This is a genomic window from Thermanaerothrix solaris, from assembly GCF_032334255.1.
Classification (GTDB): Bacteria; Chloroflexota; Anaerolineae; order Anaerolineales; family Anaerolineaceae; genus Thermanaerothrix; species Thermanaerothrix solaris.
The window spans coordinates 1,320,785-1,378,455 of record NZ_JAUHMF010000001.1; the positions used below are offsets into that span (position 1 = coordinate 1,320,785).

The following is a 57,671-nucleotide window of genomic DNA, read 5'->3' on the forward strand; positions in this document are numbered from 1 at the left end:
GCGGGCAAAAGCCAGCCACTTTCCCCTGCCGTTCACGACGGCGTTCGGCGATCAGACGTTCAATCTCGTCCATTTCTTCGGGTAAGGCCTCGCCTTTACGTTGCGCGCGGCGGGCCGCCAGTGCCGCTTCTAACTGCTCCTCGGCAACGCTCTCGTCACGTTTAACCTCAAATTCATCCAACTGGCGTAAGACCTGAACGGCTGCCTGACGCAAAGCGTCGCGTTGGGCGGGATAATCTTCCTCGGGAATTTTACCCAGCGCATAATCAAATTCCAATTCAAGCAAAGCATTGATCAGCCGATCTCGTTCGGCCAGCAGACTGGAACGTACATGCTCACGGGTATCCGCAACGGTCTGAGCCGCCACCGAGACTCGTCGTAAACGCGGATCAAACAGAGGTTGGCTAAGGTAAAAACCAACCAGTAGTGCTAAAGCCAGGATGAGAAATAAAGCGCCTAATTCCATAAAGGGTAACTCCTTACGGGGCTTGCGCCAGTAATCGGTCAATAACCCCGGTCATTTCATTGAAAGATGTGGGCCCTTTTTTCACAAAAGCCAGTCGGCCTGCGCGGTCAATAATATAGGTCTCAGGTACGCCTTGAATCCGAAACATTTGGGAAATTTTAGTGCGCAGATCCGGGCCGTTGGGATAGGTTAGGCCAAATTTTTCAATGAAGGCCCGTGCTTCGGGCTCGGTATCCACGTAGTCCACGCCTAAAAACAGCACCTCTCTCCCTTCGCGATAGTGCTGCCAGGCCCGTTCCAGATCTGTCGCTTCCTGTTCGCAGGGCTTGCACCACGAGGCCCAAAAGTTAACCACAATCACCTTTCCCTGCCAATCCGTCGTGCGGATAACCTCACCCTCAAAGGTGGTTAACTCAAAGGCGGGGACTTTTTGACCAATGGCGATCGGGCCAGCATAAGCGCGGCGTAAACCCTGGCCGATTAGAAATAAAAAGGCCAACAGCAAGAGGAAAGAACCTACAATAATCACCGGAGATAAAGGTCGTGAACCCGTTGCAGGTTTGGATTCGGTGTTCATCGCGTTTCTCCCTAACGATATAAATCAGTCGCCCCGCTCGCGCCGACGCAACTCTTCTTCAAGTTGCTGCACATAAGGATCATCTCCAGAGGGGGCAGCCTGGATCGCCGCACCGGGTGACATGGCAATCTCTTTCGGTCGGCGCATATTCCGAAAAACGTTCACGAGAATTAGCACACCCACGAGGAAAGAGAGAGGAGGTAGCACATATACCAACCAGTGCAAACCACGGCGTGGGGGTTCACCCAGTACGCGATCCCCATATTGAGCCACAAAGTAATCCTTAATCTGCTGCTCCGTCCACCCTTCCGCCAGTTTCTGGCGAATGAGTTCCCGCCACTGCGCACACGCCTGGGTGGGGCAAACGTCCAAAGGGACGTTCTCGCACACCGGGCAATACATGGTCTTAGCAATCGCATTGACCTCATCATCCGAAGGGGTGGGCTGTTGGGCTGAAGCCCACCCTGCCACAATCCCGACGAGCACAAGACTTAAAACGATCCCCAACACTACCGTCAATGGAGAGGGAAACACGCGCAAAACCTTACCGCTCATGGTTTCACCCTTTGGGTCACCAACGTCTGGGACGCCCGGGCGCGCGCCGGCACTCCTTCACGATCCGGCCAGGCCGCCACCAGGGTCCCTAAAATAAAGACCAAGCCACCCAGCCAAAGCCAGTTAACCAGCGGATTATGATAAACCTTGAACGTAATCCCTTGAGCCGAAGATTGCCAATCCACCAGGATGACATAAAAGTCATCTTCCATGGTACTGCGCACCCCTGGAATGGTCATGGTCTGTTGAGAGTCGTAGAAAAAGTCGCGCCGTGGGTGCAATTCACCCACAAAGCGATCGCCTTTGAACACCGAGACCACCGCACGGGCGACATTGCGACCATCCTGGGTATCGAAGACATCCAGGCGTTGAAAGAGCATCGTGTAGTCGCCCAAACGGATCGAACCGCCGGGCTGCACGGTGCCCTGGGTCTCGGTCTGGAAAAGTTCAATCCCGATGATTCCCAACGCCATCAAAACCACACCCAGGTGAATGATGTAACCACCGTAACGGCGGCGGTTACGCCCGGCCAAATTCCACAGTGCTAGCAGGTAGTTTTCACCAGTACGGCGATGCCGCGCCACCACCGCGCGATAATATTCGTAGAGAGTGACCAGGGTAACCAGCGCCACCAGCCAGAAAGCCAACAAAGCACTCCAGGCGCGAACACCGCTCAACCACAACCCTATCACCACCAATACTGAGGCTACCAGCGGTTTCCACAAAGCCCGCCCCAGCGTTTTTACCGTGGAATGCCCCCAGGCCGAGAGGGGCGCAATGCCCATCAAAAGTAAGAGAGCGGCAAAAAGTGGCCCAGTTGAGCGCTCATAATAGGACGGTCCAACGGTAACTTTCTGCCCGGTGACAATCTCCGAGATCAGGGGGTAGATCACCCCCCAGAAACACACCACCAGGATCCCCATAAACAGCAGGTTATTGAGCAGAAAAAGCGCTTCACGAGAGAGCAGTGAGGTCATCACACCCTCAGAGCGCAAATCGTTCCACCGATAAAGCAACAGTCCCATGGATGCCGCAAACGTAAGTGCAATAAAACCAAAGAAGAGCGGGCCGATCGCACTTTGAGCAAAGGCGTGAACGGACGAAAGTACGCCTGATCGGGTCAAGAAGGTACCAAAAATAACTAACGCGTAAGTCAAGATGACCAATATCATGTTCCAGCGCTTGAAAAGGCCACGCTTTTCCTGGATCATGACCGAGTGCAAAAAGGCCGTCCCGCTCAACCAGGGCATAAAAGCGGCAATCTCTACCGGGTCCCAGCCCCAATAACCGCCCCAGCCCAGGACATCATATGCCCAGCGGCTACCCAGGATAAGGCCTAATGAAAGGAACAACCAGGCTACCAGCGTCCAGCGGCGGGTGATGCGGATCCAGCGATCATCGGTGCGCCCGGTGATCAACGCCGCCACACCAAAGGCATAAGGAATGACAAACGATACAAAACCCAAATAGAGCATAGGGGGATGCAAAATCATCCCCGGATGACGTAAAAGCGGGTTGAGCCCACGACCATCCATCGGCACCAGTGGGATGGCTCCCCGTGGGGCAAACATCGCTACCGCCTGACGCCCGTCGGGCATTTGCCAGAAGCGGACAAAAGGATTTTCAACAAAGATGACCAGCCCCAGGAAAAATGCCAGCGTCACCAGGGTTACAACAATGACCCAGGGCAGAAATTCACGATCTCTTTCCCACTTGCGCAAGGTCACAGCGGAGGCAAAAGCCGCCATCAACCAGGACCAAAAAACCAAGGAACCAGCCTGCCCACCCCACAACGCAGTGATCTTGAGGTAAAGGGGCATGAAGTTACTGGTAACGTTGTACACGTACTGCACTTCATAATGGCCACTCACCAACAAACTGACCAGACACACCACCGATAACGTGATGAGTGGCCAGGTGAGCAGCATGGCGCGACGCCCGCTTTCCAACCATGGTTCCATATGGCGACGTGCCCCATAAACGGCCGCCACAATGCCATAAATCGCCACAATGAACGCAACAATGAGCGCACCAAAGCCAACCTCAGCAATCATAGGTTCTCCTCTCTACTCCCAGCCGGTAAACACTAGCGGATGGCTTTTATTTATAAAATGAGCCCATCCGCTAGGGTAAATAAGGGGGATCAATTGCCGGCCTGCTCCGGCAGGGCTTCTTCATATTTGGTCGGGCATTTGAGCAATAACTCCTCAGCGTAAAACACACCATCCTCACCCAGACGGCCGGTTACAATCGCCTGGGCTTCGTGACGCAGCAAGTCGGGCTTCACCCCGTGATATACCACCTTTATCCGCGCTCGCGTGGGATCGGAAACCGCAGCGTGAAGAACGGCGGCTAAGCCACCCTGCGCCTCAATCTCTTTATTATCACCAGGGACATGGGCAATCTCAAAACTTAACTGCAATGATTGCGGGTCATACTGAATAGTATCCCCAAGCACCGCCCCCGAGATGCGCACTTCGCGGCCTCTCACCTCCCCAGCCCTGGCATTGAGTTCATCTACCGTGAGAAAATATTGCGCACTGGCCTGGGTGGACGAAACAATGAGATAAATGATTGCCGCCACAATCAATAGACCACCGATTAAGAATTTTGCCCGATTTCCGCTTCGCACGGGAGTTCCAACAGCCGACTGATCCATCTGACCTCCTATGGGTAAACCGATATTCTTGTCTAGCCCAGGGTATCCGGCCTAATTATGCCATGGCAAGATTAATTTACGGTGAGAACCCTAGATTGAACTCGCATCGAAGCAATTTTACTTTATCGCTCTTATTTGCCCAGTATATCATTGACCTCAAACCCAGACTATAGACAACCCGCACCAAAATATAGTGAAAATTGTCACGATATAACAGAGGTCTAAGATCAGAGCGGCTTTGACATTTGCGCCTTCAGCCCTAGAGAAAGCCATGCCGGGAGTGCCGACAGCAACGTGCGCATTACGGTCTCTGCACCATGTTGAAACACGGAAAGAGCCGCGTAGGCCTCGCCGCGCGTCTCATCTACCAAATCGCTGACACCCCGCAAGATGAGGCAAGGGCAATGATTACGCGCCGCCACCCAGGCAATGGCACCACTTTCCCAGTCCACCGCTACGGCCTGAAAACGCTCTCGCAATGTCGGCACTTCCCCAGGATCCAGGTCATGGTCAGCAGAGAGAAGGCGCACCCGACGCACCGGTACCGGCAGTGCGTCTCCTATCCAAGAAAGATCTAAACAAGTGGTGTAGAAATCCAGCGCTTCTTGCGGATCACCCATCCGCTCGCAGATATCGTAAACCACCGTCTGTTCCACCAAGAGGATTTCCCCTTTTTGCACCTGCCCGGCAATCCCGCCACATGTGCCCAGGTTAATCAGCAAACGGGGTCGCCACCGATCAAGTGCGTACTGGGCCGACGCCGCTGCCGCAATCTTTCCCCAACCCCCATGCATCAAGACCACCTTCAAACCTTCCATCGTGGTCTCACCGAACTCACCAAAGGGGGTCTTCTTAATTTCTAAAGTCGTATAGACGTCCCTTACCACCTCCCATTCCGCTTGGGCCGAAATGATGACCACGGCATCCGCCCGGTTCATTCCGCCTCCTCCACCTCCGTGACCTCGTTCCAATGAACCTGATTGCGCCGCAACAGATCAAGCAATGATCGTCGTCCTGCTAACCGGTTTCCCGCCTTGCGCACCGGCCCAGTTTGCGCCGCCTCCCATACCAGCTCAGCCACGTTATACGCCGCCCAGGGTCGTCCCAGGCGCCTGGCATTTTCGGCACGTTGACGCAATAAAGCGCGGTCATGGTGCAGAAGATGGGCTAAGACTTCCAGAAATTGAAGGGGTTGTTCAGCCCAATCCCCCGCCCCATTCTGCACCACATACTGCATGTTTCCGGTCTCCTGACCGGGGATGACGTCAATTAATACCATGGGCAGACCGCTGGCCAGGGCTTCGGTGACAGTTAAGCCACCGGCCTTGGAGATTAACAAATCGGCTGCATGCATGAAAGTGGGCATCTCGGTTGTGTATAGGTATAGAAACGCCGGCACGTGCCATTCAACCTGCTGCAATTCGGTGTAGAGTTCCTCGTCCTTCCCCGCAACAACGACCACCTGCAGGGGTGCGCCAAAGTGATTCAGCACGTGGAGTACATCTGTAAGCCCAGCAACGCGCCGACTACCCACCGCCATCACTGTAAATAAGTCAGGCTGCCAGCCCAACTCATGGCGGATCTCGGCTTTGGGACGCGTTTCCTGGGCAAAGCGGGGATGAACCGGGATACCGGTAAGGCGCACTTTTTGCGGCGATAAACCGTATTCCAACGCCAGATCATAAACCGCCTGTGTAGGCACCAAGCAGTAATCTACACGATCATGAAACCACAAACGATGCACGGTTACGAGATCCGTGATCACCGTCAAAAGAGGGATAAAACGCCGTGAGATCGTAAAAACCGCCGTTAGCGGCGCTTGATAAAGGGGGTAGGTGGTCAGAATTGCGTCCGGACGATAGTCATGCACCACATCCCACAGCACCTCGAAGAGCATTACCGTCAATGCCCCTTCGACAACCGCACTGGGTAACATGGCATCCGAGACCTCAAAACCCAGGCGATAGAGTTCGGGGGCTTTGCGCACCAGAATATCATAATCGGCCTGACTCTCACGCAACACAAACGGGACACGCTTATCCTCTAACGGGTTCAGGATATGCACCTCACATTGATCCCCATAACGTTCCTGGATGGCAGCAGCAACTGCATTGGCCGCGCTGCGATGACCAAAACCCGCATCAGCGGTCAGAATCAAGATCCGTTTGGATTCGCCCACGGGATCTCCTCCTTTAAGCCGGTTGTATCGGCTCGGTAAGATGCCTTAAATACCACGCCGCTTCAGCCGTGTTATGCCATAATTCGCAGGCCCTACCTCCAAGGTGAATCAGGTAATGTTCGCCGTCCCAATCCACCCACGCCCGACCCCACTCGGTAATGGGATAGACCTGCCCCTGTTGAACAACCATCCATGGGAGTTGACGTTCGCCTTGCGTCCGTAAAATCACCTCAACCCGTCGGTAAGCCATGCCCCTCCAAATAAGCCAATACCAGGCGCAGGGCTTGCTCCGCTGAGGCATGTTTGTTCTGCAGCCGTTGACCACTCCACTGATACGAGCATGCCCCATCTCCATCTGGGGTGCTCAAAGCAATCCAAGTAAATCCAACCGGTTTCTCCGCGGTGCCACCGCCAGGACCGGCAATGCCACTGATGGCCACACCGATCAAGCGCGCCATGTTTTCACCAGGCGGGCAAAGACGTTCGCGCACACCACGTGCCATTTCAAGGACTGTCTCGCGGCTCACCGCGCCAAACTGCGCCAATGTCTCAGCCCGTACACCCAGCAAAGCCTGCTTGACCGAATCGGCATAGGCAACCACCCCGCCCAGGAAATAGTCCGACGATCCGGGCACATTCGTAATAAGGTGGCCCAATAAACCACCCGTGCATGATTCGGCGGTTACCAGGTATAAACCGCGCTGGCGTAGCAGGCGTCCAACTGTAGCACTGAGGCTATCTTCCATGATCATGGGTATTATAAACGAAGCCTGCCCATCTGCGGTCAGGATATAATAATCTCAGTTGACAACCCTGATACCGGGAGAAACCTGTCATGCCACCAAGCGCAACCTACTACTTCCCCACCGGATTTCTTTGGGGCACCGCCACTTCCTCCCATCAAGTGGAAGGAAACAACACCAACAACAACTGGTACCAATGGGAGAATGAACCTGGACGCATCCTCCATGGCCATCGTTCTGGACTAGCCTGTGATTGGTGGGGTGGGCGCTGGCGTGAGGATTTCGACCGCGCGGCAGAAACCGGGCAAAATGCCCACCGCCTTTCCATCGAGTGGAGCCGAATTCAACCCACTCCGGAGCGCTGGGATGAAGATGCGCTTGACTACTATCGTGAGATGATCCGCGGGCTTTACCAGCGCAATATGACTCCACTGGTCACCCTTCACCATTTCACCGATCCCATCTGGTTATATGAACAAGGGGGCTGGGAAAATGAAGAAGCTCCGCATTACTTCGAACGCTACGTAGCGAAAGTTGTCGAAGCGCTGAAAGATTACGTTTCGTTGTGGGTCACCATCAACGAACCAAACGTTTATGTTTATGGCGGTTATCTGGGCGGCGGTTTTCCGCCCGGCAAAAACGACCTGCGCACAGCATTTCAGGTGCTGGTCAATCTGGTCAAAGGTCACGCCGCGGCGTATCAAGCCATTCATCGCATTCAAAAGACAGCGCGGGTGGGCATCGCCCTGAATTATCGCAGTTTTCGCCCCGCGCGCCCATGGTTTCCCCTCGACACCTGGATAGCCAATTTCCTCCACCAGGGCTTTAACGCCGCCTTCCCCGAAGCCATCACCCACGGCAGACTGCGCTTTGCCACCTTTCGCGCCGAGATTCCGGCCGCGGTGAAGACCCAGGACTTCTTTGGCCTCAATTATTATTCACGTGACCTGATCTCATTCAACCCCTTCTCCAAGACCGGTTTCTTCTACACCGCTCGATACCCCCAAGAGGCGGAATTAAGCGATACCGGCTTCCTGGCTAACGTCCCAGAGGGCATCTATGAGGGATTGGCCTGGGCAAAGCGCTATGGATTACCTATTATCATTACCGAAAACGGGGTCGAAGATGCCGATGACGATCTGCGCCCCCGCTATTTGATCCAGCACCTTCACCAGGTCTGGCGCGCCGTTAATTTCAACTGGCAAATCAAGGGGTATTTTCACTGGTCGCTGGTGGATAACTTCGAATGGGAACGCGGCTGGACGCAGCGCTTCGGCCTGTGGGGGCTGGAGGTTGAAACCCAGCGCCGCATTCGCCGCCCCAGTGTGGATTTATATGCCGAGATTTGCAAAACGAACAGCCTCTCCGCCGAGATGGTTCAGCGCTTTGCACCCGAAATCTATGCGAAGTTATTCCCGGAGTGACAAATGGGATGAAGCAAGACCTCGCAAAGCGTCGGCAAGAACATCTACGGCCTTAAGATATTCCTCAACCAGGATGTGTTCCTGCGGCGTGTGATCGAGGCTGGAGTCTCCCGGCCCATATGCCAGGGTTGGACAACCCCACGCAGGCGCCGCCAGATTCATGTCTGAGGTGCCCGATTTGAGTGTAAATGAGGGCTTGCCTCCCCGCGCGCGAATGGCGGCTAAGAATGCCCGCACCAGGGGGGTGTTTTTCTCTGCTCGATAAGCGGGAATAAAATCCTCAATCACATAAGTTGCACCATCGGCGACTTCTTTTAACATCTTATCCAGAGTTGGCCGCTCCAACTCCGGTGGAAGGCGTAAACCAACCTGCACACGTGCCCATTCCTCAAAACCATCTGAACCCGATTCCATCCGCCGCAAGGTAGCCAATAGTTGATCAAAAGCGCCCTCCCGGCCTTGGTTAAAGGCCAGCACCCGCTGCTTCAGGCGCGCCCAAATGTCCACTGCGGCTTCGCAAGCACTTTCGACTGGCGCCGCGGTATGGGCAAGGGTACGCCGTGCCGTGATCTGAACCCAGGCACTGCCCTTGTAACCCAAGGTCAGACGCTCCCAGCCGCTTGGCTCACCGATGATGAGTAGATGAGGCCGATAGCGGGGGAGCAAATAGCGCGCACCGCGCGAATCGCCTTCTTCACCGACGGCACCGATCACTATCCACTGTATCCCTGGCATCTCGCCTACGCGGGCTACGGCATCCACAAAAGCCGCCAATGGTCCCTTGGCATCCACCGCGCCGCGGCCATAAAGGCGACCGTCTTCCAGGCGGATCGGAATCTCACCCGGGACGGTATCAATGTGCCCTAATAACATCACTTGGTACCCGCCTTCGCCGATCCAACCCACTACGTTGCCGATTTCATCCACGGTGGCGGTGCTGAACCCAAGGGTGCGCATGCGCTCGACCAGCCAAGACACCGCTTCAGATTCCGCACCGGTTGGGCTGTAACGTTCCAACAGCCCCACCAGCGTGTCCAGGCCAGGCTCACGCCAAGAAAGATCAGCGGCCATTCTCCCCTGCCTCCTCAGCGGCGACCGGTTCCAGCGCCAGTACTTCTTCCAACGTCTCGGCAACGCGGTCCAGTTGGGCTTCGCGAATGACCAGAGGGGGCAAAAAACGGATCACATTTAATCCGGCGGAAAGCGCCAGAACGCCGCGTTCCTGCATCAGTGCCAGAAATGGGGCGACCTTCTGTTTCAATTCTACGCCGATCATCAACCCCAAGCCGCGGATTTCGCGAATGAGGGGAGATCGGATTTGGCGTAAGCGTTCCATAAAATAAGCCCCTTTGCGCGCTGCTTGGGCTGGCAGATCCTCGCGTTGCAGGATGCGTAGCGCCGCCCGCGCTGCCGCGCAGGCCAGCGGGTTGCCGCCAAAGGTCGAGCCGTGTAACCCGGGGCTAAGCGCCCGCACCCGTTCCCCCATCAGTACAGCACCCATCGGCAACCCACCGGCTAAAGACTTGGCCACACAAAGCAAATCGGGTTGCAAATCATAGTGCTGATAGGCAAACATACGCCCGGTACGACCAAAGCCGGTTTGCACTTCATCAATGATGAGCAAAGCACCACGCTCACGGCAGAGGGCCTGAACACCTCGTAAATATTCTGGGTCACCAGGATAAACCCCACCTTCGCCCTGCACCACTTCCAGGATCACAGCGGCCGTTTCCTCACTGATAGCCGCCTGCAGCGCCTCAAGGTTGTTGTAGGGGACATGGATAAAACCGGGCACCAACGGTTCAAAGGGTTCACGGTACTTCTTATTCCAAGTCGCCGAAAGCGCACCCATCGTCCGCCCGTGAAATCCGCGCATGGTCGCGATGATCTGCTTGCGACCGGTGCTATAGCGGCTGAATTTAATTGCAGCCTCCACAGATTCGGTGCCCGAGTTGCAGAAGAACACCCGATCCAACCCCGGTGTAAGCGCTGTCAGTTCCTCCATCAGGGCTGCGCGCTGATCGTTATAAAAGGTCTCCGGACAGGTGATCAAGCGCTGGGCTTGCTCGGCAATGGCACGCGCAATTTCGATCCGCCCGTGCCCCAGATTGGCCACCCCCTGCCCGCTGGTGCAGTCAATATAATTCCGTCCCTGCTCGTCCCATAACCACGCGCCCTCACCCCGCACCAGGGTAATGGGTTGTTTGTTATAAAGACCCGAGGTATGGCGGGCCTCAATGGCTTGGGTCGTGCTGATAGTCAATGTGCTCATCGCTTTCTCCTTCAAGGTGCTTATTTAGGGGGTAATCCAGGTGCCTCCACCTTGCAAAGCCTTTAATAACGGTTGGTTATACCGCCCGTCGGCAATAATCACGCGCCCCACCCCACCACGCAATGCCTCTTGGGCGCCCAGAACTTTTTTCTTCATCCGCCCCTCCGCATATCCTAAGGCCCGTTCCATCTCGGCCAGGGTCAAACGAGGGATTAGGGACGACTCATCCGGAAATGCGCGCAACAACCCCGGCGCCCCTGTCAACAGCACCAGCGTCGCCGCCTGCAAAGCCGCGGCGATCATCGCCGCAGCGCGGTCGGCATCCACATTCAACGCCTCACCCTGCGGGCTGAGTGCCAAGGGGGCTACAACCGGTACATACCCCTCTGTGAGCAAAAGGCGCAGCAGGGCAACGTTAACCGTTTCTATGGTGCCAGTGTAATCATCGCGCAAGATTTTTTGCCGCCCGTTCTCAATAATCCGAATCGCTTCCTTGCGGCGTGCGACCAACAATCGCCCATCTAACCCGCTCAGCCCCAGGGCATTGATCCCGAGTGCCTGCAACTGCTCGACCAACAACGTGTTCACCCGCCCGTTGACGGCGGCGGCAAAGATCTCCAGCGTTTTGCGGTCGGTGTAACGCGAGGTAAACCCAGAGGGCGACGTGACAAAACGCGGTGGATGCCCCAGTGCCTCACCCAGGGCATTCGCCTCTGCCGATCCGCCATGCACCAGGACCATCCGCCAGCCCTCGCGCTGCAACGTCACCACATCCTGGCAAATGGCTGCAAAATCAACCCCTTCGGTACCCCCAAGTTTAACCACCAGGGTTTGCAGATGCCCATTGCTATCCACGTCTTCAACCTCCTTTGGCAAACATTAAATCGGATGCAAACCCGGGAAGGTTAACCCCATGGTTTCATCCCAACCCAGCATTAGATTCATGCACTGCACCGCCGAACCCGCAGCGCCTTTCATCAGGTTATCCAGAGCACAAATCGAAACCACATGCCCGGTGCGTTCATCCAGTTCAAAACCCAGGTCAGCGTAGTTCGAGCCGGCCAGGATTTTGGGCTCCGGCACCCGATAAATGCCGCGTTGCTCTTTGACCAGGCGTAAAAATGGATTTTCATTAACCACCGCACGGTAAGCCCGCCATAAATCGCGCTGAGTAACCCCAGGCTTGACTTGCGCGTGTGCCGTGGCCAATGCGCCGCGCACCAAATCCACAGCCGTCATCGTCAGCACCACGTTATTCAGCCCCATCTCCTGAATCACCTCTGCGGTATGGCGGTGTCCAAAGGGCGAAAAGGTGCGAATGACCCCACTGCGCTCCGGGTGATGACTACCCACATTACCCTCGGCACCGCTTTCTGAGGATCCGACCTTGATCTCAACGACCACCGGGCAGGAAGAATCCAACAAATCCGCCTGCACCAAGGGCCATAACGCCAAGTTAGCGGCAGTAGCATTACAACCTACCCCGCTGGCATAACGGGCGCTCCGCAGTTCATCGCGATGAAGTTCCGGCAACCCATAGACAAAACGCCCCAGCCAGTGCGGCGCTGCATGAGGTGCGCCATACCAGAGTTCATAATCTTCCGCGCGCTTGAGGCGAAAATCGGCGGAAAGGTCAATGATATAGGTCGCCAAATCGGCTAACCGGTCAATCTGATGCTGGGCTTCCCCATGCGGCAGGGCAAGGAAGAGCACATCTACGCTTTCCAGTTGAGCCGGGTCACTGAATTTGAGCGTGGTGCGCTTGCGCAGGTTGGGATGCACTTGATAGACGTATTCGCCCAGGTGACGGCGCGAGGTTACCTGCACCACCTCAACCTCAGGGTGATCCAGGAGTAACCGCAACACCTCACCGCCAGCGTAACCGGAGGCACCAACAATGGCAGCACGGATCATATCGGCACCCCTGTGTGCTGGCGAGCCACAGCCAGGACGTAGTCCACGATCATGCCCGGAATATCCACGCCGGTCGTGGGCACGGTGGTGTGAAACTCCATGGTGTGATTAATTTCGTTAACCAGCAATCCGCGCTCGGGATGTTCCAGGATATCAATGGCAAGCACACCACCACCAACCGCCGCTGCAGCACGGCCGCAGAGATCTTCCAATTCCGAGGTAATCGGGCACACCTCACCCTGTCCACCGCGGGCAGTGTTGGTAATCCAGTGCTCGGATTTACGGTAAATCGCCGCTACGGTGCGATCACCCAGGACAAACGCACGGATGTCTCGTCCCGGTTTCTCGATATATTCTTGGATATAGAAAATCTGGTGTTGATAGGAACCCAGCACCTCTTTATGTTCCAGGATGGCCTCAGCGGCATCCCGATCATTGATCTTTGAAAGCAGGCGTCCCCATGAACCGACCACGGGTTTGAGCACCACTGGATACCCCAACTGCTCAATCGCTTCCAAGGCTGCCTCTGCCGTGAAGGCAACCACCGTGCGTGGTTGTGGGATGCCAGCACGCGTCAGGGCAGCCGTCGTGGCCAGTTTATCACCGCATACCTCAGCCACGGCGGCCGTATTTACGGTTGGAATGCCCCAGGCGTTGAGCACGCGCAGGGCATATAACCCACGTGCGTAACTGATGCTGCGTTCCAAGATGGCATCGTACTGCAGCCATGGGCCGGGGTTATCCAGGTCAAAGTGGACGAAACGATCATCCAAGCGTTCATAATCCACACCGCGCTGTTCTAAGGCGGCGAAAATCCACTTTTCCTCCACCCGTAGACGCGAATAAAGTACACCAATCCGCAAACGATGGTTCATCGGTACACCTCTTAACCACCAGGATAATGGGGTTCATTCACCCCAATCTTCGGCTTCCATCGGCGCCAGATCCAGGGTGAACGGCTCCAGCGCAGTCACCTCCAAATCCACACCACAATCCGGGCAAACTAGGATCTCGCCTAATTGCACATCCTCATTGACTTCAATCACGGCTTCGCATTCAGGACAATGTGTGGACATCATCGTTTACCTCCTGTTTGAAAATTTATAACCCTATTGATGTTTCAGAAGTGCGGATTGACCGCACATTCTCACGCAAAATGGGCACACGTCGCTGGTTTAAGACCACTCGAGCGGCTTGTAATTGGGCTTCCACCGCCTGAGGGCCGCTGCCGCCGCTCAGATTGCGACGGGCCAAACTTTGGACGGGGTCGAGTATCGCCAGCGCGCTTCGGGTCAACAGAGGATGGATGGCCTGGAGGGCCTGCTCACTCAAGTCAGTGATGGGGCGACCCAATGCCAGCGCCTCTCGCACCACTCGTCCCACTACCGCATGGGCTTCACGGAAAGGCAGCCCCTGCTTCACCAGATAGTCGGCTAAATCTGTTGCCATGAGTTCGTCAGTCACGGCTGCCTGCATGTGCTCGGCATTGACATTTATCGCTCGCAATGCGGCTGCCAATACCGGCAACACAGCCAACAGGGTATCCATCGCTGCAAACACCTGGCCCTTATCTTCCTGCAGGTCTTTGTTATAGGCCAGCGGCAGCCCTTTTAACACCGTCATGAGAGCCGTCAGATGCCCCAGCAAGATCCCCGCCTTCGCCCGGGTGAGTTCAAAAAGGTCCGGATTCTTCTTCTGCGGCATCAGGCTAGAACCGGTGGCAAATCTATCGGGCAACTCCAAGAAGGCGAATTCCTGGCTGGAAAAGAGCACAACCATTTCAGCCAACTGACTGAGATGCACTCCCAACATGGCGGCAACAAAAAGGAACTCCGCTGCAAAATCCCGATCTGCCACGGCATCGAGGCTGTTCTGGCTGACGGCGAGGAAGCCAAGACGCTGGGCCAGTTTCTCACGGTCAATCGGGAAGCCCGCACCGGCCAACGCCCCCGCCCCCATCGGCATCACTGCCACCCGTGGGTAGAGATCACCCAGGCGCTGCCGATCTCGCTCCAACATCCAAAAGAAAGACAGCCACCAGTGGGCAAGCAGAACCGGTTGGGCGCGCTGTAGGTGGGTATAACCTGGCAGGTAGATGTCGCCGCTAGCCTCCGCCTGGGTCAGTAGAGCCATTTGCACCTGGATAAGGTTTTCTTCCAGATGCGGTAACTGCCCCAGCAGCCAGAGGCGAAAATCGGTTGCTACCAGATCATTACGACTGCGCCCGGTGGCAATCTTGCCCCCCAGCGGGCCCACCAACTCGCGCAGGCGCCGTTCAACCGCAGTGTGAATGTCTTCATCACTGGCTCGGAAGACAAACGTCCCGGTTTGAAACTCGTGGGCAATCGTTCCCAGACCAGCCACAATGGCATCGCGCTCTGCCGCGCTCAACACCCCTGCTTCATGCAGTGCTTCTGCCCAGGCTTGGTTGACCCGCACGTCTTCCAGTGCCAGGCGACGATCCACATCCAGTGAGGCATTTAACGCCCAGGCCGCCGCATCCATCGGTTGTTCAAAACGCCCCACCCATAGCGGTGCAGAAGCAGAGGAGTCTTCCATCGGTCCAAGACCTCCTATCAACGTCTTAATCCCGTTTGAAGCGGCTGTAATCCGGCCTGGGCATTTCCAATCCGGAGACCGGCAAGCCGTTTAACGCACGCACTTTGAGTGGTAGACCAAACAAGTTGATGAACCCTTTGGCATCCGACTGGTTATACACATCATCCTGCCCAAAGGTGGCAAAATCCTCGCGGTAGAGGCTGAAGGGACTGGTGCGGCCAGCGACGATAATGTTGCCCTTATAGAGTTTGAGGCGCACCGTGCCTGTTACCGGGCCCTGGGTGCTATCCACAAAGGCATCCAAGGCTTCGCGTAAGGGGGAGAACCACATCCCACTGTAAACCAGTTCGGCGTATTTGAGCGCCACCAAGTCCTTAAAGTGCAGTGTATCCCGATCCAAAACCAGGGATTCCAGTTCGCGATGGGCTGCCATTAAGATCGTGCCGCCAGGGGTTTCATAAACCCCGCGTGATTTCATACCCACCAGGCGGCTTTCCACCAAATCCACCCGCCCAATGCCATGATGTCCGCCCACTGCGTTGAGGTGATGGATGATCTGCGCCGGCGACATACTGACGCCATTCACCGCCACCGGCGTGCCGGATTCAAACGAAATCTCGATGTATTCTGGCTCGTCCGGCGCGCTTTCGGGTGAGGTAGAAATGAGATACATTCCCTCTTCCGGCTCATTCCAGGGGTCTTCCAGTGGGCCGCCCTCATGAGAAAGGTGCCACAGGTTGCGGTCGCGGCTATAGATGGATTTTTCCGTCGCCGTCACTGGGATATTGCGCTCGCGGGCATAACGAATGGCATCTTGGCGCGAGCGGATCTCCCATTCACGCCAGGGCGCAATCACCTTCAAGCGCGGATCTAACGCCATGTAGGTTAGTTCAAACCGTACCTGATCATTGCCTTTACCGGTAGCACCGTGTGCTACGGCATCTGCCCCCACCTCGTGCGCCACATCCACCTGGTGTTTAGCAATCAGCGGGCGCGCAATCGAAGTGCCCAGCAAATACTTACGCTCATAAATCGCCCCAGCCCGCAACAAACGGAACAGGTAGTCGCGCGCAAATTCTTCTTTGAGATCACGGATGATCAAACGGCTGGCCCCGCTACGCAATGCCTTTTCCTCTAAACCTTCTAACTCCTCACCCTGACCAATGTCCGCCGTAAAGCAGACCACCTCACAGCCATAATTCTCACGCAGCCAGGGCACAATCACTGAGGTATCCAATCCCCCTGAATAGGCCAGCACGACTCGATTAACTTGCGCTTTTACCATCACGTCCTCCTGAGATATATAAAATAAGGCCCCTCCTTAGCGGGAAGGAGGGGTCTCTTTCTTTCGGGCTGGTGTTAGGATTCAACGACTACGTTTAACCAAACAACAAAACCCCGCCTTCCCGCGCGGAGGTGGGCTTTGGACGACGGGAACGTGGCAGGGTGAAGAACGTCTGGCTAAACATTGGGCATAAATTTACTACGCAGTGATACGACTGTCAAGGGCCTTTTTGGATTTTTTAAGGTTAAATTCTTGACAAAATTGGCGCTATTCCCTATAATCGCGCCCAATCATGAATACCACAATTCCCATCATAATCTCCGAATTGAAGAAGAGCAAGAAGATCCAACGGACGCCCCACCGGTAGTCTGGCGGGTTCTGCTTGCTCAATCTCTTTTAGGCTCAGAAAACCACCTCACCAGACACCGGTGAGGTGGTTTTTTTATATCCTTTTCAACCCGAGGAGGTCGGCCATGAGTTTAGAACATTTCTTTATTATTGATTCAACGCTTCGCGAAGGCGAGCAATTTGTCAATGCCTTTTTCACCCCAGAGCAAAAGGTCGAAATTGCGCAATTGCTCGACGCGTTTGGGGTCGAATACATCGAGGTAACGACCCCGCTCGCCTCGCCTCAAAGCGAAAAAGACTGCCAGATGCTCGCCCGCCTGGGGCTAAAGGCCAAGGTACTCACCCATGTCCGTTGCAACCTCGAAGATGCCAAGCGCGCCGTGGATACCGGGGTTCAAGGGGTGGATCTGGTCATCGGTACCTCCTCCAAGTTGCGTCAGTTCAGCCATCATCTCACGATTGACGAGATTATCGAGCGCGCTCAAGAGGTGCTGGCTTTCTTAAGCACGCAGGGCGTAGAAATGCGCTTTAGCACTGAGGACAGCCTGCGCAGTGACCCTGCCGATCTCTTCCGCATTTACGAGGCCGTAGATCAGATGGGCGTGCATCGGGTTGGCATCGCCGACACGATTGGCATCGGCACGCCCCATCAGATTTATGCCTTAGTCTCAGCCTTGCGCCAGCGCATTCGGGCCGACATCGAATTTCACGGGCACAACGATACCGGGTGCGCCATTGCCAACGCCTATGCTGCCCTGGAAGCCGGTGCGACCCATGTGGATACCAGCGTGCTGGGCATTGGCGAACGCAACGGCATCACCCCCCTAGGGGGGTTGATCGCCCGCCTCTACGGCACCAGCCCGCATTTAGTTGCCAAATACAACCTACCTCTGCTGGTTCATCTAGATCGGCGGGTAGCCGAGATCGTTGGCGTGGATATTCCTTTCAACAACTACATCACCGGGTTTGCCGCATTTACGCATAAAGCCGGCATTCACGCTAAAGCCGTGCTCAACGATCCCAGCACCTACGAAGTCCTGCGCCCGGAGGATTTTGGTCTCACCCGTTACATCCACGTTGCCCACCGCCTGACCGGGTGGAACGCCATCCGTCACCGCGCCGAGCAACTCGGGGTTAGCCTGAGCGATGAGCAAATTCGCGAGATCACCCGCCAAATCAAAGCCCTGGCTGATGTGCAGGCCCTGACCCTGGATGAAGTGGATCGTATGTTGTGGCAGGCCCATTACCACAACCTGGAATCGAACCCTACCTTACTCACCCCTGGAGGTGTTGCATGAGCCCAACCCTGAGCGAAAAAATTCTCTCTCATGCCGCCGGACACCCCGTCCAAGCAGGTGATTTCGTCGTCATCCGTCCAGACGTGGTGATGTCCCATGATTCGCTGACCCCCTCTATCCTCAAAATCTTTCACGAACAGTTGGGCGCCACCCGCGTGGCCGACCCCCAACAACTGGTCTTTACCATGGATCACGTGGTGCCTGCCGCAACCGTAAGCATCGCCAATGATCAGAATCGGGTGCGTCGCTTTGCCGCTGAACAAGGCATTCGCCTCTTTGAAGTTGGACGCGGAATCTGCCACCAAGTTCTGGTAGAGGAACGTATTGCCACACCTGGAAAGGTGGTCATCGGATCGGACTCCCATTCCACGGCATACGGCGCCGTGGGTGCTTTTGGTTGTGGCATGGGTTCAACCGATATCGCCCTAGCCTGGGCTACCGGCCAAACCTGGCTGCGGGTGCCCGAGACCCTGCGTGTGATCTTGCAGGGGCGCTTCCGCCCATGGGTGGAAGCCAAAGACCTGGCGTTGCGCCTTTGCCGCGAGATCGGATTGGATGGTGCCAACTATATGGCGGTGGAGTATCATGGCGCCCCCTGGATGAGCCTCGCCGAACGCCAGACCTTGGCCAGCATGGCGGTAGAGGTGGGTGCAAAAGCCGGGTTGTTCCCCCCCGATCCCAGCCTGGGCGCTGATTTCCCTATCCCAGAATGGCTCACCGTGGATGAGGATGCCCATTATGCCCGCACCATCACCCTCAACCTGGAAAATTTACCACCGCAGATTGCATTACCCCATACGGTAGAAAACGTCGTGGATCTCAACGAGATCAACGGCCAGCGCATCAGCGTGATCTTTTTAGGCACGTGCACCAATGGACGATACGAAGATTTGGCTACCGCAGCACGGATCTTACGCGGGCGGCGCGTGGCACCCGGGGTGCGGTTCATCGTTACTCCGGCCTCACAGCAAGTCCTGACTCGTGCCGCGGCTGATGGCAGCCTCCAAACGCTGATTGAGGCTGGCGCCGTATTAACCACGCCCGGTTGCGGTCCCTGCATGGGGCGTCATCATGGCGTCTTGGGTGAGGACGATATCTGCCTCTCTACCGGAAACCGCAATTTCCGCGGGCGGATGGGGTCGCCGGAAGCGCGCATCTTTCTAGCCTCTCCCGCTGTCGCGGCAGCGTCTGCGATCACCGGTTACATCACCGACCCCGCCACCTTAGACTGAACCATTTTGCTCATACGGAGGAATCCCATGACTCGCATTTGGAAATTCGGTGATAACGTGGATACGGACCAAATCGTTCCCGGACGATATGCCCCTTATATGCGGCCCAACGCCGATTTGGCTACAGCCGCGTTTATAGAGGCACGCCCCGAGTTCGCCGCTCACGCCCAGGTCGGTGATATTATTGTTGCCGGACGTAACTTCGGCTGTGGCTCTTCACGGGAATACGCCGCGGAAGCGCTCAAAAGACGCGGGATTGCCGCCATCATTGCAGTCTCTTTTGCCCGCATCTTCTTCCGTAACGCTATTAACCTGGGTTTGCCCCTTTTCGAAGCGCCCGACATTGTTGCCTCTGTGCAGGATGGTGACTCCGCGACGCTCGACCCTCTCACTTGGCAACTGCGAGTGGGCACAACCCTGTGGCAACTTCCCCCGCCCCCGCCATTTTTCCGTCAAATCCTGGAAGCCGGGGGAATTGTGGCCTACGTCCAGCGCTACCAACGCTTTCCTCAAGGCTAAAACCCCCTATCTCCGTCAGGGCAGGCACCGCAATAATGTCATCGGGCCTGCCCTGATCCTTTTATTTTTTATTTTTTAAGGCTTCCTTCTGCGCTAGACGCTCTTCAAAGCGAGCGCGGTCAATAATGAATCGCTCATGTTCCCCTTCGGCAACCTTCTCAACTTCGTCCCAAGCCTCCACACGGAAGCGCAGGCGCCGCCCTTCCACAGCAATCAACTCAGCCCAAAAGCGCACCTGCATCCCCAGGGGCGTGGCGGCTAGGTGGCGCACATTGACCCATGTCCCCACACTGGTCTGCCCCTCCCCCAAGTGCGGGAGGATCGTATGATGCGCGGTATGTTCCAAATAGGCGATCAGGCGCGGTGTGCTCAACACCACCGGCAGTGTATTATCCCCCAACGCACGCGTTGAATCGCTCTCTTGTACCGTGATAGTCAATTCGTTGCTCAATCCAGGTTGTAAACTCATTGTCATCCAGACTCCCTAACTAGGTTTGCTCCCCGATTTTAACCTAACTTTGCAGTGCTTTATGTTGGGGCACGGCAAAATTTTCCCCTCTAACACTAGGCCATAAGGCTCCCATGCAATTAAGCCAAATTGCCTATATTCAGATAATGTATATCCAAATATACTATAAAAAATTTGACCTTTGAGGAGACCAACATCCATGCTTCGGATCGGCGTATTGATAGCCTCCATATTTGGGATGATATTTATCAATGCATGTACCACATCCCCATCTTCACCCCAACCTACCAAGCCCATCCTCACCCCCTTAGAGGTTACCCCTACCCCAGGGGAAATGACCCCGCTCAGCGACCTCCATGGAATGCAGCCCATTGGGGACAATAACGTCCCTCTAGCATCTCAAACGATTGGGGGGCAACCGCTATCCTACCGTCTCGAAAATGGGGTCAAGGTGTTTGAACTCACTGCCCAGATGGTGCGGTGGCCAATTTTAGATGACGTACTGGTCACCGCTATGACCTACAATGGAACCATCCCCGGCTCAATGATCAAGGTAACTGAGGGCGAGCGGGTAAAAATAATCTTCACCAACCGGTTGGAAGAACCCACAACGATTCACTGGCACGGTGTTGAAGTGCCTAATGCTATGGACGGCGTACCCGGTGTAACCCAAGCACCCATTCTACCTGGTGAGACCTTTATCTACGAATTTGTAGCCAAACCCGCTGGAACTTTCATCTATCACTCTCACTACGAAAGCGATCGCCAGGTTAGTGCGGGCCTTTATGGCCCCTTTATCATCGAACCACGTGCCCCTCAACGCCCCGAACCAGATGTGGATGTCACTCTGATGCTCTCAGAATGGTTGGTCCGGGATGGGGTCACCTATCCTGCTATGCCCATGAGCGGCATGGAACCTAATTATTTCACCATTAACGGAAAGGCTTACCCTGCCACCGAAACCCTCCACATCAAAGTTGGACAGACCGTGCGCCTCCGCCTAATCGGTATCGGGCAGTTCATCCACCCCATGCATTTACACGGTTTTCCTTTCAAGGTGATAGCCATTGATGGACACCCCGTGCCTGAGACCGCCCAGCAAACCATGGATACCCTTAGCATCGCCCCGGGTCAGCGCTTCGATATCGAATTCACCCCTACCGAACCCGGCCAATGGATGTTTCACTGCCACATTTTGCACCACACTACCAACGATAATGTAGACCCTGGGGGACTTATGATGATCATTGATGTGGCTCCTTAAACCAAACCCTGAGGTGAATTCCCAATGTCTGCTCTTAAGTATTTTCTCTTACTCGTTTCTACACTCACAGTAATTGCCTGCTCGCCAACCTCATCTTCCGCTCCCTCGATGCCAACGCCTACGCCGGCCCTTATTTTGTCTCTCTCCACCTCCCCTTCTCCCCCTAAGATGGGAGAGGTGGAAATCATCCTAGCCCTTCAAGATGCCCAAGGCCAAGCCCTCGAAGGGGCTGAAATCACGGTGACTGCCGAGCATACCGGCATGAGCGGCATGGAGATGCAAGGGAATGCAGTCGAACAAGGACAAGGGCGCTATGCCATTCGGGCCAATTTCAGCATGAGTGGGAATTGGTCAGTAAAAGTTCAGGTCAGGAAAGGGGAATTGTCCTACCAGCAAGATTTTGCCCTTAGCGTTGGGCCCTAACCCATTTGCTTATCCAGAAAAGCGTTATCTCCCTTTAGTTCCCTGCTTCTTTAATCACCACGCTATCACCTATGCCCCCACAATTGGGGGCATCCTTTTTTCGTTCGCCACCTATGGCGCTTGACAATATAGAACATATTTTCTATAATCGAGACAACTCTGTTATTTACGATTACGGCCAAAAGGAAAAAAGGAGAACCTCATGGATACTCAATCTCTTTCCCCCAGTCGGTGGTTTTCAAACCTGCTCGCGCGCTTGCGCCTGCGCCCGGGTTTTGTCTTCGGTATCATCATCCTCACCGCACTGCTGGCCTTTGAGATCTTTAACTACAGCACTACCGATTACGCCCTGCGCGATCTCTTAGGTGGCCTTTCCTTCGCCGGCATCCAATGGTCTACTATTCTAGCCCTCGCCTTTTGTGGCATTGATTTTGCCGGAATTGCCCGCCTCTTTACCCCCGAGCAGGGGGCCTATGAGCCAAAAGAAGTCTGGTATCTCTTCGGGGCATGGTTGTTGGCCGCCACGTTCAACGCTCTGCTAACCTGGTGGGGCGTCTCCATGGCCATCGTCTCCCATACCCCGGCCAGCACTTCCGTCATTGATCGAGACGTACTGATCACGGTTGTACCCATCTTCGTTGCCATAATGGTATGGGTGATTCGCATCCTCATCATCGGGACGCTTTCAGTCGCCGGTGAACGTCTCTTCTCCACTGGAGATCAACCCATGCTGCGCACCCCCCTGCGCCGCTCACGCCCCGTTGCGAGTACCAACCCTACCGTTGCTCCCTCATCCTTCGCCCCGCGTCCCACACCGGCTGCCAACCTGACGTCACGGCCCACCCCTACCATCAACCCCTCGCGCCCTGAGCCCACCTACCATAGCCTGAACGCCCGCCCTGCCCGTAACAGTGAAGATCATCCGCGTACCCTCCTATAACCCCCTACTTCTCCTCCTGGCGCGAGCCCGATACCTTCAAGGTGAATCGGGCTCGACGCCATCTTGGGCCAGCCCCTCAGCAGGTAAATGAACAATGAACGTGGTCCCTTGGCCCAGGCGGGATTGTACCTCGATCCACCCCCCATGACTCTGCACAATGCGTTGCGCAATCGCCAGACCCAACCCATAGCCAAAAGGCGCATTTTCGCCATTCTGACTCCGCCCGCGATAAAAGCGTTCAAAGATATGGGGTAAATCTTCCTCGGGGATGCCCGGGCCGCTGTCGCTTACGCTAATCTGAATATCACTGCCCACACGCCGCAGTCCTAGCCGCACTTCACTCCCGGCCGGCGTATATTTGATGGCATTGCCCACCAAATTGATCAAGACTTGCTTAAGGCGGTCTTTGTCACCAACAAAAGTAATGGGTTCAATCTCTGCAATATCCAGTGAACGTCCGTTTTTTAGCAGGTGCTGCATCTGCTGGTAAACTTCAAGCAACAGGTTATCAAGCGCCACGGGTTGGCGGTCAAGGGTTAGAGAACCAGCTTCAGCCTGGGCCATCAGCAATAGATCACCCACCAGACGCGTCAGACGATCTACTTCTTGTTCAAGAGTTTGCACCGATTCGGGTTCCACCGTCCCGGTCAAACGCATCAACCCAAGTTCACCCTTAATGACCGTTAGGGGAGTGCGCAGTTCATGGCTTACATCGGCCAGGAAGCGCCGTTGGGCATGGAAGAGATTTTCCAGGCGTTCCAAGGTTGTGTTAAAAGCCGTGATCAGTTGCCGAAACTCCACATCGGTTTCTTGCGCTGCCAGGGGTATGCGTCGCGAGAGGTCATCCGCCCGCGTGATTTGTAACGCCGCCTCGGTTACCACCTGCAGCGGAGCCAATATATAGCCGGTGCCCAACCAAGTCCCCACACCCACAATAATCACGGCTAGAACGAACATGGTCACCAACAGCGTCGCCAGCGTGCGTTGGGCGACCAGCAACAAGTCTAAACTTAACGCTACCTGAAGCACCCCCACCGGGCCGCGGTTACTCCGCAGGGGTACCGAGAGCACGCGTAAATGAATCTCATTACTCGAGACAGAGCGATAAACCGGGCGACCATAACCCAACCCCACCGGATCTAGGGGTCGCATTAAGGCAGAAGGACGAGAGATTTGCAGTTGTCCTTCGGCATCCCAAACTTGAAAAAATAAGTTCTCCAGGGGTTGAAAACCGATTACCGTGCGCTGATCAAACTGATTCGCCACATTGACGCGTAAACGGCTGATGAGTTGGGTTGCTGCTCGCGCCAGCCGCGCATCCACCTCCCCGAGCAGTGTCTGACCAACCAACACATAGACCAATCCCCCAATAATGAGCAAGACACCCCCTAAAAGTGAGGTGTAGAGAAGGGTGAGCCGAAACCGCAGGGACATTTATTATTTATTCTTCAGTTTCGCGCAGAACATAACCCACGCTGCGCAGGGTATGGATCAAGCGGGGTTCACCTTCGGCTTCCAGTTTTTGTCTCAGGTAGCGGATATACACATCCAGGACATTGCTCTCGCCACTGAAATCATATCCCCAGATACGATCAAAGATCATCTCCCGCGTCAACACCTGACGGGGGTGGCGCATGAACAATTCTAAGAGGTCGAACTCGCGCGCCGTCAGTGAAATCACCCGCTGCCCGCGGCGAGCTTGCCGGGTACGTGTGTCTAATTCGAGGTCCGCAAATTTCAAAACGGGCGCCCGCTCAGCCTCGGTGCGCCGCAAGAGGGCCCGCACCCGGGCCAAAAATTCTTCTACTTGGAAGGGCTTGACGATGTAATCATCTGCCCCAGCATCTAAGCCCTGCACCCGATCCTGTACGGTGTCCTTGGCCGTTAACATCAAGATCGGCACTTTGCTGGCCGCACGTAAGCGCTGACATACTTCCAGGCCATCAATACCTGGTAACATCCAATCTAGAACCACCAAATCAGGGCGCGACTCGCGGAAGAGCCTGAGGCCGCTCTCTCCATCCAAAGCCGCTTCTACCACATAACCCTCATAGGTCAGTGCGCGTTTGAGAATACGCTGAATGGCTTCATCATCTTCGATAATCAGAATTCGCTCTTTCATATACCCTCCGCGTGTTGAAAATAATATATCACAACTTTTTCAACGCTGTTCTGCTCAGAGATGGGCAAATCCCATCCCCCTAAGCCGAGCAAGTACTTCCTGCCCGTCCATCCTTCTGCTATAATCCTGATCATGACCGTTGATGCCACACCACTTATTTGGGTAGATTCCCCCAAAGCCCTCCAAGACCTGGCTGAAGACCTCTCAACGTACGCTCAGGTGGCCGTAGACACCGAATCTAACAGTCTTTACGCTTATCAGGAACAGGTTTGTCTGATCCAGTTTTCAACCCCATCAGCCGATTACCTTGTGGACCCATTGCGCCTGAGAGATCTCTCCGCCCTCGGCCCGTTATTCGCCTCTGAACGAATTGAGAAAATTTTTCACGCTGCAGAATACGATCTCATCTGCCTTAAGCGCGATTTTGGCTTTACCTTCCGCAACATCTTCGATACCATGCATGCAGCGCGCATCCTGGGGCGGAGCGAAGTCGGATTAGCCAATCTACTCAAACAGGAATTCGGGCTCCAACTGGAAAAACACTATCAACGCGCCGACTGGTCTCAACGCCCTCTACCGCCGGCCATGTTGGAGTATGCCCGCCACGATACCCACTTCTTAATTCCATTGCGTCAACGTTTAGCCACTGCCTTACAGCAAAAAGGTCTCTGGGAACTAGCCCGGGAAGATTTTGCCCGTCTTACCGAAGTGAGCCCGCCCAACACCGATTTGAGCCGTGGGCCGGATTGGAATCTGGCCCAGCGCTATAACCTCACTCCTCAACAGATGGCTGTCTTGGCCGCATTATATGCCTATCGCGACGAGCAGGCGCGGCAGGCGAATCTCCCGCATTTCAAAATTCTCAGCAACGAGGTTTTACTTGAACTGGCGCGCACCCTGCCTCAGAATCCAAGAGACCTTTCCCGGCTGGGACTCCTGAATGCCAAACAGCGGGCACGATTCCAAGAAGGTTTGCTCGAGACCATCCGCGCGGCGCTTACCGCTCCTCCCCCGCCGCGCCCCCGTAATGGGATACCCGATGAGGCCGTTTTAGCCCGCCTGGAACATTTGCGCCAGTGGCGTAAACAACTGGGGCGGCACTTAGGCGTTGAATCCGATATCATATTGCCTCGTGACCTTATGGAGCGCATTGCCCGCGAGAACCCCACCCGCCTTGAGGATTTAGCCCAGATCATGCAATCCACCCCCTGGCGTTTTCGTCGCTTTGGAACGGAAATTTTGCGTGTTTTACAAGAGGCCAATTTTGCCCTTGCCCACCCCTGATTCACCCTAAGTTATCTTTTCAAATCCCAAAAGGAGCCCAATATGCGCATTCATTTCTTGGGGGCTGCTCAAACCGTTACCGGCGCCCAATTTTTGCTTGAAGTCAACAGCCATACCCTGCTTTTGGAATGCGGGCTTTACCAAGGTAAACGAGAAGAATCCTATCGCCGCAATCAGACGTTCGCGTTTGACCCCCGCCAAATTTCGGCAGCGATCCTTTCGCATGCGCACATTGATCACAGCGGGAATCTGCCCAACTTGGTCAAGCAAGGCTATGCCGGCCCAATTTACACTACCCCAGCCACTGCCGCCCTGACCGACATCATGGTGCGCGATTCCGCCCATGTCCTTGAGGCCGATGTCAACTATGTCAACAAAAAACGCCGTAAACGCGGCGAACCACCGCTAGAGCCCTTGTATACGGTAGCCGATGCTGAAAAAGTTGCACCACTTTTTCACCCTATTCCTTATCAACAACCCTTTGAACCTATACCCGGTGTGCAGGCGACCCTGGTTGACGCTGGACATATCCTGGGATCAGCGGCCATCGTGCTTGATATTGAAGAGCAGGGACACCGCTTCCGACTCTGGTTTTCAGGCGATATTGGGCGCGAACGTTTGCCACTATTGCGTGATCCAGTGCTACCCGAAGCCGCCGATTTTCTGATGATGGAATGTACTTACGGCGATCATCCGCATCACGACCCTGAGGAAGCCTACGAGCGCTTACGAGAGGTTACCGTACGTACCCTGAAGCGCGGAGGAAAGGTAATCATCCCGGCCTTTGCAGTCGGGCGCACCCAGGAACTGGTCTATTGCTATAATCGCATGCTTCAAGCCGGCGAAATTCCACCCGTGCCTATCTACGTGGATAGTCCACTGGCCGTGGCAGCCAGCCGCATCTTCCAACACTTCACCGACCTCTTCGATGAAGAAACCCGCGCCTTTGTCCAAAGTGGCGGTCACCCGGCGCTCAATTACCCCCAATTACATTACGTGCAATCCGTTGAAGAATCCCGCGCTCTCAATGACCGCATGGATCCAATGATCATCATCTCTGCCTCGGGAATGGCTGAAGCCGGGCGGATCCTCCATCACCTCAAACACAATATCCAGAATCCGCGCAACACAATTGTGATTGTCTCCTGGCAAGCGCCGGATACGTTAGGGCGGCGGTTGGTTGAAGGTGCCCCCGTTGTGCGCATCTTTGGCGAACTTTTCGACCGTCGCGCCGAAGTTGTGGCGATTGACGGGTTCTCTGCCCATGCTGGTCAGGATATGCTCCTACGTTATGCCCAGGCCAGTCAACCCTCAATTCAAAAACTGTTTCTGGTTCATGGCGAGCCGAACGCCGCCGGCGCATTAACGGAAAAATTAAAAGAGATTGGTTTCCGCGACATCCACTACCCCGCCAAAGATAGTTCGATTGATCTGTAATAAACATGAGACAATCGGAAAAACGATCTCCTTCTTTTACAGAAAAAAATGCTCCGTGTGTTTTGGAAAGGCGCTCGCCCGCTCACCGCACAGGAACGGGAAGAAATCATCATCGAACTAACCCCCCTTTCCTCACCCGGTTTTGACTTTTTCCTTCTGGTTGTGCTTTCAACCAGTATTGCCACGCTTGGCCTATTGACCAACTCACCAGCAGTGATTATCGGCGCCATGCTGGTTGCTCCACTTATGTCACCCATTCTGACCATTGGGCTGGCATCGGTTATTGGCGATAGCCGAATGCTCAGTTCGGCCCTCAGTGCCCTATTGCGGGGTGCCTTTCTTTCCATACTGCTGTCCTTTTTTATTACTATAATCAACATCAACCTGCCCATTTTATATCTGCAACAATTACCCCAAGAAGTCATCAGTCGGACACATCCATCACCCATTGATCTGGTGATCGCCTTGGCAGGCGGTTTTGCCGCTGCTTATGCGCTTACCCGAGAAAATCTTTCAGCTGCTTTGCCAGGGGTGGCCATTGCTACCGCTCTTATGCCACCCCTTTGTACCATTGGAATTGGCTTGGCTTTCAATGATATGGATGTTGCTGGTGGAGCGACGTTGTTATTTATCACCAATGCCGTTACCATTGCGTTTGCAGCGGGGTTAGTTTTCTTCTTGCGCGGATTCGGTTCACGCCGTATTCGTAAAGAAAAACGCCTGCCACAAAGTCTCTTCTTTTCCGCCGGTCTGATGATTATCTTATTAATTCCGCTTACTTATTACAGTTTTCAATTTTATAAAGATGCCAATGACAACCGCATGATTCGCGAAGTGATTGGGGATAAAGTTGCCCGGCTGAACGGCAGTGAATTGGAAAACATGAAAATTCAACGCAACCCAGAAGGTTTGGAAATTATTTTAACGATTCGGACAAATCGTTTGCTTAGTTATGATCAGGTGGTTTTTCTGCAAGAGTCTCTGGTGAATGAGTTACATCAACCGGTTTCGCTAAAAGTGAATCAGGTTTTTGCAGAATATTTAGATCCTCTCCTGCCGCCAACCCCAACGCCTACACGAACATCTACACCCACAGCAACCCCTGGACCGTCTCCAACTCCGACCTCAACGTTTACGCAAACTCCATCCCCAACTGCATCCCCAACCATCACGCCAACCACGACACCAACTTTGATGCCCACCCCCACAAATTTGCCCCAGCGCGTGCTGGTCGGACCGGTTACAATCCCACCTTTGCGAATTTATCAGGAGCCTGGTGGCCCGGTGATCGGTTACATTGAGATGGGCAAACCAATTTATCGGCTCTATCAAACCCAATTGTATCAGGGCCTGGTTTGGGTTGAAGTGCGGGACAGTGAAAACCGGGTTGGCTGGATTCCCGAACTTTATCTCCGCACACTTACCCCCTCACCCACCCTGACTCCCTGAACGGCATTCTTTGCAATCCTTACAAAAATTTTCGCACTTCTGCTATAATACCAACACCCGGAGAGGTGCCGGAGTGGACGATCGGGGCGGTCTCGAAAACCGTTGTGGTCCTTTGGGCCACCGTGGGTTCGAATCCCACCCTCTCCGCCTCAAACGTTGCCTTTTTCCCCAAAGCCCTACCGATAACATCAACCATGGGACAGGTGATGACACCTGTCTTTTTTTCATTTTTTTAGGCCTACCATCTGCTCGCGAGCTCGCCTCTTCGGGTGTTTTAGCGCAGATTTTACACTTCAACCAACCGCTTATTTAACCGAAAGCGGATCCTCCATAAACCCTGGGGATCCGCTTTCGTTTAAGAGAAAACCCCTTTACGGCTACGAATTGATCGGCTGGGTCAGCATATTCTCCAGGACGATTTCCAGGGCCATGGTGTGACTACACACACCACGACTGCGAAAGAATTCGCAATCACATTGCCATTTACCGTGGTCGAATTGAACCACATGGGTGTTATTTTCTCCTTCTACCGTCACCGTGAAGGTTTGAAAGCGAATGCGTTCACGCTCCTGGGCATATCGTCTGGCTTTCTCACGTTTGCCAATCATCCCGTAATCCATCACGCATCTCCTTTCATGGGTTGGAAAAAGGTTAAACAAGCAAAAAGGCACGCGAAATACCGCGTGCCGCGAAAGACAGGGAGCAAGGTAAAACAGGATGTTTCTTCATAGAGCCTGCTTTTATGATATACGCTCTTGCGTTATGAGTCAACTATTTTTTCCATGATTAATGCATCTTCGCCATCACTATAATAGTGCTTCCAAACGTCCACTTCGCGGTAACCCTCTCGATAATACAACTGAATGGCCGGCCAGTTTGTACGTCGCACGCTCAAACGGATACGGGGCATGTTTAACCGCTGCTCGCATTCCACCAGTAGCGACCGTCCGATGCCCAAGCGCCGATAATCCGGGCTGACACCCAAGGTCAGAATCCAGCCCAGTTTTTCTTTTGGTTTGGCTTCACCAGCAACAAAACCTACCAGTTGATCATCCACCACAGCCTTCAATCGTACAACGCCGGGCAAAGTTACGACCGCCACAATATCCAGCAAAGGCCAGGCATCACGACCAAAACAGGCCTTTTCCAAGCGATAAAGAGCCTGAATATCCCGCCAGTTGGCTTCGAGAATTTGATAATGAACTGTGGTAACCAAGTTCGCTATTTGCGTAGAGGGGAGTGTGGCCAAACTGACCAACTCCCCTCTTCAGATGTCAAAATCTAGGATTGGGGCGTCCCACCGCCCTGCTCACCGCGCAAGCGGATAAAATCTCCCAATAGGCCTGTGAATTCCATGGGGAAAATGTACTTGGTGGATGGCGACGTTGCCATGCTCTTGAGAGTCTCAAAATACTGCAAGGTAAGCGTCTTGGAATCCAAGCGATTGGCCACCGAGAAAATTTTCTCCAACGCCGCCGCATACCCCTCAGCCCGCAGGAGTTGTGCCTCACGCTCGCCTTCGGCAATAAGAATCGAAGCCCGCTTTTGACCCTCTGCCTTCAGGATAGCTGCCTGTTTTTCACCCTCGGCCACGTTGATCGCGGCTTCACGGGTACCGTTAGATTCGGTAACAATCGCACGCCGGTTGCGCTCAGCCGATAACTGTCGGTTCATCGCTTCTTGCACTTCGCGCGGCGGGATAATCTCGCGGATTTCAACATTGGTGACTTTGACACCCCACCGCTCGGTTACCTCATCCAGACGGGTGCGGAGCGCATGATTGATCTGTTCGCGTTCTGAGAGGACGCTGTCCAACATGATTGCCCCGATCACCGAACGCAGGGTGGTCGTGGCAATACCTTGAGCCGCCGCTTCAAAGTTAGCAACCTGCAAAACACTCTGCACCGGATCGAAAACCTTGTAATACCACAAGAAATCAATTGAAATGGGCGCATTATCACTGGTAATAGCGGTCTGCGCCGGGATCTCACGCACCTGCTCGCGCAAATCCACCCGTACGCCACGATCAATGAAAGGGATCAGGAAGACCAGGCCCGGTCCACGCGATCCCAGGCAGCGCCCCAGCCGGAAAACCACTAAACGCTGATACTCCGGAACAATACGAATGGCGGCAGCCAAAAACGCAATGCCTCCCACTACAATGACGCCAATTAGGCAATATACCAGTTCCATGAACACACCTCCTCAGAACACTCTTCTACGTCTCGGATTGAGATGATGAAGGCAAGGGTTCCACGACCAATACCAGGCCCTCACGCCCAACCACACGCACTCTAGCCCCCATGGGGATGGGGATTTCACTGCGTGCACTCCACTCTTCACCACGGATATAGACGGTTCCTTCGCGATATATCGCCGTGCGCGCTTCGCCTATCGCCCCCATTAACCGTTCTAGCGAGATTTCCGGACGGCGGCGAATGGCCTCCAAGCCTTTCCAACCCACCAGCCAGAACAAACCCACTGCTACAGTCGAAGTTACCGCGGCTAAAAACGGGTTCACCGCCAGCCCACCTTCCGGGGTTTTAAACAGAAAGATAGAACCAACGACAAAAGCCGCACAGGCGATAACCAGGTAAAACCACCGCCGTGAAAAACGCAAGGCCATTAAAAACGGCACAACGCCCACCACCAATAGCGCCAAGGCCCAAGCGTTAATGCTAAGGCGTGCGATTCCTAAACCTGCGAGAACCAGAGCGAAGAGCGCGCCGATCTCCAGAATACCGGTGCCAGGCGAAAAGAGAGCCAACACGCCCAACACCAGGCCAACCACCAACAGAAAATACGCTACATTTGGGTCAATCAGGGGATTTATCACGGCGGAGCATCTCCTCACTGTTCATTATACAATAATCCTGCTCCACTCTGGCCTTTTGCACAACCCCATCTTTCGAACCCTAATCTCCAGTAGGCTTTCAATCCATTAACGTAGAAAGGGCGCCCGCTCAGCGCCCTTTCTACACACCGATATTAGATTGACTTGCCCTGTCTCACCAACCCACCAGGAGTAAAACCTGAACCAGGAGGAGGATTTATGCCTTTATCTTAATCGAGATCTCTTAAGAAAGGACAAAGAAGATGTTATCGTTCGGTTAACAATTTTTTATCTTTTGAATATTGCGGCGCTTCAAGTATTCGACCTTGCCTAAAAATCCAGGCTAATCCGCCTGCAAGTAACAGATTAATCCCTCCCATAAACCACCAACCCACCTGCGCACTTTCTCCACCCTGAATAGTTACAACATAGTAATACCAGGGCAAAATAAAGCGCAACCAGGTTAGAAAGGGAATGTGCTGGCTCCAGCCATATAGAAGCAGGCTTACGCTCATGAGACCGACCGCGCTCCCCATTCCCACCCAGGTATTCGCCGCAAAGAGCGCCGCCAACATACCAACGTGGATGAGCAGCATCAAAAACAACCCTAGTGCCACCCAGCGCGCCGGGGTTAGGATGCTGCTTACACTTCTCCCGCCTTCTAACACAGTCGCCCCAAGCCATCCCCCAATGATTCCACTTCCTAACAACAAAAGTAATAAGAGCACGTGGAAGCCCCAGCCACCCAGAAAAAGTATCCACCGGCGAACGGGCAACGTCAAAAGAAATGCAATGGTTTCGCGAGAGATCTCCTCACCCAACCACCGGCTGGCTTCAAGAACTAAGGGAACGCCCATGAGAAAAGGCAATATCAGGGTGAACAAAACCCCTTCCCCCCCTTCATCGGCCAGGATAGTCAGTTCCAGCCAGTCCGGCAAATTTTCAAAGGAAAGGCTGGGTGTGATACCCAGCCAAATTATTATGGCCACCAGGACGCCCGCGCCCGAGCCCAGCAACCACCTCAACCTTGCCCGTAAGGCGGTTGCTATCATGTCAGGCAGCATAACCGCCAACTCCGTAATATCGGCGATAGATTTCATCCAGGCTAGGCTGCTGGCTGATAAAATCGGTGATGCGATATTGACTGGCTACTTTCAGGAAGGCATCCGGATCACCGCGTAACGTACAGCGTAGTTTATTCTCTTCCAAGTACAATTCTTCCAGGTTGGGCAGCCCGGCAAAGGCTTCACAAGCTACTGGGGTAGCAAAACGCATCTCAATTCGGCGCAGGGTCTTCGCTCGCAACTGCACCCCACGTTCCACCGCCAAGATACGCCCCTGCCACAACAGGGCAACGCGATCACATAACCGCTCCGCCTCTAATAAGGAGGAGGTTGTGAAAAACACCGTTCGCCCCTCGGTCCGGGCTTGCCGCGCCAAGCGAAAGAACACATCTTGCGCTACGGTATCCAATCCCACAGTGGGCTCATCCAGAATCAACACATCCGCCGAAAACATGAAGGCATGGACGAGGAATAGGATTTTCCGCTCACCCCATCCATAGGCACCAAATGGTCGGCTTAGATCCAAACCAAACTGATGCGCCAGATCTGCGGCACTTTCGGACAGAGGCAAACGGCGGGTCTGAGCCAGCAGGCGTAGCACTTCGTCACCGCGCATCCAAGGATAGAAAACGCCCTGCTCAGGGGCATAACCAATGCGCTGGCGTAAGGCTAAACCCTGGCGCAGCGGGTCCATCCCCAGCACCATCACCCGCCCACGCGTTGGTCGAATCAAACCCAACACAAGGCGGATCAGGGTGGACTTGCCCGATCCCTTCGGCCCCAGGACCGCATAGATCTCACCTGGTTCCACATCCAGGGTTACATTTTCGACGGCCACCCGGCGATCGAAATGCTTGCTGAGGTTTTCGGTGCGAATAACCAGATACCGCATGGCAGACCTCCTTTTGCCTTCAGCAGGATCGCCGGCGAAAAATCCACCGGCTGGTGGGGTTCCAGCCGGTGGGAGTAAGGTCTCATTTACGATAATGAAACCATTCAGTCCCTCAGGCCGGAACCTCCTTGCGGGATTGCCAGGCTTCGAGTAACTTCTGATAGGCATCCTCAACCATAGCTGCCCAGGCAAGCATTTCTTCCAGGCGTTGACGGGCGGGATGACTTGCCTCTAACCCTTGCAAGCCCTCTTCGGCCATCTCCCGCAGCGTCTGAATGCCCTCCAAACGCATCTCCAAGGTACGCTCCCAAGCCTCTTCCGAGAAAACGTAGTAATCAGAACGTTCGCCGGGGAGTGAGATTCGCTCAATCAGACCGGCCATGAGCAATGATCGCAGATTGGTTGAAATGCTGCTCCGACTGACCTGCAGAACATCGCTCATCTCCTCGGGAGAGACCGGGCGCCGCGCCACCAGGAGTAGCCCTAAGATACGCCCTCCGATGCGCGGGATGCCATAGTCCTCGAAGTACAATCCCATGTTTTCAATGAACTGGGATAAGGCAACGGTGTCTCCACTTAGAAGAGGAGGACTATCCGAGCCACTATCCGTTTCGTCTGACACCATAAGCCTGCTTCTCCCGAAAAACTCCAAGGGCTAATTTTGTGTATATCTATTTTATATCTTATAGTTTTTTCTGTCAATACTGAAATGATTGAAACCATTGCAATAGATATTGGTGTTATAACGTCTATCTCTATCAACATAGTTGTAAAGACAAACCCTCGCTTACTCTTCTGCCCCACCCATTACCCCAACCCTGCGGTTTCGTGATAAAATCTCGGCACATGCGTTGTATTTTGGATGACTGAGGTGACTCGATGTCTGAACCCATTCTGGTAGCCGTCGCTTGGCCCTACGCTAATGCCGAAATTCATGTCGGAAACCTGACCGGCTCATACCTGCCTGCAGATATTTTCGCGCGCTATCAACGCATGAAAGGTCGGCGCGTGCTCATGGTCTCGGGTTCGGATGCCCACGGTACGCCGATCACGGTACGCGCCGATGCGGAGAAAACCTCACCACTCGCGGTTTACCAGCGGTATCATGCCACGTTCCTGGAACTGTTCCAACAGTTGGGACTGACTTACGATTTATTCACCAGCACGCATACTGAAAACCATTTTAGCGTTTCGCAAAAGATGTTCTTGGCGCTGTTGAAGAACGGCTATCTGTACCGCGATCGCCAGTTGCAGTGGTATTCGCTCACCCAGCAGCGCTTTTTACCCGACCGCTATGTTGAAGGGACATGCTATATTTGCGGTTATCCTAATACCCGCAGCGACCAGTGCGACCGCTGTGGTAATGTGCTCGATCCCGAAAAGCTGATCAACCCGCGTTCGCGCATTGACGGTTCGGTGCCTGAATTGCGCCAGACCGAGCACTATTTCCTTGATTTGGCTAAACTTCAACCTCAGATCACTGAATTCCTTCGCGCCCGCGAATCCTACTGGCGACCCAATGTGCTACGCCAATCCCTGGGCCTAATCATGACCGAGGGCCTCAAAGGCCGCCCGATTACGCGCGATTTGGATTGGGGCATCCCGGTGCCTGTGGAAGGCATGGAGGGTAAATGCCTTTACGTGTGGTTTGAGGCCGTCATCGGCTATCTCTCGGCGACCATTGAATGGAGCCACCTGATCGGGGAACCCGAAGCCTGGCATGCTTGGTGGCATAGCCCGGATGCACGTTCATATTACTTCATCGGCAAGGACAATATCCCTTTCCATGCCATCATCTGGCCCGGCCAACTTATTGGCAGCGGTGAGACGCTTGACGCCCTCCTGGGTAGCCGTGACCCCAAGCCCTTTGTGTTGCCGCATGACGTCCCGGCCAACGAATTCATGAATCTGGAGGGGCAGAAGATTTCGGGCAGCCGCAATTGGGCGGTATGGGGGCGTGATTTTCTTTCCCGCTACGATCCCGACCCCCTGCGTTACTATTTGACGGCAAACATGCCTGAATTCCGCGACACCGACTGGGACTGGGAAGACTTCATCAAACGCAACAATGATGAACTGGTGGCTACTTGGGGTAATTTGGCTAACCGTGTGTTATCCTTTGCCTACAAGCATTGGGAAGGTGTAGTTCCAGACCCGGGTGAGTTGACTGCCCAGGATCAGGAACTTCTGGCCACGGTGGAAAAGGGCTTTGAGACCGTGGGTCAAGAACTGGAAGCGGTGCATCTCCGCGCCGCGCTGGGTGAAGCCATGCGTCTGGCCACCGAGGTCAATCGCTACCTGGAGCAAACCGCGCCCTGGCTGAGCATTAAAACGGACAAAGCCGCCGCTGGGCGAGCGATTTACACTGCTCTGCGCGCAATTGATTCACTGAAAATCCTATTTGCACCCTTCCTGCCTTTTAGCAGCGAGAAACTGCACCGCTATCTGGGCTACACCGAACCCCTCTTTGGCACGCAGAGCACGCTGAGCGTATCCGACAGTTTGGGCGAGCACACCGTGCTACGGTATCACCCCGAAAGCGCGACTGCGCGTTGGCAGCCCAGCCAATTGCGCCCCGGGCAACCCCTGCAACCGCCCCAGCCCCTCTTCCGCAAACTGGATCCCAGCGTGGCAGCCGATGAACGGGCGCGGTTGGGGGAGAGGGTAAGTTCTTGATTATGGCATGCTGGTTCCGGGTCTATCGTGAATCCACCAGAAAAGTCCCCGCGCACAAACCAACATTAGAACCAACCAAAGGAGGGTTAGACGATGCCCAGAGCGATTTCGAGAATCCTATCGTTGATTTTGATCCTCACGACGACACTTGCGTGCCAGGCATCCACCAACATCCCTGGTAAAGTTTCTGCCGCTACTCCTGACTCCCAAAACACAACCCTAGAACTTCCTACGCCGACTTTGACCTTTCTTCCCTTGGTGCGTAACGGGACTCCCAAATTTTTGGGGATCATTATGAAACATTATTGGTCCAGGGAAAATGTGGAACAATACATGCCCGAAGCAGATGCACTGGCTGGCAAACAGCATACCGCGGTCGGATGGTTCATAGATATTCAAGATCCGGCGTTTTATGAGGATTGGGAAACAGAAAGCGCGCTTAATCGCAACAATTTCTACCGTCAACTCGAACAACTGTGGCAAAAGGGCTACATCTCTTTGGTCAAAATTGGTTCTACTGACACTGCGCGCAGCATTTACGAGGGTAAATACGACAATCGTCTGACCCAAATGGCTAAGATTTACAAACGGTGGATTGATCAGGGTGGTAGCCGTAAGGCTATGCTGGCACCTTTACAGGAAATGAATGGCGACTGGGTGGCTTACTATGATTATCCTTCCGAACCCGAGGATCTTAAGCAAAAATTGGAACAACGGCAAAGAGAATTCAGGCTCGCCTATAACCATATTCAAGACGTATTCACCAGAAATGGTATAGACCGCTCGATGGTCTGGTGGGTTTTTGCTCCAAACGGTTTGAGTTCGCCTGATGTACCCGAGAACAATTTTGAATACTATTATCCGGGCGATGATCGGGTAGATTTGGTCGGCTTTGCATCCTATAACTACGGATTCTGCCCGGCAACTCTGAGCCCAGCCTGTGCCAACGGTGATTGCGGACGTTGGGAAAATTACGACACGATTTACACCCCATATATCACTCGTATGCAGAAAATGGCGCCCACAAAGCCCATTCTGATCACCGAAACCGGAAGTTCGGCGATATACACGAAGGAGGATCGGGAAAAAAACACTTACAATTATGCGATGAAGGCCGAATGGCTGCTCCTTAACTATGGGTATCTAGCGCGTCAACCCATGGTGCTGGGAGTGTTCTATTTTGACGTGAATGACTTCGATGGTAAATTGTGTGATTTAGCCCTTCCGCGCGAGAACTTTGGCGGCTACCGGGAAGCAGTGACGGGTTACCAGTACCTTCCTGCTTCGGTTTTGGATGAGTACATCCCCTAGTAAAATTATTTGCTCTACTGCATAGACAACTGGGGGCTTCAAAAGCCTCCAATTGGTTTTCGGCGTGCGCCTTACAAAACTGTTGGGACATAGGTAGACGCAATCCCCTATAATGGGTGCAAATCTGGGAATTAAGGAGAAAAGAATCATGACGTTTTTTCCCGATCAATTCCCTAAATTGGATGGGAAAAGATATATAAAGCAGATTGGGATCATCGTCTTGTTAGTTGTCTTGCTCGGTCAGCCCTATCTCGTTCACGCCCAACGTAGCTCGGGCACAAAGTTGTACCTACCCGTAGTGCTTAACCGTTGGGGGGATTTTACAACGGCGCGCAAGTTCCTCGGTATTTACATGCCAGTCTATTGGACTACAGACAGTGTAAGACCTAATATGTCTCGAGCCGATACCCTAGCAGGTAAGAAACACAGCGTAAGTGGTTGGTTTATCTCTCTCCAAGATATTGCTTTCACAAGTCGCCAAACCGACAACCGCACCAACAACTTCTTCCGCCAACTTGAAGCCCTCTGGCAGGGTGGTTATATATCCTTTGTCAATATCATGGCGGCAACACAAGTTTCTAGTAATGAAGTCAATGATAATTGCCCATTTAGCCCCACAGCCTACCAGATTGCCAAAGGCGATTGCGATAAGGCTATCCAAGGTATGGCTGAGCTGTATAAACAGTGGATTGGTCAAGGAGGTGGCCGGATTGCTTTTATTGCCCCCTTGCCGGAGATGAATGGGGTAAGAAGCGATGGGCAATTATGGACCTCTTACGGCGGTGACCCTGCTAATTTCCAGTTGGCTTATCAGCGATTTCAGAGCATTTTCAAGCAACAAGGCGTAAATGAGGATCAGGTCTGGTGGGTATTTGCGCCCAACGGTTGGAGCGTTAACAGCCACAAATTTGAAGACTATTATCCTCGTGGAAGCATCGTAGATGCCATTGGCTTCAGTTCGTATAACTTTGGATATTGCAAAGTGGCTTACCCTTGGCAGCGCTGGGAAGATTACACCACTCTTTATGAACCCTATATCGAGCGAATATATGCCCTCGCCCCTAATAAGCCTATCATCATTACCCAAACCGGAACCACGGCAGAGCAATCCTACACAGGAGAAAACAACACCACAGCCAAAAACAAGTGGTTAGAAGATAATTACCGATGGCTGGCATCTCAACCTCAGGTACTGGGCATTATGTATTACGATTACGATCAATCAACGTGGGAATGTAACTGGCGCATTCTCCAGGATGACGCGACTTTCAAACCGGGCTATCAAGCCGGGGCCTCAGCGACAGCCTTTCAAGCCTTAACGGCTCAAGATTTACGCAGCATCATCCCGTAATTCTTAGAGTCTTAGATCAACAAGCACAGATTTATAACTCGATTTATAATTAGCCCTTGCCAACATTAGAAGCAAGGACAATGAAACTGTATGCCCGTTGAGAAGATGAAAAGTCTTTTGAGCCAAAAACTAAGAGCAGGCTGGGATTTAGCACGGCATGTGACCCCTGAACCGGTCAAAAAGATTATTCGCAAGATCATCAATCTGACCGAAAGAAAAATCATCGCTGAACATCAGGCCCACCTTAAAGTCATCCTGGAACAGGAATCCCAAACTTCAAATCGCCCAATTATCGTCTTTCCCCCCAGTCTGGATTGGCAAGTCCAACTGTTTCAACGTCCCCAACAGTTAGCACTTGCATTAGCCCGCCAAGGGGCGCTGGTGTTTTACTTACAACCTCATCCCAACCGGCATCAACCTCCTTTTCAGGTGATTGCACCAGGGTTGTATTTGTGCAATATCAATGTACGCGTATTTGAGATCATTGAACAACCCTTTATTTACCTTCTCACCTGGAATAGCGACTATGCGCGGGCATTTCGAAACCCGAGAATTATCTATGACTTTGTAGATGAGATTGATGTCTTCTACGGTGACCGAAAGAAGATAGCCGAGGGGCATCATTTTTTGCTTAAGAATGCTCGAGTTGTCCTGGCCACTGCCAAGCGTCTAGTGGATCAGGTGTTTTCGATTCGCCCAGATGTGATTTACTGCCCGAACGGCGTTGTATATGAGCATTTTGATCGGAGTGAAGAACACCTTATGCCCCCAGAGGACATCGGCCATCTGATGACGGAAGGCAAACCCATTATCGGGTATTATGGCGCCCTAGCGCGTTGGTTTGATTACAGATTGGTAAAGGAAATAGCCAAGCTGCGTCCAGAGTACACATTCGTCCTTATAGGCCCGGACTATGATGGCACCCTTCAGTCAGCGGGTCTGGAAGAGTACCGGAATATCCATTGGTTAGGGGTTAAACCTTACGAAGAACTCCCTCACTATCTTGCCTGCTTTGATGTAGCCACAATCCCTTTCATAGTAAATGATATCACCCATGCGGTATCTCCGCTCAAATTATTTGAATATATGGCGGGTGGAAAACCCATCGTCATCACACCTATGCAAGAGAGCATGGGCTATCCCGGTGTGCTTGTTGGGGATACACCACAGAGTTTTGCCGAACAACTCGACCGGGCATTGGAATTAAAGTACCAACCAGAATATATTCGTCTGCTCAAGCGGACGGCCTATCAAAATACTTGGGATGCCCGTGCCAAAGTCATTCTCAACACGCTCTTTTAATCTCTCTGGCCTCGAACGAGGAAAGACTTAATCATCTCTTTAATTCGAAGCCAAAAGCCCCCCCGGTTAACCGCCTTTAATCGCCCAAAGAGGGGAAGTAATAATTGCCGCAGCCAGAGATAAAACCAATAAGAAGGGGGCCTGGGTTCAACCAATTGAGCATAATCCTTATAAAGAGAGTTGAAGCGTTTCTCAAGACCAGACAGCTGGGTTTCAGTGACCCGGGCGTAGGCGCGTGCCTGTAAATATTCCACAATGGACTGAGCCAAACGCTGGATATTTCTTTGATCCACTAGTTCGTGAGAAGAGGGAAAGCTCGATTTTCTATGCTCAATAGCCCCCCTCAACTCGCTCTCAATCACATCCCCCATATGCGCAAGGGTAAAACTCTGCAGGATGCGTTGCCGCCCAAATTGGCCCAGACAGGTTCTGAGTTGCGGGTTGCGGATAAGATTTTCCATTACCTCGGCGAATGCCGTCAGAGGCTCACCTTCGAGCGGGATCAACACTCCACACTCCGATGTCACCAATTCCGCTTGCCCTCCCACCCGAGAGGCAACCACAGGTAGGCCGCAGGCCATGGCTTCGTAAATGGCTTGTGAGATGCCTTCGCTTTGGGATGGGAGAAAGAAGATATCCGCCGCAGCCATCAAGCCCGGCATCTGACTTGTCGGTACCTCACCCAGCAGGCGCACCCAATCTTGCACCTGGTTTTCTCTTAATGCGGCTTCTAATTCACCTTTGAGCGAGCCCTCACCCGCCACCCAGGCCCGAAATGACAATCCTCGCCGCGCCAGTTCACCCAGAATCTTGGCTAGAAGCAAAGGTTGCTTTTGGACTTCCAGACGGGCTGCGTAAAGTATTACCACATCCTCCGGCCCAATTCCTAATTGCGCACGAACCCTTGATCGTAGATCCGGATCGGGTTTCCAAATCTCCGGATCCACGCCGATATAGGCAACTTTCAACTTATCAGGATTCGCTCCCTCTGCAATCATCCATTGGCGCACTTGTTCGCAAGAAGTCACGGAAACATCGAGGCAATCCTGGTAAAGTAGGGATAAACGGGGAAACCCTCCGTGCATCCAATCAGGCGTTACAAAGTGAAGATAGTCCGCCATTGGGAGGTGGGGAAATAGGCTGCGCAGCACAGGAAGCAAACGATACCCCTCGTGGCTTCCTTGTAACAATAAGGCATCAAACTGGCGCGATTCGATAAGATAACTGAGAAAGCGTGGGTAATCTTTGATCGGCAAAAAATTGGGTAAGACAAAAAGATCTTCGCAGTGCTGCGCGAACTCATGCCACCAACCATGTTCGGCACTGGCCGTCGCAACGACCGTGATTTGCCATCCTCGGCGCTTCAGTTGATCTATCAGGTTCAAAGCAAACCGTTCCGCACCTCCCATTACCAGCCAAGGCAAAAGGAGCAGCAACCGCGGCCTTGATTTAGAGAGGTGGTTGACATGGGGATAATCTAGGGAAACTAAAGTAAGATCAAGATCATAGTGGTTAAGGGGAGGATCAGGAAAACCACCCGCGTAAAGGTGAGGATAACGCTCCCGAAAGCGCGCCCGAAATTCTTCAATCCGGCTTTCGGTTAGGTTTGACCAGCGGTCAGTATGATCATCACGAATTCGATACCAGGCCAAATATTCGGGGATCGTTGCTCCCCAATAGCCTTGCGCTGCACACCGCATCCAGAATTCCCAATCTTCAAGGCCTTCCCTTATGTTCTCGTCAAATCCCCCGACAGATTGCCACACCGATTTGCGAATCATGCATAACATGGAAACCCGATTACGCTCGGCATTGAGGGCACCTTCGTGAAATCCACCGGTCCAAAGATAGTTCTTTGCTCCAAAAGCCACGTGGTATGAATCTACAAAAGCAAATTGGGGATGAGTTTTGAGAAACCACCACCATTTTTCAGCCGCGGTGGGCTCTAGTAGATCATCACTATCAACCAGTAACACATATTCACATTGGGCGCAACTCAAGCCGGTGTTCCGAGCGGCGCTCAAGCCACGGTTTTCCGGATGATCTATGACTCGAATGCGGGGATCAGAACCCCGATACCTCTCGAGAACCTTAAGCGCATCTTGATCAGTTGAACCATCATTGACAATGATCCATTCCCATTGCTGCAACGATTGCCCCAAAATACTCTCGGCAGTTTGGTGAAAGAGCCCATCATTGTTATAGTAATAGGTAACAATGCTAATAACGGGTGAGTTCGAAGGCATGGGAAGGCAATAACCATAGCGAGGTCGGGGCTTCTCAATCGGCGATCTTGAATGGTCTAGATGTTGGGAAACGGTCATCATTCTGACACATTTAGTGATCTTGTTTGGTTAACGATGGACAACGCTGACCCTCAGCCATGCATACTGCGTCCATCAGCACCCCTTGATCACCCCCGGCAGACCCATAAACACGAGCAAACCTTGCTTCGTTCGGAGCCTTGGTATGGAAATAATACCATTCCCAATCCGATGTTACGTTTTTCCAGAATTCTTCCCCTCCAATGAATTGACCACTTTGATTTAACCACGCAACCCGCATCAAAAATAGAGCCGGTTGATGAGAATAAGCCCTTAGCCAATAGCCTACGGTATAAATTTTCCCTTCCTCAATGGGAACCTGTTGCCAGAGATAACCAAACCCATTCGAAGAGATGGGACCATATAACAAAACAGCCCACTCCCCCTCCAGGGCATCGTTCGAGAGCAAAATTGTGCCTTCTCGCCCCCAACTTGAAGGATTTTCTGCGTTGATTTCCTCAAAGCCCGCATTGCTCAGGAGATTATTAGGAGATATTAGTTTAACTCCCTCGGGTCTTAATTGATAGACATATATTCCCTTTTGGGCAAAGACAAGTTCGGCGTAACGATTCAAAAAGTCAGATTGCTGTAAGATGGGATAAGTATACTTCCAAGAGACATATTCCACCTCGGGTTGATTGATCAAAACAAAGTCGTAGCCGTGTTCTTTCAATTGCGCGGCTAATTCGGCTTCATTTTGGGCAGAAACCAGAAGATTTTGGGCCTCGACTACATCGTAAACCCCATCTATGCGGGATTGAGTGTAGAGACGAAATTCATTGCCTATTGAAAGGACTCGATGTCGGCCACCCGGCTGGGCATCAATGAACTGATAGGCATCATATACAGGTAAAGTACGGGAAAGATAAGCCTCCCGACTCTCACGCCCCAGGAAGTAATTTACAGGTAATCGCTGGGGGAGGTTTTCCCAAATTCTAACGATGAATGGAGGACGGGTAGAAAATAGGTAAACTAAAACAAGCACCAATCCCAAAAACAGTCCATGTTTGGCTTTAGGTAATGACTCAAGCGCCTGGAATAACACCTCAAAATTGACTCCGGCCGCAAGCACCAACCAAGGGAAAACCGGCAGTGCATACCGCAACAAGGCATTGTTGGCAAAAAACATGAGACCCACCGCTAAAACCGACATACCTAAAGCCACTGCCAATATCTTCCGCGTTGTTTTTGAGAGACGCTCTGAAAACAAGAACACCGGTACCGCCAAGATCGGTAAGGCGACAACCATCCCGCCGGGGGCTTCGTGATAATAGCGACGACTATTGAAAACCAGATCCAGAGGGTAGCGTAACAGGCGCAGTGCCGTTTCCCCGAGCGAACCCACCGAAGGCGATGGCACTACTACCGATGGAGATAAAGAGGGAAAAATTTTGACCCACAGCCACTGACCATAAGGGAAGAATGGGTCGCCCGTCCATAGCCAATCCCGAATAAACCAAGGGGCCGAAAGGAGCAGAACAATTCCAGAAACCAGCGCAAACATCTTAAACCTCAGCCTAGGACGCCTTATCAGCCCCACCCCCAAAATGGCAAGCAGCATGATCGCCACCCCTGGTGCAGCCGTGAGCTTCATCCCTATTGCCAGTCCGGCAAAAACCCCAAAAACTACTAACCAGCGATTTTCGCCACCCTCCAGATACCAGGAGACCAGCGCATAAGCCGCAGCCGTGGTATAAGCCGTAACGAAGAGATCAATGTAAGCCGTTGCTCCTTCATAGGCAACCACTGGTAAGGAGAAAAAGAGACTTGCCGCGATAAGACCTGCACGATCGTTAATGAGTTTACGGCCTGTGAGAAATATCAACCCACTGCTCGTAACTACCATACTAAGATGCATTAGACGTGGCGCAACCTCCCCACCGATCTCCAGTCCAAGCGAATAAAGCATCTCCACATAATGAAGCCAGGGATTGTTACTCCCCTCAGGGTACGGTACAATCCCCCCCTGACGAAGGTAATAGCTGGGCCCCGCCACATGATAGGTGAGTTCGTCATAGCGCGTGGGTGGTGCCAACGCAATCAACCAGGATGCTCCCCATAGGAATACCCCCGCCGTGAGAAGTGAGAATATAAATTGCCGCTTCTCTTCTGGCCAGAGTTTAAGTGATTCCCAAAATTTGGAGGCACGGGATTGAGTTATCCACATCTTGAACTGAGAAGGCACAAAGAGCAGGGCTAGACCCGCCAATCCGAGCCAGGTCCACGGTGTTGAGAAAGCTCCAACAGCGCCCTGGATGGAACGTAACACCATAAGACCCCCTAAACCCAACAAAACCGATAACACAACATTATCCAGAGTGGCAACGAATTTAACACCTAAAAGCCTAACAAATGACCAGGATCCAATTCCAAAGGCTACGACAAATAAACCCCCCAAGGCGAGATAAGTTTTTAGAATTCCTAAAGTGAATAGCGGAATTAAAAATAATGCAAGCAACAACGCTAATGCAGCGTATAGTAGCCACCTAACCCGTTTTACCCAATACCCTAAGGTTATCCCCAGAAACGCCAGACCATAGCCACCTACCCAGCGCAGATCCCACTGGGAAGAGGGAAAAGGAGAAGGGCTAAATAAAACACTTAGGGATATATATGAGCTAAGAATTGCTCCGAAAACCGACAAAAATAGTACAGATTTTTCGGTTAGCCTCATGGTTCAATACAAGGCTCTCGCCGCTTAAGAGCACGAATTTCCAATTCTTTTACATTAATAGACTGTCCGTTAGGAGGCACAATAGTTATTAGCAAGAGCTCGCTCCGATGCAATAAATCCGAAGGCACCTTTGCTCTCGCGTAGACAACACCATCACCGGGAACAGAAGCAAAATAGTTTTGGGCCAAGACTTGGTCTTTGTAATACCAATCAAAGCGTAATTTAACAATAATATTTTGAGTCTCTTGGAGATTTATTTTACACTCAATGTATTCTGTATCTTTGGGTATCGGGTACCGATAGGAAAGAAACATACTAGAGGTAGATGTTAAGGATAATTTATTGTTGGCAAAAACGTTTGCATTAAATGAGGTAAACAGAAATCCTTCGGTAGATTTATCATCAAAGAAGACCCCTTCATTAAGGGAATAGTCAATACAATCGTAGAGTATCTCTGTTCTTCTTGGGCGCTTTCGCAGATCGTAAAGGATGGAGATCAGAGGCTCAATATGAGCTTTAGGAGAGAAACATGATTCCACAAAATTACTAGTAACTTTATTAGCCGGGTTTTTCAAAACATTTCTCATTTTTCCAGCCAAGTCCTCAATATTTTCACTCTCAAATAAAATCAAGGGAGAACCAAACCCGTTTTCTTCAGCAATTAAGTTTATCTGTATATGGCCTTCAATATTGGAAGCTATTACTGGAATGTTTAGGGAGAGAGCTTCAAGAATTGTTACTGGTAGTCCTTCAACCCTGGAAGGATGCACTAATAGCACAAAACGATTCAATGTCTCCAATGGCCTTGATGTCGGACCATTAAACTCAATATCAACCCCAAATTGCTTGGCCATTTCAATGTACTCTTGGAGCTTACTCCCTGCTCCGTACAATGCAGCCTTATAAGAGGGAAACTCTTTAGCGATCATAGCCCAAGCAGCTATAAAGAGATCAACCCCTTTAGTTTCCTCATACGATGTAATCATTCCTACAATTGTCCTCTTTTGACCGTCTATCTCATAATCGCTTGGATTTATTTTTCTTTTTAGCTCGATCCCATGGGGAACTACAAATACCTTTTTACCAGTTTTGATTTCCAACTTAGAGGCTAAGTATGTGGAATGAGTAACTATAAGATCAGGAACAGATTTATCCAATTCAGATGTGTCTTCTCTATGAACAAATTCCACCGAAGGTAAACCTGAATCCTTAATAGCCTGTACAGCCCATTCCATCGGCCAATGGTAAAGCACAATATCATATTCTCTCAAAGCCTTTATAAGCTCTTCATAAGTTGAAACATATTTGTAATTGAATGGACAAGTATTGAATGGATCATTATAACCACCTGCAACAATAACTGTGGCGTTCAGATATTTTGCTTCAAGCGCAATCAATGTCTCTACACCACCATGTATAGCGTTTTTAGTAACGATGACAATCCGCGAATCTCTTCCGTTTACAATAGAAGGTTTAGAAGATCGTCTTGATAACCAACCTTCCTCATAAAAAACTTCAGTCCATGCATTTCTCCATTTTTCTAAGGAAAACTCGTAAGATGAAACATATGCTCTTTCGCTTAGCTCACGGCGTAAGTTATCATCCTCTATCAAGCGGTTTATAGCTTTCGCAATTTCCTTAGGATTCGGAGGTACCACCAAGCCATTCCATCCGTCACGAATAATATCTGTTAATCCGCCAACATTTGTTACCACAACTGCACAACCGGAGGCAATAGCCTCAAGGCATGATAAACTCGTACCTTCTGACCCAAGCGTTGGTATCACTACAATATCAGCTTTTTTATACCAGTCAGGCATTTCATGAAAAGAGGCCGTTAGAAACCTAAATCTCCTATCTAAATTAGAAAGTTCAATCAGATACTGATTGAAAGGGCCATCCCCTTCTCCTATCCAATAAAATTGCACATGATCATACTTAACAAACCTTAGAATATCTCTAACAATTAAAGCTCCTCTTGCCGGATTTGCTCGTCGCGGAAAGACAACAAATATGTCCCTATCCTTGCTTTCAAGAAAGTCTCTTCGGTTAAAAATGGAATGATCAACAAAATTTGGAATTGCAACAAACTTATGAGCTAGCTCTGGCCAAAATGCCCTTATTACGTTTATGGAATTTGTGTCTACACTTATAATCCTTTTAGGATTCTTAAATGCTCGATACAAATGTTTAAACCATTCATTTGTCCAGAAATTTCCATAAAAAGTATGATCAAACCAAATACCATGACATATTGAAATGGCATCAATACGCATAGGCCCTGATGAATATTCGGGTAAGTTATAAATGACGTGATCATAATTCAATGATATTTCAAAAAACTTATTCGCTGCACCTATGTTAAATTCTGAATAGAACTCCCCGTGAGGGATTGCAGTCACTCTAAAACCCTCATACTCGCCGACAAATGGATGAGATGCGACTTGATAAATATCAACATCAAACCCTAGATCTTGCAAAAGACTTGCAAGGGTCACGCAATAACGCTCCCCCCCACCATATCTTGGGCGTTCGTCATACCAATCTAATAACTGGTTTGTGAAATAGGCTATCCGTTTACGAGAAAAGAATCGGTTAGGAATAATTCGGCCTTTTCTCAAAATCTTATGAGCCCTAATCTCTTCCCAAAGTTCAATATTTTTGTGAATGGGCTCCTGTCTCAAATCACTATAAATAGGCTCTTGACTGAAATCACTACTTGTATCATTTAGATAACCAATTTCAGAGCTTTGAGATTTTCTAAACAACAAATAGATTTTTCTAATAATTTTCTCTCGTTTACTATTACGAGGAACTATTTTTTGTCTGATACCCCAAACCGTTTTCGTTACTTTCCACATTCTGCTGCTTTCAATCTCTTTAATCTTGTCCGTTAAAGTTTCATGTAAGCGTGAAATTTCAGAAAGTTCTTTATGAAGCTCTCCCCTCTCTTCTATCAGCCGCGAAATCTCCCTTTTCGACTCCTCAAGCGAATGCTGAAGCTCTCCCCTCTCTTCTATCAGCCGCGAAATCTCCCTTTTCGACTCCTCAAGCGAATGCTGAAGCTCTCCCCTCTCTTCTATCAGCCGCGAAATCTCCCTTTTCGACTCCTCAAGCGAATGCTGAAGCTCTCCCCTCTCTTCTATCAGCCGCGAAATCTCCCTTTTCGACTCCTCAAGCGAATGCTGAAGCTCTCCCCTCTCTTCTATCAGCCGCGAAATCGTCAAATGTGAGTCTCTAAATCCTTGTTTGAGGGACTCAACAACAGATACAAGAAATTTCGAATTTATACCCTCTTCTGACCTTATATTCAATAGATTATCAAAAATTCGGAGAAAACTGATATCTTCAAGGTAGGGTTTCGATGCTGTGGCACTTCTTTTTAATGCATCCCAGATTAAGTCAATGATCTCGTTACTATCTTGACTCGTTTGAGCTTTTAATTGAACTATTAAGTCTCGGTATTGTTTCCACACTTGTAGGCTATTAGCATTACTTTCCACCCAATTGCGCAGGCGATATTCTTCTGAGTCTAAATTCTTAATAAGGTAATCGAAATAAAGTTGAGAAATTGATGGCATTCCTCGCCCAGAAAAATTCCACCACGAAACAATATCAACATTATTAATGCTAACCACTCCTTTCACGCCCTCATAACCTATAAGCATTGTCGGAAGGTTGGACGCCATACCCTCCAAAACAACTCGCCCCATTCCCCCAATTCCAGAAATCCCTTTCTTTAAGATTTCATGAACATCGTACTTCGCACCAAGAAATTCTACCTTCGTTTTATTGAGAGCCGTCCGGGAGAACTCCTTTAAGTTCTCAAAAGATGGACCATCACCAACAACGATTGCATATGGCAGACCAGAAGAGTCTGCCTTTAAGAGAAAATCTTTTATGCCCTCTACCTTATAAGGATCCAAACGACTAACAATTAACCAGGGGCCATCAGGATTTCTCGATACTTCTGTAAAGAGTCCAATGTCGATGCAATTGGGTAATAAAACACAATTTTGTTTCTTCGAGAAAGTTTTTACAAATGTTAAAGTCTCCATTGAAACACATAACACATATCTTGATGATGGAATTACCACCTCTTTTAGTAAAGCCAAATAAATTGGGCCATAGACATTAGTAAAAGCAGAGGGTCCATGCAATGTAATGACTAGAGGTGTATTCATTTGAGAAGCTGCAAACACAGCTGGGATAAGAGAAGTATAAGGATGCGCATGAACTACATCAATATGGTATGTCGAGATTATGTCTTTTAATACTTCTACTGACTTGTATAACTCTTGTGCTGTTACACTTGGCCCTAGTTTTAGAGGGCCAAAAGACTTGTGTGGTTGTAATCTATTTATTGTTTCGGGATAGAATTGCTCTCCATGGACTATGTACAAGCTATCCCCGTATTTCCTAAGTTGATTATATTGATCGATAATATGAGTCTCGAGTCCACCTAAAGTGAAGTTTTCAGTGATTGTTAAAATATTCATGTTGTGTCCCCTTATGCTTATTGTTAATTTAGAAATTTTCTAAAATGAAGTGAAATTTGATAGTACATAATCATTGATCAATTTATCAACAACCCCTATGTTAACAACTTTCCCATGGTCCAACCACGCCACACGATCACACATCCTCTTAACAGCTCCCATGCTATGCGAGACCAGTAAAATGGTCGCCCCCGCTTCGCGGAATTCACGGATGCGTGCCGCGCTCTTTTCCTGGAAGGCAATATCCCCAACGCTGAGCACCTCATCTACGATTAAGATATCCGGCATGATCGCAGTGGCCACGGCAAAGCCCAGGCGCGCCACCATACCCGAGGAATAGGTGCGCAGCGGGGCATCAATGAAATCCCACATCTCGGCAAAATCCACAATCCACTCAAAATGCTCCTCAATCTGACGACGGGTGTAGCCCAGCAGGGCACCGTTGAGAAAGACATTCTCCCGGCCGGTCAGTTCAGGGTGGAAGCCAGCTCCCATCGCCAACAAGGGCGCTACCCGCCCCTTGACCCACACCCGCCCCGAGGTAGGGCGCATCACCCGCGCCACCAGGCGCAACAGCGTGGTTTTACCGGCGCCGTTGGGGCCGATTAGCCCAAATACTTCACCCTTGCGCACCTCCAGGCTGACGTGGTCCAAAGCCAGCAGGTCCTGGAATTGCAAACGCCCCTGCAAACGGCGAATCGCAAACTCCTTGAAGGTACGAATGCGTTCGCGCGGCACGCGGTAGCGCACCGTCACGTCATCCAGGATGATTACCGGTTCACCCGTTGGGGTTTCGGTGGTTAATGGGGCTATGGCAGGATTAGGTGCGATAGGCAAACTCATCGGCTTTCCCCGTGAAGAACAACCAGCCCAGCAAGAACATGCCAAAAGCCAGCCCGAATGAAATTAACCAAGAAATGAAATCAGGGAGGGTACCATAAAAAACCAAGTCTCTAAAAAGCCCAACCAAATGCACCATTGGGTTATATTGCAGCCATTGTGAAACGTTAGGAGGCAATATATCCAAAGGGTAAATAATCGGAGTCAGATACATCCAGGCCATGAGCAGGATGGCATACATTTCCACCACATCAATAAAGTAAATCCCAATCGTCGAAATCAACAACCCCACACCCAGAGTGAACAATGCCAGGAACAACATAACCAGGGGGGCAAGTAACAACGTTGGATGGGGTGGAATGCCCATGACCGCCATCACCAGAAGCAACGGCACCATAGAGAGCACCAGGTTAATCAGACCGGTGCCGATGGCTGAGATGGCAAATACCGAGCGTGGAACGTAGATGCGGGTGAACAAATCGCCTCCCCAAACCAGGCTGTTGATCGCCGCCGTGCTAGCCTGGGCAAAGAAGTTCCAGGCAATCAGGCCGCTCAGCACAAAGCCGGGATAGTTCACCATCGCCACGCGAAAGACCTGGGAGAACACAATGCTGAGGATGATCATCATCCCCAGCGGATTCAGCATCGTCCAGGCCACCCCCAACACCGAACGCTTATATCGTGCTGTGATATCGCGCCGCACCAGAAACACAATCAGGTCACGGTAACGCCAAGCCTGAAGCGCTTCCTCCAATGCTGCCGGCGTTCTGGCGCTGGAGTCATAAATGACTGTTGAACTTGCAATATTATCAGGCATGTTCCCAATTCTAATAATCAATCTGTGTTACGTCAATCCACGCTTTTTTTAACCGTCATGCCCTCATTACACACCTCTGAGTCAGGAAGCGAAAGCATATGCCGATAAACCGCCCAAGTTTGGTAGTTGATATGGTCGTCAGTAAACCGTTCCAAGACCCTCGCCCGTCCCGCCTGCCCCAACTTCAACCGTAATTGGGGATCCCGCAGCAGTCGTTCAATGGCCTCCGCCAATGCCTGCGGGTTATTGGGGGGCACTATCAAGCCGTTCTCACCATCCACAATCACATCATGGCATCCGGGCACATCAGTTGTCACTACCGGCCTCGCACATGCACCGGCCTCCAATAGCGCCGTTGGAATTCCCTCGCCAAGGGAGGGCAATACCACAATGTGTGATTGGCGGTAAACCTCCACCATATTGGTTTGCCAACCCCACCACTCGACCAAACCCTCAGCTTCCCATGCTCGTACCTGCTCTTCGGTGACCGAGCCCGGGTTCCCCGGATCAGGTTCGCCCGCCAGAATAAAGCGAATCGGATAATGCCCTCTCAACAGGCGCGCAGCATCGGCCACAACTTCTACCCCTTTCTCGCGTAAAAGGCGAGCCGGAAAGAGAACTACAATCTCCTGCGTCAAGGGCTCCGGAGCCGGCACAAAATGCTCCACATCCACCCCCACCCCCTCAATCACCGTGGCTTGTTCCGGTTGCACCAGATGATGCGAGATAAAAAATTGTCGGTTGCTTTCATTTTCAAAAATTGTGAAAACCCGATCACCTCGGAGCAAAAAACGATAGGCCAGCATCACCGCAGTACGCAACACACGCGTTACGAGCGACTGGCGCAAGAATAGATAACCCAAGCCGGTAATGGCGTTGATAATCGCAGGAACCTTTGCCCAACGCGCCGCCATGGATCCATAGAGTACGGGCTTTATCGTAAAATGGTGTACCAAATCGGGTTTCTCACGACGATAAATTCTGCATAAATCCAGCAATGCCCTGATCTCGGTCGCCCCTGATATCGAACGCCTATCCACAGACCATTCTACCCATGGGAAACCAGCAGCTCTAATGTTCTCCACATAGCGTCCAAAAGGCGAAACCATCACGACATACATTCCGCGACGGCGCAAGAACTTTGCCAACGAAAGACGGAAATTGTATAGATACCAATCGGTATTGGCTACAAGCAGAATTTTTGTCACCCGCCCCCTCAACTCATCCCATTCCGAGAGACAACCCTTCTGTAAAGACCTAATAAGCGATCAGCCATGATGTTCCATGCAAATTTCTGCTCATACGTCCGACGCCCATTTTGCCCTAATCTCAAACGCAACTGTGGATCGCCAGCCAAGGTGCATAGGGCCTGCTCCAGCGCCGTTACAGAACCGTAGTCAACGACCAACCCACAGCCAGCCTGAGTGATGATATTATCCATATTGGTTCCTCTGGCAACGATAATAGGTTTCCCCAACATCATGGCTTCGAAAACCTTATTTGGGCTTGAATAGCGATGATTGGGAATCGAGGGATCATACGTTGCCAGAAGCACATCTGCCGCCATCGAGAGAGCCAAAGCACATTGATAATCAACCCTGCCGTGCCAAGTTACATTAGACATTCCGCGGATTCTATCAAGGATTTTTTGCTCGTCTCCCCCAAAGCCAGCTAAGTCGAGATGCCAATCAGTATGTTTTTCTAAAACATCCAAGAGTTCAAAAAGCCCTCGTTCCTTCTGAAGTAGTCCAACATAAGCGATGCGTAACCCCTTATGATCAGTGTGTGAAGCTCCAATGACCTTCAAGTTCACATCTTCGGGAGAGTTATAAATTATTTCCAACACTCGTGGCGATGCACCTGCGATCTGAGCACGACGTGCATCATCCACCAGAATGACAGCATCCACTTTCCCAATCACCCATAAATCCACCCTGCGGATAATCCGCTTAATCCAATCGGGTGTCTTGCGGAGATGATCGGCATAGAAATCGAAAATATCGTAGATGACGGTTTTGCGCCAGAGAAATTTCATTAACAAAGCCGGTATCACCGTGTCGAAATCGCAAGCGTGGATAAGATCATAGGTATCACGATGGTGAATTAGCCACGCCATCAACCCGATCTGCCAGCGCATGAGTTGGGGTAAATTGCCCAAGCCACTTCCAAAACGCGCCCGAATGGGTAAGCGCTTAATGATTATTCCATTCCTCTCCTCTTGCCGCGACAAGGATGCTGTACGATCCCATCCTAAAACACGCACTTCAAATCCCGCCTGACAGAGGGTTCGCGCTGTTTTTTCCACTCGTGGATCAGGTGCGATCGGATTGGAACGACAGATGAGTACACGCATGGAGATTTTATCCTCAGACGCTCTCTAATTATACTCACACCCAAGGTTATCCTCTTGGCTTTTGCCAATGGGAGAGTAATAACGACTCTGTTATTTCATGGTAACATATACCCTGATCTCACTCCTTCCTTTGCGAGGGCCATATGGCGCAGGTGCACTCGTCTCCCTATCCTTACGACTTCATCGGGCAGATTCTGATTACCCAGGAGCAGATCGAGCAACGCGTGGCCGAACTCGGTGCTCAAATCACCGCCGATTACCGCGATTCCGACCGCTTGCTCCTCCTCGGCCTGCTGCGCGGTAGCGTGGTCTTCCTCACCGACCTCATGCGCAAGATCAACCGCCCCATGACCATGGACTTCATGCTCGTCTCCTCCTACCGCGGCGCCGAGTCCTCGGGTTTCGTCCGCATTGACGCCGACCATAAGATCAACATCCATAATTGGGATGTGATCCTGGTGGACGATATTATTGACACCGGTTATACCATCCATACCGTGCGGAAATTGCTCCTCGAACGTCAGCCGCGCAGCCTCAAAATCTGCGCTCTGCTGGATAAAAAAGCCCGCCATAAGGTGGATATTCAGATTGATTACCTGGGCTTTGAAATCCCCGACTACTTTGTGGTTGGCTACGGCTTGGACATTGATGAAAAAGGTCGCAACCTCCCCTACATCGCCGCGGTGGATCTCGAAAAGTACCGCGCCCTCTATGGCAGCGGCAATTGAAAGTGAAAGGTTGGCCAAATGAAAACAAAAACCCCGCGTAAAATCGGCATCCTGACCTCCGGTGGCGATAGCCCCGGCATCAATGCCGCCATCCGCGGAATCGGCAAGGCCATTGCCGGCCATTTTCATCTACAACTGATCGGCTTCCACGATGGCTTCAGCGGCATGGCCCACAATCTGATCATGCCCCTCGAGGGTGAGGCGCTCTCCGGTATCCTGACCACCGGCGGCACCATCCTGGGCACCAACCGCGATAAACCCTATAGCGCCGAGGAAGACGGCCAACGCGTGGATTACACCGAGAAAATCCTTCAGGTTTACCACCAACACAACCTGGATGGCCTGATCTGCCTGGGCGGTGGAAACACCCAGGAAAGCGCTTACTACCTGCAGCAAAAAGGCCTCAACGTCATTACCCTTCCCGTCACCATTGATAATGACATTCCCCAAACGGACATGACGGTCGGCTTTAATACGGCGATGGAGATAGCCGCCGAAGCCATAGACCGCCTCCACAGCACCGCTTTCAGCCATCACCGCATTATCATTGTAGAGATCATGGGACGCGAAACCGGCTGGCTCACCCTCGGCGCAGGAATCGCCGGCGGCGCTGATGTCATCCTCATCCCCGAAATCCCCTACGATATCCACAAAGTCGCCGAGGCCATTCTTGAGCGCAGCCGCCGTGGCAAACGCTTCAGCCTGGTCGCCGTGGCCGAGGGAGCGATTGCCAAAGAAACGCTCCAATTCTTCGAACACGCCCGCCAAGCCAACCGCCGCCTGCGCAGTGGTGAGGAAGCCGAAGAAGTTGAGGCCGGCCTGCAAGAGATCGAAAAACGTTCCGCCGGCGATACCCTCCACCTGGCCAACCGGCTACAGGAATTCACCCGCCTGCAAACCCGTGTCACCATCCTGGGCTATCTCCAACGCGGTGGCGCACCTTCAGCCTTCGACCGCGTATTGGCTACCCAACTCGGCACTGCTTGTGCCCACCTGGTCAGCCAGGGACATTATGGCGTCATGGTCGGCATCCAAGGTGGAAGCGTCAAACCCACCCCCCTCGCACAGGTAGCCGGGAAGGTCAAACACGTACCGTTGGATCATTCCTGGGTGCAAGGCGCACGCCTGGTGGGTACCTGCCTGGGCGATTGAAGCCCTGCTCCTCGATTTAATCACAAACACCTACATTCCACGCCCTGCAACTCCCACCCAGGGTTTGGGTTTTAATTGGTGATGCATTCCCTTCGGTAGGAGAAAAACCATGCCCCACCATGAGACCGTTCTGCCCACCACACGACCGTTAAGCAGCGCACATCCGTTCATCGCCTGGCGTTGGCAGGGTGACTCGACCTATCTCGCACGTGATGAGGCTTCCCAGCGTCAGTTGCTGTTGCACCTCGAGCAACCCATTTGGGCTATCGCCGACCGCCAAGGATGGGGCATAACCTCTGAAGGAACCCTCATCCCAGCCACCATGGCCAGTCCTGAATCTGCCGAGGTTTTGGCCTACACCCCTCCCCTAATGCCCGAAACCCTGGGCAATCCCGAATTTCGAGCCCTTTTTGGCTTGCGCTATGCCTACTATGCCGGGGCTATGGCTGGCGGTATTGCCTCTGAAGACCTGGTCATTGCTTTGGGCAAAGCCGGGTTCATGGGCGTCTTTGGGGCTGCCGGCCTGCTTCCGACCCGGATTGAGCAGGCTATCCAGCGCATTCGTGAAGCCCTGCCCCAAGGCCCCTATGCCTTCAATCTCATCTTTAGCCCCAATGAGCCGGCGCTGGAAGAACGGACGGCAACGCTGTATCTGGCTCAAGGCATTCGTACCATTGAGGCATCCGCCTATGTGGATCTAACGCTCAACCTGGTGCGTTACCGACTGGCTGGTTTAGAGCAAACTCCGCAGGGAAAGATTATTGCCCAAAACCGGATCATTGCCAAACTCTCACGCCGTGAAGTTGCCCAGCGCTTCATGCAACCTGCGCCCACTGATTTGGTCGCCCAATTGCTCCAAAGTGGTCAGATAAGCCAAACCCAGGCTCAATTGGCCCAATATGTCCCTATGGCAGATGCCATCACTGTTGAAGCCGACTCGGGTGGGCATACTGATAACCGCCCACTGGTGGGGTTGATCCCGACCATGCTAGCCCTGCGCGAGCAAATCCAGGCTCAATATCGCTACGCGCAGCCCATTTTTATCGGTGCTGCCGGCGGCATCGGCACCCCCGAAGCCGCCCTGGCGGCCTTCACCATGGGTGCGGACTATATTGTCACCGGTTCGATCAACCAATCCTGTGTGGAAGCTGGAACCTCACCCCATGTCAAACGCTTGCTTGCTCAAGCCGATATGGCCGATGTCATGATGGCACCCGCTGCCGATATGTTTGAAATGGGCGTTAAAGTGCAGTTGCTCAAACGCGGCACCCTCTTTCCTCTGCGCGCGCAGAAACTCTATGAACTTTATTCTCGCTACCCGTCATTGGAAGCCCTGCCAACAGACGAACGCGAAAAATTGGAACGCCAGATCTTCAAGCGCGATCTGGAAACGATCTGGCAAGAAACCGTGCAATATTTCCAGGAACGCGATCCACG

The 57,671-nt window shown here is 52.3% G+C and carries 51 protein-coding genes and 1 tRNA gene (2 of these 52 running past the window's edge); 18 read left to right on the plus strand and 34 right to left on the minus strand.

Annotation, left to right across the window (positions count from 1 at the left end; translation table 11 throughout):
• The 9 genes from QYE77_RS06130 to QYE77_RS06170 form a co-directional block, all read right to left on the minus strand.
• On the minus strand, positions 1-466 hold the 5' portion of the coding sequence (locus QYE77_RS06130) for a zinc ribbon domain-containing protein (RefSeq protein ID WP_315624493.1). 71 nt of this gene lie to the left of the window's left edge; 466 of the gene's 537 nt are visible here — the first part of the coding sequence; it begins with the start codon at positions 464-466; its stop codon lies off the left edge, out of view.
• Between the two features lie 13 nt (positions 467-479).
• A complete protein-coding gene (locus QYE77_RS06135) occupies positions 480-1,043 on the minus strand; it encodes a TlpA family protein disulfide reductase (RefSeq protein ID WP_315624494.1) in 564 nt (187 codons plus the stop codon).
• 24 nt (positions 1,044-1,067) lie between these two features.
• Positions 1,068-1,598, minus strand: a complete 531-nt coding sequence (locus QYE77_RS06140) for a cytochrome c-type biogenesis protein (protein ID WP_315624495.1) — start codon at positions 1,596-1,598, stop codon at positions 1,068-1,070.
• Positions 1,595-3,652, minus strand: a complete 2,058-nt coding sequence (locus tag QYE77_RS06145) for a heme lyase CcmF/NrfE family subunit (protein WP_315624496.1) — start codon at positions 3,650-3,652, stop codon at positions 1,595-1,597. The genes QYE77_RS06140 and QYE77_RS06145 overlap by 4 nt, the downstream gene beginning before the upstream one ends.
• A gap of 89 nt (positions 3,653-3,741) precedes the next feature.
• A complete protein-coding gene (locus tag QYE77_RS06150; RefSeq protein ID WP_315624497.1) occupies positions 3,742-4,257 on the minus strand; it encodes a cytochrome c maturation protein CcmE in 516 nt (171 codons plus the stop codon).
• Between the two features lie 227 nt (positions 4,258-4,484).
• Positions 4,485-5,195 carry a 5'-methylthioadenosine/S-adenosylhomocysteine nucleosidase family protein gene (locus tag QYE77_RS06155; protein WP_315624498.1) on the minus strand — a complete coding sequence of 237 codons (711 nt, stop codon included), beginning with the start codon at positions 5,193-5,195 and terminating at the stop codon, positions 4,485-4,487.
• Positions 5,192-6,436, minus strand: coding sequence for an MGDG synthase family glycosyltransferase (locus QYE77_RS06160; protein ID WP_315624499.1), 1,245 nt, complete (start codon positions 6,434-6,436; stop codon positions 5,192-5,194). Before QYE77_RS06160 ends, QYE77_RS06155 begins: the two co-directional genes overlap by 4 nt.
• 13 nt (positions 6,437-6,449) lie before the next feature.
• Entirely contained in the window at positions 6,450-6,686 is a 237-nt protein-coding gene (locus QYE77_RS06165) for a hypothetical protein (protein WP_315624500.1), read from the minus strand.
• Positions 6,667-7,182 carry a CinA family protein gene (locus QYE77_RS06170; protein ID WP_315624501.1) on the minus strand — a complete coding sequence of 172 codons (516 nt, stop codon included), beginning with the start codon at positions 7,180-7,182 and terminating at the stop codon, positions 6,667-6,669. The genes QYE77_RS06165 and QYE77_RS06170 overlap by 20 nt, the downstream gene beginning before the upstream one ends.
• Positions 7,183-7,271: 89 nt before the next feature.
• Between QYE77_RS06170 and QYE77_RS06175 the strand changes: the two genes are divergently transcribed.
• Positions 7,272-8,603 carry a glycoside hydrolase family 1 protein gene (locus tag QYE77_RS06175; RefSeq protein ID WP_315624502.1) on the plus strand — a complete coding sequence of 444 codons (1,332 nt, stop codon included), beginning with the start codon at positions 7,272-7,274 and terminating at the stop codon, positions 8,601-8,603.
• Here the strand turns inward: QYE77_RS06175 and QYE77_RS06180 are convergent.
• The 8 genes from QYE77_RS06180 to QYE77_RS06215 are packed head-to-tail and all read right to left on the minus strand — an operon-like array spanning position 8,589 to position 16,633.
• Positions 8,589-9,674 (minus strand): [LysW]-lysine hydrolase, encoded by a 1,086-nt coding sequence (locus QYE77_RS06180; RefSeq protein ID WP_315624503.1) that lies wholly within the window; start codon positions 9,672-9,674, stop codon positions 8,589-8,591. The two genes, QYE77_RS06175 and QYE77_RS06180, sit on opposite strands and share 15 nt — an antisense overlap.
• The gene (locus QYE77_RS06185; RefSeq protein WP_315624504.1) at positions 9,664-10,875 is read right to left on the minus strand and encodes an aspartate aminotransferase family protein; all 1,212 of its coding nucleotides are present in this window, start codon (positions 10,873-10,875) and stop codon (positions 9,664-9,666) included. The genes QYE77_RS06180 and QYE77_RS06185 overlap by 11 nt, the downstream gene beginning before the upstream one ends.
• A gap of 24 nt (positions 10,876-10,899) precedes the next feature.
• The gene (locus tag QYE77_RS06190) at positions 10,900-11,730 is read right to left on the minus strand and encodes a [LysW]-aminoadipate kinase (protein WP_315624505.1); all 831 of its coding nucleotides are present in this window, start codon (positions 11,728-11,730) and stop codon (positions 10,900-10,902) included.
• A gap of 24 nt (positions 11,731-11,754) precedes the next feature.
• Entirely contained in the window at positions 11,755-12,789 is a 1,035-nt protein-coding gene (gene argC / locus QYE77_RS06195; RefSeq protein WP_315624506.1) for an N-acetyl-gamma-glutamyl-phosphate reductase, read from the minus strand.
• Positions 12,786-13,652: a lysine biosynthesis protein LysX gene (lysX, locus tag QYE77_RS06200; RefSeq protein WP_399389910.1), complete on the minus strand. Its 867-nt coding sequence runs from the start codon at positions 13,650-13,652 to the stop codon at positions 12,786-12,788. Before lysX ends, argC begins: the two co-directional genes overlap by 4 nt.
• A 45-nt stretch (positions 13,653-13,697) precedes the next feature.
• Positions 13,698-13,868: a lysine biosynthesis protein LysW gene (lysW, locus tag QYE77_RS06205; RefSeq protein ID WP_315624508.1), complete on the minus strand. Its 171-nt coding sequence runs from the start codon at positions 13,866-13,868 to the stop codon at positions 13,698-13,700.
• A gap of 22 nt (positions 13,869-13,890) precedes the next feature.
• Positions 13,891-15,348, minus strand: a complete 1,458-nt coding sequence (gene argH / locus QYE77_RS06210) for an argininosuccinate lyase (protein WP_315624509.1) — start codon at positions 15,346-15,348, stop codon at positions 13,891-13,893.
• A 25-nt stretch (positions 15,349-15,373) separates the two neighbouring features.
• Positions 15,374-16,633, minus strand: coding sequence for an argininosuccinate synthase (locus QYE77_RS06215; RefSeq protein ID WP_315624510.1), 1,260 nt, complete (start codon positions 16,631-16,633; stop codon positions 15,374-15,376).
• A 473-nt stretch (positions 16,634-17,106) separates the two neighbouring features.
• Between QYE77_RS06215 and lysS the strand changes: the two genes are divergently transcribed.
• The 3 genes from lysS to QYE77_RS06230 are packed head-to-tail and all read left to right on the plus strand — an operon-like array spanning position 17,107 to position 20,030.
• Positions 17,107-18,279: a homocitrate synthase gene (gene lysS / locus QYE77_RS06220; protein ID WP_315624511.1), complete on the plus strand. Its 1,173-nt coding sequence runs from the start codon at positions 17,107-17,109 to the stop codon at positions 18,277-18,279.
• On the plus strand, positions 18,276-19,511 hold the full coding sequence (locus QYE77_RS06225; protein WP_315624512.1) for a 3-isopropylmalate dehydratase large subunit: 1,236 nt from the start codon (positions 18,276-18,278) through the stop codon (positions 19,509-19,511). Before lysS ends, QYE77_RS06225 begins: the two co-directional genes overlap by 4 nt.
• A gap of 27 nt (positions 19,512-19,538) precedes the next feature.
• Positions 19,539-20,030, plus strand: coding sequence for a 3-isopropylmalate dehydratase small subunit (locus QYE77_RS06230; protein WP_315624513.1), 492 nt, complete (start codon positions 19,539-19,541; stop codon positions 20,028-20,030).
• 61 nt (positions 20,031-20,091) lie between these two features.
• On the opposite strand, the gene QYE77_RS06235 is transcribed toward QYE77_RS06230, so the two are convergent.
• Positions 20,092-20,499, minus strand: coding sequence for a thioesterase family protein (locus QYE77_RS06235; protein ID WP_315624514.1), 408 nt, complete (start codon positions 20,497-20,499; stop codon positions 20,092-20,094).
• 199 nt (positions 20,500-20,698) lie between these two features.
• On the opposite strand from QYE77_RS06235, the gene QYE77_RS06240 reads away from it, so the two are divergent.
• The 3 genes from QYE77_RS06240 (at position 20,699) to QYE77_RS06250 (ending at position 23,126) form a co-directional block, all read left to right on the plus strand.
• Complete coding sequence (locus QYE77_RS06240; RefSeq protein ID WP_315624515.1) at positions 20,699-21,763, plus strand: multicopper oxidase family protein; 1,065 nt, start codon at positions 20,699-20,701, stop codon at positions 21,761-21,763.
• 108 nt (positions 21,764-21,871) lie between these two features.
• Positions 21,872-22,186, plus strand: a complete 315-nt coding sequence (locus QYE77_RS06245) for a FixH family protein (protein ID WP_315624916.1) — start codon at positions 21,872-21,874, stop codon at positions 22,184-22,186.
• 202 nt (positions 22,187-22,388) lie between these two features.
• Positions 22,389-23,126, plus strand: a complete 738-nt coding sequence (locus tag QYE77_RS06250; protein ID WP_315624516.1) for a hypothetical protein — start codon at positions 22,389-22,391, stop codon at positions 23,124-23,126.
• Positions 23,127-23,162: 36 nt separating this feature from the next.
• Here the strand turns inward: QYE77_RS06250 and QYE77_RS06255 are convergent, their stop codons facing one another.
• A complete protein-coding gene (locus QYE77_RS06255; RefSeq protein ID WP_315624517.1) occupies positions 23,163-24,560 on the minus strand; it encodes a sensor histidine kinase in 1,398 nt (465 codons plus the stop codon).
• Between the two features lie 7 nt (positions 24,561-24,567).
• Positions 24,568-25,248: a response regulator transcription factor gene (locus QYE77_RS06260; RefSeq protein ID WP_315624518.1), complete on the minus strand. Its 681-nt coding sequence runs from the start codon at positions 25,246-25,248 to the stop codon at positions 24,568-24,570.
• A gap of 60 nt (positions 25,249-25,308) precedes the next feature.
• On the opposite strand from QYE77_RS06260, the gene QYE77_RS06265 reads away from it, so the two are divergent.
• From QYE77_RS06265 to QYE77_RS06280, 4 genes are all read left to right on the plus strand, one after another.
• Positions 25,309-26,532, plus strand: a complete 1,224-nt coding sequence (locus QYE77_RS06265; RefSeq protein ID WP_315624519.1) for a ribonuclease D — start codon at positions 25,309-25,311, stop codon at positions 26,530-26,532.
• A gap of 42 nt (positions 26,533-26,574) precedes the next feature.
• The gene (locus tag QYE77_RS06270) at positions 26,575-27,969 is read left to right on the plus strand and encodes an MBL fold metallo-hydrolase (protein ID WP_315624520.1); all 1,395 of its coding nucleotides are present in this window, start codon (positions 26,575-26,577) and stop codon (positions 27,967-27,969) included.
• Between the two features lie 48 nt (positions 27,970-28,017).
• On the plus strand, positions 28,018-29,418 hold the full coding sequence (locus QYE77_RS06275) for a DUF389 domain-containing protein (protein ID WP_315624521.1): 1,401 nt from the start codon (positions 28,018-28,020) through the stop codon (positions 29,416-29,418).
• A gap of 59 nt (positions 29,419-29,477) precedes the next feature.
• A tRNA-Ser gene (locus tag QYE77_RS06280) sits at positions 29,478-29,565 on the plus strand.
• A gap of 230 nt (positions 29,566-29,795) precedes the next feature.
• Here the strand turns inward: QYE77_RS06280 and QYE77_RS06285 are convergent.
• From QYE77_RS06285 to QYE77_RS06315, 7 genes are all read right to left on the minus strand, one after another.
• Positions 29,796-30,038, minus strand: a complete 243-nt coding sequence (locus tag QYE77_RS06285; protein ID WP_315624522.1) for an SWIM zinc finger family protein — start codon at positions 30,036-30,038, stop codon at positions 29,796-29,798.
• Positions 30,039-30,178: 140 nt separating this feature from the next.
• Complete coding sequence (locus QYE77_RS06290; protein WP_315624523.1) at positions 30,179-30,667, minus strand: GNAT family N-acetyltransferase; 489 nt, start codon at positions 30,665-30,667, stop codon at positions 30,179-30,181.
• A gap of 32 nt (positions 30,668-30,699) precedes the next feature.
• Complete coding sequence (locus tag QYE77_RS06295) at positions 30,700-31,611, minus strand: SPFH domain-containing protein (protein ID WP_315624524.1); 912 nt, start codon at positions 31,609-31,611, stop codon at positions 30,700-30,702.
• A 25-nt stretch (positions 31,612-31,636) separates the two neighbouring features.
• Entirely contained in the window at positions 31,637-32,254 is a 618-nt protein-coding gene (locus tag QYE77_RS06300) for an NfeD family protein (protein WP_315624525.1), read from the minus strand.
• A 263-nt stretch (positions 32,255-32,517) separates the two neighbouring features.
• On the minus strand, positions 32,518-33,315 hold the full coding sequence (locus QYE77_RS06305; RefSeq protein WP_315624526.1) for a hypothetical protein: 798 nt from the start codon (positions 33,313-33,315) through the stop codon (positions 32,518-32,520).
• Entirely contained in the window at positions 33,305-34,207 is a 903-nt protein-coding gene (locus tag QYE77_RS06310) for an ABC transporter ATP-binding protein (RefSeq protein WP_315624527.1), read from the minus strand. The genes QYE77_RS06305 and QYE77_RS06310 overlap by 11 nt, the downstream gene beginning before the upstream one ends.
• A gap of 112 nt (positions 34,208-34,319) precedes the next feature.
• A complete protein-coding gene (locus tag QYE77_RS06315; protein WP_315624528.1) occupies positions 34,320-34,832 on the minus strand; it encodes a GbsR/MarR family transcriptional regulator in 513 nt (170 codons plus the stop codon).
• Positions 34,833-35,086: 254 nt separating this feature from the next.
• Here QYE77_RS06315 and metG point away from each other — a divergent pair, with 254 nt between their 5' ends.
• The 4 genes from metG to QYE77_RS06335 all read left to right on the plus strand — a co-directional run bounded on the left by metG (position 35,087) and on the right by QYE77_RS06335 (position 40,847).
• Positions 35,087-36,883, plus strand: coding sequence for a methionine--tRNA ligase (metG, locus tag QYE77_RS06320; protein ID WP_315624529.1), 1,797 nt, complete (start codon positions 35,087-35,089; stop codon positions 36,881-36,883).
• Positions 36,884-36,976: 93 nt separating this feature from the next.
• Entirely contained in the window at positions 36,977-38,194 is a 1,218-nt protein-coding gene (locus QYE77_RS06325; RefSeq protein WP_315624530.1) for a glycosyl hydrolase, read from the plus strand.
• Between the two features lie 148 nt (positions 38,195-38,342).
• On the plus strand, positions 38,343-39,545 hold the full coding sequence (locus QYE77_RS06330; protein WP_315624531.1) for a glycoside hydrolase family 26 protein: 1,203 nt from the start codon (positions 38,343-38,345) through the stop codon (positions 39,543-39,545).
• A gap of 90 nt (positions 39,546-39,635) precedes the next feature.
• Complete coding sequence (locus QYE77_RS06335) at positions 39,636-40,847, plus strand: glycosyltransferase (protein ID WP_315624532.1); 1,212 nt, start codon at positions 39,636-39,638, stop codon at positions 40,845-40,847.
• Here QYE77_RS06335 and QYE77_RS06340 read toward each other — a convergent pair.
• The 7 genes from QYE77_RS06340 to QYE77_RS06370 form a co-directional block, all read right to left on the minus strand.
• A complete protein-coding gene (locus tag QYE77_RS06340; protein ID WP_315624533.1) occupies positions 40,844-43,093 on the minus strand; it encodes a glycosyltransferase in 2,250 nt (749 codons plus the stop codon). The genes QYE77_RS06335 and QYE77_RS06340 overlap by 4 nt on opposite strands.
• A gap of 91 nt (positions 43,094-43,184) precedes the next feature.
• Positions 43,185-45,443, minus strand: a complete 2,259-nt coding sequence (locus QYE77_RS06345; RefSeq protein WP_315624534.1) for an ArnT family glycosyltransferase — start codon at positions 45,441-45,443, stop codon at positions 43,185-43,187.
• A gap of 398 nt (positions 45,444-45,841) precedes the next feature.
• Complete coding sequence (locus QYE77_RS06350) at positions 45,842-50,344, minus strand: glycosyltransferase (protein ID WP_315624535.1); 4,503 nt, start codon at positions 50,342-50,344, stop codon at positions 45,842-45,844.
• A gap of 39 nt (positions 50,345-50,383) precedes the next feature.
• Positions 50,384-51,187 carry an ABC transporter ATP-binding protein gene (locus QYE77_RS06355; RefSeq protein WP_315624536.1) on the minus strand — a complete coding sequence of 268 codons (804 nt, stop codon included), beginning with the start codon at positions 51,185-51,187 and terminating at the stop codon, positions 50,384-50,386.
• Positions 51,165-52,001, minus strand: a complete 837-nt coding sequence (locus tag QYE77_RS06360) for an ABC transporter permease (protein WP_315624537.1) — start codon at positions 51,999-52,001, stop codon at positions 51,165-51,167. Before QYE77_RS06360 ends, QYE77_RS06355 begins: the two co-directional genes overlap by 23 nt.
• Before the next feature lie 32 nt (positions 52,002-52,033).
• A complete protein-coding gene (locus QYE77_RS06365) occupies positions 52,034-53,209 on the minus strand; it encodes a glycosyltransferase family 4 protein (RefSeq protein ID WP_315624538.1) in 1,176 nt (391 codons plus the stop codon).
• 8 nt (positions 53,210-53,217) lie between these two features.
• Positions 53,218-54,354, minus strand: coding sequence for a glycosyltransferase family 4 protein (locus QYE77_RS06370; RefSeq protein WP_315624539.1), 1,137 nt, complete (start codon positions 54,352-54,354; stop codon positions 53,218-53,220).
• Positions 54,355-54,497: 143 nt separating this feature from the next.
• Here QYE77_RS06370 and hpt point away from each other — a divergent pair, with 143 nt between their 5' ends.
• From hpt to QYE77_RS06385, 3 genes are all read left to right on the plus strand, one after another.
• On the plus strand, positions 54,498-55,082 hold the full coding sequence (gene hpt, locus QYE77_RS06375; protein ID WP_315624540.1) for a hypoxanthine phosphoribosyltransferase: 585 nt from the start codon (positions 54,498-54,500) through the stop codon (positions 55,080-55,082).
• An 18-nt stretch (positions 55,083-55,100) separates the two neighbouring features.
• Positions 55,101-56,234, plus strand: a complete 1,134-nt coding sequence (locus tag QYE77_RS06380; protein ID WP_315624541.1) for a 6-phosphofructokinase — start codon at positions 55,101-55,103, stop codon at positions 56,232-56,234.
• Positions 56,235-56,343: 109 nt separating this feature from the next.
• Positions 56,344-57,671, plus strand: partial view of a PfaD family polyunsaturated fatty acid/polyketide biosynthesis protein gene (locus QYE77_RS06385; protein ID WP_315624542.1) — the 5' portion only. Its footprint extends 328 nt past the window's final position; 1,328 of the gene's 1,656 nt are visible here — the first part of the coding sequence; its start codon is at positions 56,344-56,346; its stop codon lies off the right edge, out of view.

Bases quoted from the DNA above. Each gene is read 5' to 3' on its own strand.
- QYE77_RS06215 (WP_315624510.1), bottom strand. From the start codon at position 16,633: ATGGTAAAAGCGCAAGTTAATCGAGTCGTGCTGGCCTATTCAGGGGGA.
- QYE77_RS06230 (WP_315624513.1), top strand. From the start codon at position 19,539: ATGACTCGCATTTGGAAATTCGGTGATAACGTGGATACGGACCAAATC.
- QYE77_RS06380 (WP_315624541.1), top strand. From the start codon at position 55,101: ATGAAAACAAAAACCCCGCGTAAAATCGGCATCCTGACCTCCGGTGGC.
- QYE77_RS06150 (WP_315624497.1), bottom strand. From the start codon at position 4,257: ATGGATCAGTCGGCTGTTGGAACTCCCGTGCGAAGCGGAAATCGGGCA.
- QYE77_RS06355 (WP_315624536.1), bottom strand. From the start codon at position 51,187: ATGAGTTTGCCTATCGCACCTAATCCTGCCATAGCCCCATTAACCACC.
- QYE77_RS06175 (WP_315624502.1), top strand. From the start codon at position 7,272: ATGCCACCAAGCGCAACCTACTACTTCCCCACCGGATTTCTTTGGGGC.
- QYE77_RS06335 (WP_315624532.1), top strand. From the start codon at position 39,636: ATGCCCGTTGAGAAGATGAAAAGTCTTTTGAGCCAAAAACTAAGAGCA.
- lysS (WP_315624511.1), top strand. From the start codon at position 17,107: ATGAGTTTAGAACATTTCTTTATTATTGATTCAACGCTTCGCGAAGGC.
- lysW (WP_315624508.1), bottom strand. From the start codon at position 13,868: ATGATGTCCACACATTGTCCTGAATGCGAAGCCGTGATTGAAGTCAAT.
- QYE77_RS06305 (WP_315624526.1), bottom strand. From the start codon at position 33,315: ATGCTGCCTGACATGATAGCAACCGCCTTACGGGCAAGGTTGAGGTGG.
- QYE77_RS06135 (WP_315624494.1), bottom strand. From the start codon at position 1,043: ATGAACACCGAATCCAAACCTGCAACGGGTTCACGACCTTTATCTCCG.
- QYE77_RS06370 (WP_315624539.1), bottom strand. From the start codon at position 54,354: ATGCGTGTACTCATCTGTCGTTCCAATCCGATCGCACCTGATCCACGA.
- QYE77_RS06345 (WP_315624534.1), bottom strand. From the start codon at position 45,443: ATGGTGTTACGTTCCATCCAGGGCGCTGTTGGAGCTTTCTCAACACCG.
- QYE77_RS06185 (WP_315624504.1), bottom strand. From the start codon at position 10,875: ATGAGCACATTGACTATCAGCACGACCCAAGCCATTGAGGCCCGCCAT.
- QYE77_RS06250 (WP_315624516.1), top strand. From the start codon at position 22,389: ATGGATACTCAATCTCTTTCCCCCAGTCGGTGGTTTTCAAACCTGCTC.
- QYE77_RS06170 (WP_315624501.1), bottom strand. From the start codon at position 7,182: ATGGAAGATAGCCTCAGTGCTACAGTTGGACGCCTGCTACGCCAGCGC.
- QYE77_RS06270 (WP_315624520.1), top strand. From the start codon at position 26,575: ATGCGCATTCATTTCTTGGGGGCTGCTCAAACCGTTACCGGCGCCCAA.
- QYE77_RS06155 (WP_315624498.1), bottom strand. From the start codon at position 5,195: ATGAACCGGGCGGATGCCGTGGTCATCATTTCGGCCCAAGCGGAATGG.
- QYE77_RS06350 (WP_315624535.1), bottom strand. From the start codon at position 50,344: ATGAATATTTTAACAATCACTGAAAACTTCACTTTAGGTGGACTCGAG.
- QYE77_RS06165 (WP_315624500.1), bottom strand. From the start codon at position 6,686: ATGGCTTACCGACGGGTTGAGGTGATTTTACGGACGCAAGGCGAACGT.
- QYE77_RS06255 (WP_315624517.1), bottom strand. From the start codon at position 24,560: ATGTCCCTGCGGTTTCGGCTCACCCTTCTCTACACCTCACTTTTAGGG.
- QYE77_RS06330 (WP_315624531.1), top strand. From the start codon at position 38,343: ATGACGTTTTTTCCCGATCAATTCCCTAAATTGGATGGGAAAAGATAT.
- QYE77_RS06245 (WP_315624916.1), top strand. From the start codon at position 21,872: ATGCCAACGCCTACGCCGGCCCTTATTTTGTCTCTCTCCACCTCCCCT.
- argC (WP_315624506.1), bottom strand. From the start codon at position 12,789: ATGATCCGTGCTGCCATTGTTGGTGCCTCCGGTTACGCTGGCGGTGAG.
- QYE77_RS06340 (WP_315624533.1), bottom strand. From the start codon at position 43,093: ATGCCTTCGAACTCACCCGTTATTAGCATTGTTACCTATTACTATAAC.
- QYE77_RS06140 (WP_315624495.1), bottom strand. From the start codon at position 1,598: ATGAGCGGTAAGGTTTTGCGCGTGTTTCCCTCTCCATTGACGGTAGTG.
- QYE77_RS06260 (WP_315624518.1), bottom strand. From the start codon at position 25,248: ATGAAAGAGCGAATTCTGATTATCGAAGATGATGAAGCCATTCAGCGT.
- metG (WP_315624529.1), top strand. From the start codon at position 35,087: ATGTCTGAACCCATTCTGGTAGCCGTCGCTTGGCCCTACGCTAATGCC.
- QYE77_RS06285 (WP_315624522.1), bottom strand. From the start codon at position 30,038: ATGGATTACGGGATGATTGGCAAACGTGAGAAAGCCAGACGATATGCC.
- QYE77_RS06275 (WP_315624521.1), top strand. From the start codon at position 28,018: ATGCTCCGTGTGTTTTGGAAAGGCGCTCGCCCGCTCACCGCACAGGAA.
- argH (WP_315624509.1), bottom strand. From the start codon at position 15,348: ATGGAAGACTCCTCTGCTTCTGCACCGCTATGGGTGGGGCGTTTTGAA.
- QYE77_RS06180 (WP_315624503.1), bottom strand. From the start codon at position 9,674: ATGGCCGCTGATCTTTCTTGGCGTGAGCCTGGCCTGGACACGCTGGTG.
- QYE77_RS06240 (WP_315624515.1), top strand. From the start codon at position 20,699: ATGCTTCGGATCGGCGTATTGATAGCCTCCATATTTGGGATGATATTT.
- hpt (WP_315624540.1), top strand. From the start codon at position 54,498: ATGGCGCAGGTGCACTCGTCTCCCTATCCTTACGACTTCATCGGGCAG.
- QYE77_RS06325 (WP_315624530.1), top strand. From the start codon at position 36,977: ATGCCCAGAGCGATTTCGAGAATCCTATCGTTGATTTTGATCCTCACG.
- QYE77_RS06265 (WP_315624519.1), top strand. From the start codon at position 25,309: ATGGGCAAATCCCATCCCCCTAAGCCGAGCAAGTACTTCCTGCCCGTC.
- QYE77_RS06310 (WP_315624527.1), bottom strand. From the start codon at position 34,207: ATGCGGTATCTGGTTATTCGCACCGAAAACCTCAGCAAGCATTTCGAT.
- QYE77_RS06360 (WP_315624537.1), bottom strand. From the start codon at position 52,001: ATGCCTGATAATATTGCAAGTTCAACAGTCATTTATGACTCCAGCGCC.
- QYE77_RS06145 (WP_315624496.1), bottom strand. From the start codon at position 3,652: ATGATTGCTGAGGTTGGCTTTGGTGCGCTCATTGTTGCGTTCATTGTG.
- QYE77_RS06225 (WP_315624512.1), top strand. From the start codon at position 18,276: ATGAGCCCAACCCTGAGCGAAAAAATTCTCTCTCATGCCGCCGGACAC.
- QYE77_RS06295 (WP_315624524.1), bottom strand. From the start codon at position 31,611: ATGGAACTGGTATATTGCCTAATTGGCGTCATTGTAGTGGGAGGCATT.
- QYE77_RS06315 (WP_315624528.1), bottom strand. From the start codon at position 34,832: ATGGTGTCAGACGAAACGGATAGTGGCTCGGATAGTCCTCCTCTTCTA.
- QYE77_RS06235 (WP_315624514.1), bottom strand. From the start codon at position 20,499: ATGAGTTTACAACCTGGATTGAGCAACGAATTGACTATCACGGTACAA.